This is a genomic window from Nonomuraea maheshkhaliensis, assembly GCF_039529435.1.
GTDB lineage: Bacteria > Actinomycetota > Actinomycetes > Streptosporangiales > Streptosporangiaceae > Nonomuraea > Nonomuraea maheshkhaliensis.
This window is the reverse complement of sequence record NZ_BAAAMU010000025.1, coordinates 56,332-111,029: the sequence shown is the minus strand read 5'-3', so window position 1 is coordinate 111,029 and position 54,698 is coordinate 56,332. Positions and strand designations below refer to the sequence as shown.

55 protein-coding genes (2 of these 55 only partly in view) are annotated in these 54,698 nt (G+C 68.9%); 15 read left to right on the top strand and 40 right to left on the bottom strand.

Annotation, left to right across the window (positions count from 1 at the left end; genetic code table 11):
• The 16 genes from ABFX54_RS19360 to ABFX54_RS19285 form a co-directional block, all read right to left on the bottom strand.
• Positions 1-317, bottom strand: the 5' portion of a protein-coding gene (locus ABFX54_RS19360; RefSeq protein ID WP_346106633.1) for a DUF3140 domain-containing protein. The gene continues 10 nt to the left of window position 1, outside the view; only the first 317 of its 327 coding nucleotides appear in the window; the start codon lies at positions 315-317; the stop codon falls past the left edge of the window.
• A gap of 62 nt (positions 318-379) precedes the next feature.
• Entirely contained in the window at positions 380-826 is a 447-nt protein-coding gene (locus tag ABFX54_RS19355; RefSeq protein ID WP_346106631.1) for a YdeI/OmpD-associated family protein, read from the bottom strand.
• Complete coding sequence (locus tag ABFX54_RS19350) at positions 823-1,653, bottom strand: alpha/beta fold hydrolase (RefSeq protein ID WP_346106629.1); 831 nt, start codon at positions 1,651-1,653, stop codon at positions 823-825. Before ABFX54_RS19350 ends, ABFX54_RS19355 begins: the two co-directional genes overlap by 4 nt.
• Positions 1,654-1,957: 304 nt before the next feature.
• Positions 1,958-2,986 (bottom strand): LacI family DNA-binding transcriptional regulator, encoded by a 1,029-nt coding sequence (locus ABFX54_RS19345; RefSeq protein WP_346106628.1) that lies wholly within the window; start codon positions 2,984-2,986, stop codon positions 1,958-1,960.
• Between the two features lie 17 nt (positions 2,987-3,003).
• The gene (locus ABFX54_RS19340; RefSeq protein WP_346106626.1) at positions 3,004-3,273 is read right to left on the bottom strand and encodes a sulfurtransferase TusA family protein; all 270 of its coding nucleotides are present in this window, start codon (positions 3,271-3,273) and stop codon (positions 3,004-3,006) included.
• 12 nt (positions 3,274-3,285) lie between these two features.
• On the bottom strand, positions 3,286-4,110 hold the full coding sequence (locus ABFX54_RS19335) for a carbohydrate ABC transporter permease (RefSeq protein WP_346106624.1): 825 nt from the start codon (positions 4,108-4,110) through the stop codon (positions 3,286-3,288).
• Positions 4,100-4,999: a carbohydrate ABC transporter permease gene (locus ABFX54_RS19330; protein ID WP_346106653.1), complete on the bottom strand. Its 900-nt coding sequence runs from the start codon at positions 4,997-4,999 to the stop codon at positions 4,100-4,102. The genes ABFX54_RS19335 and ABFX54_RS19330 overlap by 11 nt, the downstream gene beginning before the upstream one ends.
• Positions 4,999-6,237 carry an ABC transporter substrate-binding protein gene (locus ABFX54_RS19325; protein WP_346106622.1) on the bottom strand — a complete coding sequence of 413 codons (1,239 nt, stop codon included), beginning with the start codon at positions 6,235-6,237 and terminating at the stop codon, positions 4,999-5,001. Before ABFX54_RS19325 ends, ABFX54_RS19330 begins: the two co-directional genes overlap by 1 nt.
• Before the next feature lie 25 nt (positions 6,238-6,262).
• Positions 6,263-7,870, bottom strand: a complete 1,608-nt coding sequence (locus ABFX54_RS19320; RefSeq protein ID WP_346106621.1) for an FAD-dependent oxidoreductase — start codon at positions 7,868-7,870, stop codon at positions 6,263-6,265.
• A 47-nt stretch (positions 7,871-7,917) separates the two neighbouring features.
• Positions 7,918-8,934 carry a LacI family DNA-binding transcriptional regulator gene (locus ABFX54_RS19315; RefSeq protein ID WP_346106619.1) on the bottom strand — a complete coding sequence of 339 codons (1,017 nt, stop codon included), beginning with the start codon at positions 8,932-8,934 and terminating at the stop codon, positions 7,918-7,920.
• Between the two features lie 99 nt (positions 8,935-9,033).
• Positions 9,034-11,130, bottom strand: coding sequence for a sensor histidine kinase (locus tag ABFX54_RS19310; RefSeq protein ID WP_346106618.1), 2,097 nt, complete (start codon positions 11,128-11,130; stop codon positions 9,034-9,036).
• Positions 11,131-11,219: 89 nt separating this feature from the next.
• Positions 11,220-11,912 (bottom strand): Ig-like domain-containing protein, encoded by a 693-nt coding sequence (locus ABFX54_RS19305; protein ID WP_346106616.1) that lies wholly within the window; start codon positions 11,910-11,912, stop codon positions 11,220-11,222.
• A gap of 9 nt (positions 11,913-11,921) precedes the next feature.
• Positions 11,922-13,781: a glycoside hydrolase family 127 protein gene (locus ABFX54_RS19300; RefSeq protein WP_346106614.1), complete on the bottom strand. Its 1,860-nt coding sequence runs from the start codon at positions 13,779-13,781 to the stop codon at positions 11,922-11,924.
• Positions 13,774-14,538 carry a carbohydrate ABC transporter permease gene (locus tag ABFX54_RS19295; protein WP_346106612.1) on the bottom strand — a complete coding sequence of 255 codons (765 nt, stop codon included), beginning with the start codon at positions 14,536-14,538 and terminating at the stop codon, positions 13,774-13,776. Before ABFX54_RS19295 ends, ABFX54_RS19300 begins: the two co-directional genes overlap by 8 nt.
• On the bottom strand, positions 14,535-15,446 hold the full coding sequence (locus ABFX54_RS19290; protein WP_346106610.1) for a carbohydrate ABC transporter permease: 912 nt from the start codon (positions 15,444-15,446) through the stop codon (positions 14,535-14,537). Before ABFX54_RS19290 ends, ABFX54_RS19295 begins: the two co-directional genes overlap by 4 nt.
• A complete protein-coding gene (locus tag ABFX54_RS19285; protein ID WP_346106609.1) occupies positions 15,443-16,603 on the bottom strand; it encodes an ABC transporter substrate-binding protein in 1,161 nt (386 codons plus the stop codon). The genes ABFX54_RS19290 and ABFX54_RS19285 overlap by 4 nt, the downstream gene beginning before the upstream one ends.
• 225 nt (positions 16,604-16,828) lie before the next feature.
• Between ABFX54_RS19285 and ABFX54_RS19280 the strand changes: the two genes are divergently transcribed.
• The gene (locus tag ABFX54_RS19280; RefSeq protein ID WP_346106607.1) at positions 16,829-17,842 is read left to right on the top strand and encodes a LacI family DNA-binding transcriptional regulator; all 1,014 of its coding nucleotides are present in this window, start codon (positions 16,829-16,831) and stop codon (positions 17,840-17,842) included.
• A 28-nt stretch (positions 17,843-17,870) separates the two neighbouring features.
• Here the strand turns inward: ABFX54_RS19280 and ABFX54_RS19275 are convergent, their stop codons facing one another.
• Both ABFX54_RS19275 and ABFX54_RS19270 read right to left on the bottom strand, forming a co-directional pair.
• A complete protein-coding gene (locus ABFX54_RS19275) occupies positions 17,871-19,469 on the bottom strand; it encodes a cellulase family glycosylhydrolase (RefSeq protein WP_346106605.1) in 1,599 nt (532 codons plus the stop codon).
• A 126-nt stretch (positions 19,470-19,595) separates the two neighbouring features.
• On the bottom strand, positions 19,596-20,261 hold the full coding sequence (locus ABFX54_RS19270) for a TetR/AcrR family transcriptional regulator (protein WP_346106603.1): 666 nt from the start codon (positions 20,259-20,261) through the stop codon (positions 19,596-19,598).
• Between the two features lie 121 nt (positions 20,262-20,382).
• Here ABFX54_RS19270 and ABFX54_RS19265 point away from each other — a divergent pair, with 121 nt between their 5' ends.
• Genes ABFX54_RS19265 through ABFX54_RS19250 form a run of 4 tightly spaced genes read left to right on the top strand, consistent with a single transcriptional unit; the run spans position 20,383 to position 24,599 of the window.
• Positions 20,383-20,841 (top strand): (2Fe-2S)-binding protein, encoded by a 459-nt coding sequence (locus ABFX54_RS19265; protein WP_346106651.1) that lies wholly within the window; start codon positions 20,383-20,385, stop codon positions 20,839-20,841.
• On the top strand, positions 20,838-21,827 hold the full coding sequence (locus ABFX54_RS19260; protein WP_346106602.1) for an FAD binding domain-containing protein: 990 nt from the start codon (positions 20,838-20,840) through the stop codon (positions 21,825-21,827). Before ABFX54_RS19265 ends, ABFX54_RS19260 begins: the two co-directional genes overlap by 4 nt.
• Positions 21,824-24,097, top strand: coding sequence for a xanthine dehydrogenase family protein molybdopterin-binding subunit (locus ABFX54_RS19255; protein ID WP_346106600.1), 2,274 nt, complete (start codon positions 21,824-21,826; stop codon positions 24,095-24,097). Before ABFX54_RS19260 ends, ABFX54_RS19255 begins: the two co-directional genes overlap by 4 nt.
• A gap of 37 nt (positions 24,098-24,134) precedes the next feature.
• On the top strand, positions 24,135-24,599 hold the full coding sequence (locus tag ABFX54_RS19250) for a nuclear transport factor 2 family protein (protein ID WP_346106598.1): 465 nt from the start codon (positions 24,135-24,137) through the stop codon (positions 24,597-24,599).
• Here the strand turns inward: ABFX54_RS19250 and ABFX54_RS19245 are convergent.
• Positions 24,592-25,878 (bottom strand): ArsB/NhaD family transporter, encoded by a 1,287-nt coding sequence (locus ABFX54_RS19245; protein ID WP_428834538.1) that lies wholly within the window; start codon positions 25,876-25,878, stop codon positions 24,592-24,594. The genes ABFX54_RS19250 and ABFX54_RS19245 overlap by 8 nt on opposite strands.
• Before the next feature lie 68 nt (positions 25,879-25,946).
• Complete coding sequence (locus ABFX54_RS19240) at positions 25,947-26,492, bottom strand: hypothetical protein (protein ID WP_346106594.1); 546 nt, start codon at positions 26,490-26,492, stop codon at positions 25,947-25,949.
• Between the two features lie 550 nt (positions 26,493-27,042).
• On the opposite strand from ABFX54_RS19240, the gene ABFX54_RS19235 reads away from it, so the two are divergent.
• Together ABFX54_RS19235 and ABFX54_RS19230 are read left to right on the top strand one after the other, a co-directional pair.
• Positions 27,043-27,786 (top strand): DUF429 domain-containing protein, encoded by a 744-nt coding sequence (locus tag ABFX54_RS19235; protein WP_346106593.1) that lies wholly within the window; start codon positions 27,043-27,045, stop codon positions 27,784-27,786.
• A gap of 41 nt (positions 27,787-27,827) precedes the next feature.
• The gene (locus tag ABFX54_RS19230; protein ID WP_346106591.1) at positions 27,828-28,406 is read left to right on the top strand and encodes a DUF6461 domain-containing protein; all 579 of its coding nucleotides are present in this window, start codon (positions 27,828-27,830) and stop codon (positions 28,404-28,406) included.
• A 394-nt stretch (positions 28,407-28,800) separates the two neighbouring features.
• Here ABFX54_RS19230 and ABFX54_RS19225 read toward each other — a convergent pair whose 3' ends face one another.
• The gene (locus ABFX54_RS19225; protein WP_346106589.1) at positions 28,801-28,983 is read right to left on the bottom strand and encodes a hypothetical protein; all 183 of its coding nucleotides are present in this window, start codon (positions 28,981-28,983) and stop codon (positions 28,801-28,803) included.
• Positions 28,984-29,578: 595 nt separating this feature from the next.
• Here ABFX54_RS19225 and ABFX54_RS19220 point away from each other — a divergent pair.
• Positions 29,579-29,830, top strand: coding sequence for a GntR family transcriptional regulator (locus ABFX54_RS19220; protein ID WP_346106587.1), 252 nt, complete (start codon positions 29,579-29,581; stop codon positions 29,828-29,830).
• 115 nt (positions 29,831-29,945) lie between these two features.
• Here the strand turns inward: ABFX54_RS19220 and ABFX54_RS19215 are convergent, their stop codons facing one another.
• A complete protein-coding gene (locus ABFX54_RS19215) occupies positions 29,946-30,293 on the bottom strand; it encodes a hypothetical protein (protein ID WP_346106586.1) in 348 nt (115 codons plus the stop codon).
• Between the two features lie 88 nt (positions 30,294-30,381).
• Positions 30,382-31,284, bottom strand: a complete 903-nt coding sequence (locus ABFX54_RS19210; RefSeq protein ID WP_346106584.1) for a YDG/SRA domain-containing protein — start codon at positions 31,282-31,284, stop codon at positions 30,382-30,384.
• A 118-nt stretch (positions 31,285-31,402) separates the two neighbouring features.
• On the opposite strand from ABFX54_RS19210, the gene ABFX54_RS19205 reads away from it, so the two are divergent.
• The gene (locus ABFX54_RS19205) at positions 31,403-31,864 is read left to right on the top strand and encodes a helix-turn-helix domain-containing protein (protein ID WP_346106582.1); all 462 of its coding nucleotides are present in this window, start codon (positions 31,403-31,405) and stop codon (positions 31,862-31,864) included.
• Between the two features lie 116 nt (positions 31,865-31,980).
• Here the strand turns inward: ABFX54_RS19205 and ABFX54_RS19200 are convergent, their stop codons facing one another.
• From ABFX54_RS19200 to ABFX54_RS19180, 5 genes are all read right to left on the bottom strand, one after another.
• Positions 31,981-33,633, bottom strand: coding sequence for a caspase, EACC1-associated type (locus tag ABFX54_RS19200; RefSeq protein WP_346106580.1), 1,653 nt, complete (start codon positions 33,631-33,633; stop codon positions 31,981-31,983).
• Positions 33,630-33,980, bottom strand: a complete 351-nt coding sequence (locus ABFX54_RS19195) for an effector-associated constant component EACC1 (protein WP_346106578.1) — start codon at positions 33,978-33,980, stop codon at positions 33,630-33,632. The genes ABFX54_RS19200 and ABFX54_RS19195 overlap by 4 nt, the downstream gene beginning before the upstream one ends.
• A gap of 435 nt (positions 33,981-34,415) precedes the next feature.
• Entirely contained in the window at positions 34,416-35,102 is a 687-nt protein-coding gene (locus ABFX54_RS19190) for a hypothetical protein (RefSeq protein ID WP_346106576.1), read from the bottom strand.
• Positions 35,103-35,748: 646 nt separating this feature from the next.
• Positions 35,749-35,958 carry a DUF397 domain-containing protein gene (locus tag ABFX54_RS19185; RefSeq protein WP_346106574.1) on the bottom strand — a complete coding sequence of 70 codons (210 nt, stop codon included), beginning with the start codon at positions 35,956-35,958 and terminating at the stop codon, positions 35,749-35,751.
• Between the two features lie 18 nt (positions 35,959-35,976).
• Entirely contained in the window at positions 35,977-36,834 is an 858-nt protein-coding gene (locus ABFX54_RS19180) for a helix-turn-helix domain-containing protein (RefSeq protein WP_346106572.1), read from the bottom strand.
• Positions 36,835-36,986: 152 nt separating this feature from the next.
• On the opposite strand from ABFX54_RS19180, the gene ABFX54_RS19175 reads away from it, so the two are divergent.
• Positions 36,987-37,532, top strand: coding sequence for an ATP-binding protein (locus ABFX54_RS19175; protein ID WP_346106570.1), 546 nt, complete (start codon positions 36,987-36,989; stop codon positions 37,530-37,532).
• Between the two features lie 5 nt (positions 37,533-37,537).
• On the opposite strand, the gene ABFX54_RS19170 is transcribed toward ABFX54_RS19175, so the two are convergent.
• The 3 genes from ABFX54_RS19170 to ABFX54_RS19160 form a co-directional block, all read right to left on the bottom strand.
• Positions 37,538-37,954, bottom strand: a complete 417-nt coding sequence (locus ABFX54_RS19170) for a hypothetical protein (protein ID WP_346106569.1) — start codon at positions 37,952-37,954, stop codon at positions 37,538-37,540.
• A gap of 125 nt (positions 37,955-38,079) precedes the next feature.
• Positions 38,080-40,155 carry a DUF6571 family protein gene (locus ABFX54_RS19165; protein WP_346106567.1) on the bottom strand — a complete coding sequence of 692 codons (2,076 nt, stop codon included), beginning with the start codon at positions 40,153-40,155 and terminating at the stop codon, positions 38,080-38,082.
• Positions 40,152-40,382, bottom strand: a complete 231-nt coding sequence (locus ABFX54_RS19160; protein WP_346106565.1) for a hypothetical protein — start codon at positions 40,380-40,382, stop codon at positions 40,152-40,154. The genes ABFX54_RS19165 and ABFX54_RS19160 overlap by 4 nt, the downstream gene beginning before the upstream one ends.
• Positions 40,383-40,626: 244 nt before the next feature.
• Here ABFX54_RS19160 and ABFX54_RS19155 point away from each other — a divergent pair, with 244 nt between their 5' ends.
• The 3 genes from ABFX54_RS19155 to ABFX54_RS19145 all read left to right on the top strand — a co-directional run bounded on the left by ABFX54_RS19155 (position 40,627) and on the right by ABFX54_RS19145 (position 45,485).
• Entirely contained in the window at positions 40,627-41,484 is an 858-nt protein-coding gene (locus tag ABFX54_RS19155; protein WP_346106563.1) for a dioxygenase family protein, read from the top strand.
• Between the two features lie 345 nt (positions 41,485-41,829).
• Positions 41,830-43,662, top strand: coding sequence for an ABC transporter ATP-binding protein (locus ABFX54_RS19150; protein ID WP_346106562.1), 1,833 nt, complete (start codon positions 41,830-41,832; stop codon positions 43,660-43,662).
• Entirely contained in the window at positions 43,662-45,485 is a 1,824-nt protein-coding gene (locus ABFX54_RS19145) for an ABC transporter ATP-binding protein (RefSeq protein ID WP_346106560.1), read from the top strand. Before ABFX54_RS19150 ends, ABFX54_RS19145 begins: the two co-directional genes overlap by 1 nt.
• Positions 45,486-45,536: 51 nt before the next feature.
• Here ABFX54_RS19145 and ABFX54_RS19140 read toward each other — a convergent pair whose 3' ends face one another.
• From ABFX54_RS19140 to ABFX54_RS19120, 5 genes are all read right to left on the bottom strand, one after another.
• Positions 45,537-45,860: an STAS domain-containing protein gene (locus tag ABFX54_RS19140; protein WP_346106558.1), complete on the bottom strand. Its 324-nt coding sequence runs from the start codon at positions 45,858-45,860 to the stop codon at positions 45,537-45,539.
• Positions 45,861-45,979: 119 nt separating this feature from the next.
• Positions 45,980-46,567 (bottom strand): DUF5994 family protein, encoded by a 588-nt coding sequence (locus ABFX54_RS19135; RefSeq protein ID WP_346106556.1) that lies wholly within the window; start codon positions 46,565-46,567, stop codon positions 45,980-45,982.
• Positions 46,568-47,080: 513 nt separating this feature from the next.
• Positions 47,081-47,557 (bottom strand): VOC family protein, encoded by a 477-nt coding sequence (locus tag ABFX54_RS19130; RefSeq protein WP_428834537.1) that lies wholly within the window; start codon positions 47,555-47,557, stop codon positions 47,081-47,083.
• 28 nt (positions 47,558-47,585) lie between these two features.
• The gene (locus ABFX54_RS19125) at positions 47,586-48,083 is read right to left on the bottom strand and encodes a pyridoxamine 5'-phosphate oxidase family protein (RefSeq protein WP_346106554.1); all 498 of its coding nucleotides are present in this window, start codon (positions 48,081-48,083) and stop codon (positions 47,586-47,588) included.
• Between the two features lie 12 nt (positions 48,084-48,095).
• Positions 48,096-48,596, bottom strand: coding sequence for a cysteine dioxygenase family protein (locus ABFX54_RS19120; protein WP_346106553.1), 501 nt, complete (start codon positions 48,594-48,596; stop codon positions 48,096-48,098).
• A gap of 107 nt (positions 48,597-48,703) precedes the next feature.
• Here ABFX54_RS19120 and ABFX54_RS19115 point away from each other — a divergent pair, with 107 nt between their 5' ends.
• Positions 48,704-49,594 (top strand): LysR family transcriptional regulator, encoded by an 891-nt coding sequence (locus tag ABFX54_RS19115; protein WP_346106551.1) that lies wholly within the window; start codon positions 48,704-48,706, stop codon positions 49,592-49,594.
• 10 nt (positions 49,595-49,604) lie between these two features.
• Here ABFX54_RS19115 and ABFX54_RS19110 read toward each other — a convergent pair whose 3' ends face one another.
• The 4 genes from ABFX54_RS19110 to ABFX54_RS19095 are packed head-to-tail and all read right to left on the bottom strand — an operon-like array spanning position 49,605 to position 54,384.
• Complete coding sequence (locus tag ABFX54_RS19110; protein ID WP_346106549.1) at positions 49,605-50,366, bottom strand: hypothetical protein; 762 nt, start codon at positions 50,364-50,366, stop codon at positions 49,605-49,607.
• Positions 50,363-51,742, bottom strand: a complete 1,380-nt coding sequence (locus tag ABFX54_RS19105) for a vWA domain-containing protein (protein WP_346106547.1) — start codon at positions 51,740-51,742, stop codon at positions 50,363-50,365. The genes ABFX54_RS19110 and ABFX54_RS19105 overlap by 4 nt, the downstream gene beginning before the upstream one ends.
• On the bottom strand, positions 51,735-52,934 hold the full coding sequence (locus tag ABFX54_RS19100) for an AAA family ATPase (protein WP_346106546.1): 1,200 nt from the start codon (positions 52,932-52,934) through the stop codon (positions 51,735-51,737). Before ABFX54_RS19100 ends, ABFX54_RS19105 begins: the two co-directional genes overlap by 8 nt.
• The gene (locus ABFX54_RS19095; protein ID WP_346106544.1) at positions 52,924-54,384 is read right to left on the bottom strand and encodes a serine hydrolase domain-containing protein; all 1,461 of its coding nucleotides are present in this window, start codon (positions 54,382-54,384) and stop codon (positions 52,924-52,926) included. The genes ABFX54_RS19100 and ABFX54_RS19095 overlap by 11 nt, the downstream gene beginning before the upstream one ends.
• 63 nt (positions 54,385-54,447) lie before the next feature.
• On the opposite strand from ABFX54_RS19095, the gene ABFX54_RS19090 reads away from it, so the two are divergent.
• Positions 54,448-54,698, top strand: the 5' end (the start) of a protein-coding gene (locus ABFX54_RS19090; RefSeq protein WP_346106543.1) for a Clp protease N-terminal domain-containing protein. Its footprint extends 556 nt past the window's final position; the window shows 251 of its 807 coding nt (coding positions 1-251); it begins with the start codon at positions 54,448-54,450; its stop codon lies off the right edge, out of view.

Here is a 54,698-nt window from a genome sequence, read left to right as displayed (position 1 = left end):
AGCGGATCGTGTCCGACGGACACCAGCTCGCGTCGCGAGTCGTCGTCCGTACGTCCGCCCATGGTCTCGACGAGCTCCATGACCTGCCGCATCACGTCGAGGTCGACCTTGGTCAGATCGCCCTTCCGCTTGCGCGGGACCTGCGGAACCGCGCGTCCCAGCTCGTCGACGCCCAGATCCGGGTCAGGAGGGAACCCCTCCTCGTCGGACGCGTCGGCGAGCAGGTAGGTACGAAGTTCCTCGGAGTTCATGTCGACCACACGATGGAACTCGTCCCACAACAGGTCGGTGTCGAAACCCTCGAACCCTGCACTCATACCCGGCCGCCTACCCCTCTGGCCGGGCCTTACGCACCGGAAACCCGCCCCAGCCGCGTGTCTCAGCGGATGCCGGCGGTCAATTTGGCGACCGTGTCGGCTATGCGCCGCTGCCTGGTCTCCGGCTTCTTCGCGCCCTCGATCGCCAGCACGTAACGCCGCTTCCCCGAGTACGACAGGCTCTCGAAGAACGCCCTGGCCTCCGGCGCCCGGTCGAGCGCGCCCGCCAGGTCGGCGGGCACCTCGACCTGCCGCGGCGCGGTGTCGGCGGCCAGCTCCACCTCGACCTCGTCGCCCGCCGCCACCCCCGCGGCCTGCCGGTTCTCCGCGCTGAGCGGAAGCATGAACCGGCCGCCCATCGTGGCCACCGTGCTGCGGTAGGTGTGCTCGTTGATCGTGACGGTCACGGCCGGCCGCTTGCCCGCGCCGAACTCCTCGACGACGGCGGCCGGCACCTCGATCCCCGTGGCGGTCTTGCCGTTCAGCTCGATCGTGGTGCGGAATCTCATCGGAAGAACCCCTCCAGTACGGGCGCCAGCGCCGCCGGCTTGACGATGTGGGTCTGCCCGTCGAGCGTGCGATACGTGGCCTCGGGCAGGTGCTCCGCCAGCGCCGCGGCCGCGTTCCTGATCCATGACGGGCTCTTGCCGCCGTCCATGACCAGCGTGGGCGCCTTGACCGAGGCCCAGCTCGACGCGGGGTAGGGCCTGCCGAGCTCGTACGGCGCCACGAACGCCGCGTCGTAGGGCAGCGTGTGCGCCAGCGCCTTGAGCGAGGACCAGGCGGGCATGAAGCGCATCATGGCCACGACGATCCCCGGCAGCCCGACACCGACGCGCATGAAGTAACGCACCGCCTCGGCGCGCCGGCCCGCGGCCACCAGGTCGTCCAGCGTGCGCAGGTAGTCGCCGGGCACGGGCGGCCGGGTGGCGTCCACGATGAACGGCGGCTCGTACAGCGCCAGCCGCTCGACCGGGACCCCGCTGTGGGCGGCGGCCAGGGCGACAGCGGCGCCGGACGACGTGCCGTAGAGGCGCACGGGGCCACCGGCCTCGGCGACGACCGCGGCCAGGTCCTCGACCTCGCGCTCGGGAGCGAAGGGCGTGGAGGGCGTGGAGGGCGTGGAGGGCGTGGAGGGCGGGGTGCCGCCGCTCTCGCCCCGGCCGCGCCGGTCGTAGGTGTAGACCGTGAAGCGCGAGGCCAGCGCGGTGGCCAGGCCGGCGTTGATGCTCCGCGCGCGGTGGCTGAGCGCGCCGTCCACGAGGACGACCGGTGGGCCGGAGCCGGCGCGGGTGCAGGCGATGCGGGTGCCGTCCGCGGACGTGACGTTGCTCATGGTGATGACGATAAGCTCCGACAAAAAAATTTGTCAACACCTGGTCGCCGAGTCACGATTCGCCGGATTTCCCATCTCATTTAGGTACGGGCGTACGCAGAGCGGGTGTGCCGCACTCGGTACATCTGGAGCCGTCTCGCGCGGGGGACGCCGGGACGGCTCCCGAGGGCTTCACGCCGCGAAGGAGGGGGCGGCGCGTGTCCGGGCCCGGAGCCGGCGGTCTGCCAGCCGCGGGTCCCGCCCCGGGCACGCGCCGCGGGTTCCCCGGGCGAAGGGCGGGCCACGCGTGGGCGGGGCCGGAGGGCTACGCGCCCGTGCGGGCGGGGCCGGTGCTGCCGCGCGGGGTGAGGATGGCGGCCCGGTCCTCGAACGGCGGCACGCTCTCCCCGGCGATCAGCGCGAGCAGGCGCTGCGCCGCATGCGCCCCGTACGCCGGGATGTCGCGGGTGAGCGCGGTCAGCGGCGGCCGGACGACCTGGGCCAGCTGCGAGTCGTCCCAGGCCACGATGGACAGGTCACGCGGCACGTCCACCCGCATCTCCTGGGCCACCGACAGGCCCGCCACGGCCATGATGTCGTTGTCGTAGACGATGGCCGTGGGCCGGTCGGGCGAGCTGAGCAGCCGCCTGGTGGCCCGCGCGCCCTCCTCGCCGGTGTAGTCGCTGTGCACGATGACGTGTTCGACCGCGTGTTCGCCCGCGCTCTGGCACGCCCGCTCGAACGCCTGGTCGCGGACGGTCGTGTGGACCAGTTCGGGCAGCCCGGCCACCCGGGCGATACGCCGGTGGCCGAGCGCCACCAGGTAGCCGACGGTCTCGCGGACGGCCTCCCCGTCGTCGGACCAGACGGCCGACAGCGAGCCCGACTCCGACGGATGGCCGATGACCACGACCGGCATGCCGAGCCGCTCCAGCTCGCTCACCCGGGAGTCGGAGTAGTGCAGGTCCACGAGGAAGACGCCGTCGATGCGGCTCTCGCCCCACCAGTGCCGGTAGACCTCGCTCTCCTGCTGGTGGCTGGTGACCACCTGGAGCAGCAGCGCGTAGGAGCGGTCGGCGAGCACGCCCTCGATGCCGCTGATCAGCTCCATGAAGAACGGCTCGACGCCCAGGACGCGGGCGGGCCGGCACAGCGCGAGGCCGACGCAGTTGGCACGGGCGCCGTTGAGCGCCCTGGCCGCGCTGTTGGGGCGCCAGCCGATCTCGTCGGCGATGGCGACGATCCTGGCCCGCGTCGCCTCCGACACCCCGGGTTGCCCGTTGAGCGCGTAGGAGACCGCGACCTTGGACACTCCCGCCCTGCTGGCGATGTCGGCGATGGTGGGGCGTTTCACCGTTTGATATTAACCGGTCAAGCCGCGTGCCAGGGTTTCGATTCCCGCGTCTCCTTGGCGGCCTCCGCCACGCGCAGGGCGTACGTGGCCCGCTCCGCCCCTTCGACGGGCCCGAGATAGGTGTGCCCGGTCAGGTGGCACCACGCGGGCAGGTCCACGGGCGCGGCCGGATCGGCGGCGATCAGATGGATCACCGCGCCGGGACCGGCCGCGCGCACGTGGGCGCGAAGTTCGAGAAGCAGCTGCACGCAGAGCTTGTCGCCGCCGTCGACTACGAGATCAGGCATGCTTCTAGGAAATCACCCCTTAAGTCCCGTATGTGCCAAACCTTCGACGAACTGCTTCTGCGCCACCACGAACACCACCAGCACCGGCAGCGCGGTCAGCGAGGCCGCGGCAAGCTGCACGTTCCACATGGGCCCGCCGTAGGCGTCCACGAACTGGGTCAGCGCCTGCGGCAGCGTGAACCGTTCCGGCGTGGACAGGAACACGATCGGCTCCAGGTAGAGGTTCCAGCTGTGCAGGAACGTGAAGATGGCCACCGCGCCGACCGCCGGCCGGGCCAGCGGCAGCCCGATCCGCCAGAACGTGGCCAGCCGCCCCAGCCCGTCGACCGCCGCCGCCTCGTCCAGCTCCTTCGGCAGCGCCAGGAAGAACTGCCGCATGATGAACGTGGCCAGCACGCTCGGCGCGCCCAGGATCGGGATGAGGATCAGCGGCCAGTGCGTGTCGGTCAGCCCGGCCGAGTGGAACAGCCGGAACAGCGGCACGATCGTCACCTCGCTGGGGATCAGCAGGCCGACCAGGATGACCAGGAACAGCGCGTTCGAGCCGCGGAAGCGGATGCGCGCGAACGCCCATCCGGCCAGCGACGAGACCGCCAGGGTGCCGAGCGTGACGACCGCGGCGATGTAGAGGCTGTTCCAGTACTGCTGGGCGAACGGCTGCAGCTCGAACACCTGCCGGTAGGCCTCAAGCTGCGGCCGGCCTGGCAGCAGCGAGGGCGGGAACGCGAAGATCTCGCTCACCGGCTTCAGCGACGAGGTGACCATCCACCAGGTCGGGAAGACGAACGGCACACAAAGGACGCACAGCACGCCGTACAGGAGGGTCTTACGCCTCAAGGAACACCCACCTCCTGCGCATCCGCCACTGCAGCACGGTGAGGGCGAGCACGATCACGAAGAGCAGCACCGACAGCGTGGCGCCGTAGCCGAAGTGGTGGAACTGGAAGGCCTGCTGGTAGAGGTAGTAGACCAGCACGGTCGTGGAGGTGCCGGGGCCGCCCTGGGTGAGCACCGCGATCTGGGCGAACACCTGCAGCGACCCGGCCACCGTGATGATCGAGGTGAGCAGCACGGTCGGGCTGATCATGGGCAGTGTGATCCGGGCGAACCTGGTCCACGCCCCGGCGCCGTCCATCCTGGCGGCCTCGTACAGCTCCTTGGGCACGCCCTGCAGCGCGGCCAGGAACAGCACCATGTTGAGCCCGACGTTCTTGAACACCTGCACGCCGATCACCGACACCATCGCGCCCGTCCCCGTACGCAACCAGTTGGGCCCCTCGACGCCCACGGTCTGGAGCAGGGCGTTGACGCCGCCGTTCGACTGGAGCAGGAAGCCCCACACGATCGTCCAGGCGACCAGCGAGACCACCACCGGCGAGAAGAACAGCGTCCTGAACACCACCGTGCCGCGCAGCCGCTGGTTGAGCAGCACCGCCAGCAGCATGGCCAGCGACAGGTTGAACACCACCAGGCCGACGGAGAACAGCGCGGTGGCGCTCAGCACCTCGGGCACGTTGGGGTCGGCGAGCAGTTGCCGGTAGTTGTCGCCGCCGACGAACTCGAACGTGTCGGCCAGCACGTTCCACTCGTGCAGGCTGTAGTAGAGCACCAGGCCGAGCGGGAGGAAGACGAACAGCAGGCTCCCGAGCAGCTGGGGGGCCACGAAGGCGTACCCCACCAGGTGGTCCCTGCGGCTCGCCGTCCACCACGTCGTACGAGCGGGCATCACTTGGCCAGCATCGGCTGGATGGCGGCGCACACCCCGGTCAGCGTCTTCGCCACGTCGGCGCTCGGCTGCCAGAGCTGGTCGAGCTGGGCGCGCACGGTCTGCGCCAGCTCGGCCTGCCCGGCGTGGCTGGGCTTGACCCGGCCGGCGGAGATGCCGTCGATGACGACCTGCTGGAGCTGCTCCGGCTTGAGCAGCGGGTTGCTCTTGGCCAGGCTCTCGGCGGTGAGCAGCTGGGTGCGCGGCGGCGGGAAGTACTGGCCGAGCTTGGCGGAGTTGTCGGGGTTGGAGAGGAACGACAGGAAGTCGGCGGCCTTGGCGGCGTTCGGGCTCTTCTTGATGACGCCGATGCCGGCCTGGCCGATGACGCTGTAGGCGCCCTTCGGACCGGTGGGCAGCGGGATCAGGTCCCACTTGAAGGTGGCGTCCTTGAGCAGCGAGGCGCGGGAGATCTGGGTGATCGTCATCCCCGCCTCACCGGCGAAGAAGTCGGCCGTGGTGCCGGGGGCGGGCAGCGCCTTGTCGGTGAAGATCGCCTTGTGCAGGAAGGTCATCGCCTCGACCATCTCCGGCTTGGCGAAGCCGCAGGTCTTGCCGTCCTCGCTCCACGCCTCGGCGCCCCAGCCGCCCCACACGGTGGCCAGGTTGTCCCAGCCCTTGTAGTCGAAGTCGCGCACCACCAGACCGGCCTTGCCGCTCTCCTTGTTCACGGCGGCGGCCGCCTCGACGGCCTGCTCCCACGTCCAGCCCGCCTTGGGCGGCTTCTGCCCGGCCTGCTTGAGCAGGTCGAGGTTGACGAACACGCCGAAGGGCGAGGTGGAGAACGGGTAGGCGTACAGCTTGCCCTCCTGCTGCCACAGCTTCGTGGTCGCGGGCGCGAGCTGCTCCGGCTGGACCAGGTTGTCCAGCGGCGCGAGCGCGCCTGAGCCGACGAAGTCGGGCGCGGAGTTCTCCAGGATCCAGGCCAGGTCGGGAGCGTTCCCGCCGGCGATCTGCGTGGTCAGGGTCGTCGTGTAGTTCTCGATCGGCAGCGTGTCGAACTTGATCGCCGCCACGTCCTGGTGCGTCTTCCGGTATTCGTCGGCGATCGAGTTGAGCAGGGAGAGGTGTTCGGCGTTGCCGGTCCAGATCGTCATCCGCAGCGTGGCGGGGCCGGTGGCGGCGGGCTCGGAACCCGAGCCACAGGCGGTCAGGACGAGCAGTCCGGCCAGTCCGGCGGCGGCCATGGTGATGCGCATCGGGCGCTCCTAACAAATGGGGGGATCAGTAGCCGGACACGTCCGGCCAGTGGAGTTCGACGCCCTGCTCCTCCAGGCGCTCCTGGAAGGCGGCGAGCAGGGCGGGGTCGGCCCGCACGGCGTGCGGGGCCGTGGACCGGTCGAGGCAGAACGCGGCCAGCGCGCCCGCGGCCTCCCCGATGTTCCACTCGACCGGGTGCAGGCGGTAGCAGCCGTTGGTGATGTGGGTGGTGGCCAGGTTCTTGCCGGCGGGCAGCAGGTTGCGCACGCGGCGGGGGAGCAGCGCGCCGAGCGGCAGCTCGAACGGGCTGCTCGGCACGTCCAGGTAGTTGTCGCCGCCGGTCGAGGGGTGCAGGTCGATCCGGTACATGCCGACGCCGACCGAGTCGGGGTAGCGCGCGGCGCCCTTGTCGCCGCGCACGGCCATGGACAGGTCCTGCTCGACGATCGTGTACTCGCCGAGGATCCGGCGCGACTCCCGTACGTACGGCGCTTGGGCCAGGCCGTCGGCCGAGCCCGTCACGTCGCCGCGCAGCCGCAGCCCCGGCCACCCGGTGCCCCCGTCGGGGCGGGGCGCCTCGGTCTGCAGCCAGTAGAGCACCGACCTGGACAGCTCGCGCGCCGCCGCGAGGTGCTCGGCGGCGTCGGGCACGTCGATGACCGGGCCCTCCATGTAGTCGATCATCGGCCAGTTGACCAGGGTGATGTCGCTGGCGTACGCGCCCGGCGCGAACAGGTCGCGGGCGGCGATCCTGCGGAAGGTCCACAGGTTCCCGTCGCCGGGGTTGCGCCGCTGGTCGGCCCGGACCCGCAGCGCGTCGTCGCCGGGGTTGGGGGTGAAGGAACGCTCGGAGATCTCCAGCGTGCGCGGGTTGGGGCTGCGCCAGCCGAGCAGCGGCCCGCCCCAGAACTCCGGCCGGTACGCCCGCCAGAAGTCGTAGCGCTCAGGCCGGTCGATCGTGTGGTCGCCGTCCACGTGGTCGATGGCGAAGCAGACGGAGACGGCCTGCATGTTCATCGGCTGGGCGGCGGAGGGGGCGCTGGGCTCGCCGGTGTCGGCCTGCGACTCGAAGCCGGTCACGTACTCGGTGCCGGTGAGCGGCAGCAGCTCGCCGGTCTCGGTGGCGTCCAGCACGTACGGCGCCGCGACCCAGATCTCGTCGCCGGGATCGTCGCGGTGCGCGAGCCGCACGGCCGTCACCCGGTCGCCGTCCACCTCCGCCCCGACCGGCCGGTACGGCTGCAGCACGGTCAGCCGACCGCCGCCCCGGTAGGGAGCCAGCATGGCCTCGATCACCGCCACCGCCACCCGCGGCTCGTGACAGAGCGGGCTCACGTGGCCGGCGCCCGGGTTGAGCTCCTTCCAGGCCCGGGCGGCCTCGGTCAGCGGGTAGTGGCGGCGGTAGTAGTCGCGGATGCCGTCGCGCAGCGCCCGGTAGCTCGCGGTCACGCCGAACCGCTCGACCCACGTGTGCTCGTCGGGCGGGACGGCCTGGCTGGTCAGCTGGCCGCCGAGCCAGTCGTACTCCTCGGTCAGCACCACCTTCCGCCCGGCCCGCAGGGCGGCCAGCGCCGCGGCGACCCCTCCGAGGCCGCCCCCGACGATCAGCACCTCGGTGCTCGACTCGCGCAAATCCGGTCCTTTCCTCTGCGTACGGGCATTCATTCGGGTTGGGGCTTTCATGTGCGTACGGGCGCCAGCGTGACGCCCTCGGTGTACTGGCACGGCAGCAGCCGCTGGGCGGGTGAACCGCCCTCGACCAGCTCGGTCAGGTCCTCCACCGCCTGGCGCCCCATCTCCCTGCGGGGGATGCGGAAGCCGGTGAAGTCGACGTCGGTGGGCGCGGGCCGCGTCGGATCGCCCAGCGTGATCACCGACAGGTCGCCGGGGACGGAGACGCCGCGCCTGGCCAGCACGTCGGTCAGGGCGACGCCGTCGGCGTACTCCTCGGCCAGCACCGCCGTCGCCGCCGCGGCCAGCACCCGCTCGGCCATCTCCGCCGGCTCGCCCGGGTCGAGCCGCAGCGGCTCGGGCACGGACTCGGCGTAGCCGCGGTAGCGGTCGACGTAGGACTCGGGGCCGCGGCCGTGGCCGAGGTAGGCGATGCGCTCGTGGCCCATCGCCCGCGTCCGCGCGACCAGCTCACCGACGGCGGCCGGATAGTCGGCGCCGACGTACGGCACCGTGCCGCCCGCGTCGTCGCGGCGGCCGACCGACACGAACGGGTAGCCCTCGGTCACCAGCCTGGCCAGGTCTTCCCGGTCCAGCTCGCGGCCCAGCAGCACGCACCCGTCGGCCAGCCGGAGCCGGTGGTCCTGGTGGTAGACCCGCTTGCGCCCGTCGACCGTGGGGGCGCTGGTGAACAGCAGCAGATCGCAGCCGCGCTGCTCGGCGCACTCCTCGATGCCGATCAGGAACGGGTGGAAGAAGTCGCCGGTCGCGCTGGGGAAGACGGGCTCGTAGGTGAAGACGCCGAGGATGCGGTTGCGCCCGGCCGCCAGCCTGCGGGCCGCCGGGTCGGCGACGTAGCCGGTCTCCTTGATCACCCGCAGCACGCGGTCCCGGGTCTCGGCGGGAATCCGGGACTCGGCGTCGGCGCGGTTGTTGAGCACCAGGGAGACGGTGGTCTGGCTGACGCCGGCCAGCCGGGCGATGTCGCGCTGGGTCAGGCGGCGTGAAGGGACGGGGGGAGGCATGCGGCGATCCTAGCTAATGCGCATTAGCGCGGGATGATGCCTGGAATTGTTCGCCGCGCGGCATCGTGGTGTCAAGAGTTGCCGCAGTGCTAATCCGGATTAGCGAATTTCCGCCGCATTTCGGGGCCCGGTCGCCGGCGTCGTGAGGGGGAGCGTGACCTCGACCCGGGTGCCCGTGCCCGGCTCGCCGGTCACGACGCAGCTGCCGCCGAGCTCGGCCGCCCGCTCGCGCATCGAGCCGAGCCCGACGCCCGCCCGGTGCGACTCGGGCAGCCCCCGGCCGTCGTCGGCGATCAGCATCCGCAGCACCCCCTCCTCCCGGCGCACGGCGATCGTGGCCCGCGACGCGCCCGCGTGCCTGCGGACGTTGGTCAGGGCCTCCTGGACGATGCGGTAGACCGCCACCTCCACGGCCGCCGGCAGGTCGGACAGGTCGCCGCCGATCTCCACCTCCACCTCGACATCGGCCACCTCGACATCGGCTCCGGCGCCGGAGGACGACCGGGCGGCCAGGTCCCGCACCGCGCCGGCCAGGCCCAGGTCGTCGAGCGCGGGCGGGCGCAGGCCGTACACGAGCTCGCGGATGTCGCTCGTCACGGCGCCCATGCCGGCGTGCAGCTCGCGCAGCAGGTCGTCGGCGGCGTCGGGGGAGTTCTTGAGGCTGAGCCGGGCCATGGTGATGGTCATGGCCATCGCCGACAGGGTCTGGCCGAGTCCGTCGTGCAGGTCGCGGCGCAGGCGGCGGCGCTCCTCCTCCCTGGCCGTCAGGATGCGCTCTCGTGAACGTTGCAGGTCGGCGGCCATGCGCACGGCGTGCGCCACGTCGGCCGCGTACGGGGTGAGCGTGGCCAGGACGCGCTCGTTGTGCGCGGCGGGGAAGCGGCGCGGCCCCGGCGGGCCGACGAGCAGACGGCCGACGCGGGTGCCGTGCCAGACCAGCGGCACCTCGCGCGCGGCCGGCCCGACCCGCCCGCTCTCGACGTAGCGGGGCTCGCCGTCGGCCACCTCCACGGCCACCCCCTCGACCGCGAGCCCGTCACGCAGCACGCTGACCACCGAGGTCAGCGCCTCGGCCGGGTCACCGCGGCGCACGGCCTGGGTCAGCCGCCCGGCGAGCACGCCGGGGTCGCCCACCGCGCCGTACAGGAGCAGGTCGACGGCCCGTTGCAGGGCGCGGCGCAGCGGCTGGAAGAACGCGCCGGCGAACAGCGCGGCGGTGATCCCGGCCACCTGGTCGTATCCGGAGACCACCAGCCCGGACAGCGCGCCGGCGCCGAAGTAGACGGCGCTGACCACGACCACCAGGCCGGCCGCGACGAGGGCCCGGCTGACGACGGTGTCGATCCCGTAGAGCCGGTAGCGCATGACCGAGAACGCCACCGCGAACGGGATCGCCGCCGCCCACACGATCGACGGCCACATGAACACCGGCCAGATCGCGGCCAGGACCAGGAAGACGATGTAGCCGACGAAGGCGAACAGCGGCCAGCCGATCTGCCGGCGCGTGACCGGGTCGGCCCGCCGGATCCGGGCCAGCAGCGACAGCGCCGCAAGCGCCATCGCCGTGTAGATGCCCGCCCAGCCGACGACGTCCACGACCTCCAGGTACGGCGCCAGCGCGGGGATCCCCAGCGGGCTGGGGATGACCTCCGGGTACGGGTACCCCGCGCGGGGCGCCGTCATCCGGAACAGGTTGTGCACCGTCGCGGCCGTGATCGCCAGGCAGCCCAGCCACAGCGCGGGCCGCCAGCGCCGGGAGGGCAGCCGGCCGTCCGGCGAGTACAGCGGCAGCACCATCGTCAGCGCCAGCCCGCACACCGCCCAGCCGAGCTGCATCGGCACCCGGAACCAGCCGGCCAGGGCGAGCTCACCGCCGGCGGCGGCGCGGAACATCAGCGCGCCGGACACGTCGCTGATCCCGGCGGCCAGACCGCCCGCGCACATGAGCCAGGCCATGTTCAGCCGGGGCCTGTGGTGGATGAGGAACGCGCCGACCGCCGGGAAGGTGAAGACGACGGCGGACTGCGGGCTGACCGTCTTGTCCGGGGTCCACTCGGCGGGCAGGCCGAGCCAGATCAGGATGGTGGCCAGCCCCAGGACCGGCGAGGCCACGGCCATCGCGGTGGCCACGACGGCCGCACCACTCATCCGCCGGACACGTCCGGGGTCGTCTGTCGTGTCGGCGAGTTCGGCCATCGTGCTGCACTCCGCCTTCCCCGCCCGAGCCCCGGCGCGCCCGTCCGTCCTGGCCCCGCGAAACGGGCGGGGCCAGGACAGAATAGGCGTTACCCGACCGTCACGGTGGCCCTGGCGGCGACGTTCGTGCCCGCCACCTGGCCGGTCACCGTGAACGTGCCCGGCTGGGCGTACCGTTCGGGGCCGACGGCCTCCCAGGTGACGGTCACCGAGCTGTCCCTTGAGCCGTCGTTGTAGGTGGCGACGACGGTCCCCGGCAGCGACGGGGTGACCCCGGCCCTGGTCGTGACGGCCACGTTCTCGCGGGTGATGAACTTCTTCACGCCGACGGCGAGGCCGTCGCCGGCGTACCGGCCGCTCCAGCGGCTCGGCAGCTGCAGCCGCTTCGAGACGTCCTCGGTCCCGCCGGTCCCGAGCGAGATCACGTACGCGTCGCGGTCGTCGATGCTCTCCCAGTACGCCACGTGCCCGCCGAAGCCCAGCTCGGCCGGGTCGTGCTCCTTCATGAACAGCGCCCGCCCGCGCGACATCAGCCACGTCCCGGCCGGATCGTCGCCGGGCCGCGCCAGCATGCGGTCGATCCAGTACGAATCGCCGCCCTTCTCCTCGTCGTGGATCCGCTGCATCATCCGGCGCGGGTGGTAGCCCACGGGCTCGTCCGGCACGGGATCGGCCCCGGTGAGCACCGGCAGGCCGAGATCGTCCTGAGCCGCCTGGGAGGGCGCGACGCCCAGCGAGGCGGCGAGCGCCAACACGGCCAGACACACCGACGTTCTGCGCACGTGCTCCTCCTACTTCGCCTGGGGGATCGTCGGGAGCCAGACCCGCATGGTCGCGGGCCCCCGGTTCCCCCACCGGTGGTAGGGCACCAGCCGCAACCGCACGTCGGCGCCGTCCTCGGGAGCACCCGCGGCCCCGTACGGCCAGCCACCGCCGTCAGCGGAGCCGCCGATCGAGGCGGTCACCTCCAGCTCGACCACACCCTCGGCCCCATCGTCGGCCGGCCGCTCCACCGGCGGCTCGGTACTTACCGTCAGATCGCCCAGCGGCGGCTCGTCGGCCACCGACTCCGCGCAGTAGACCAGAGGCCCCCGCTCGACCGCCGCACTGCCCCGCAGCGCGTCGATCCGCCGGTCGGGGAACGTCCACCTCGGCCGTATCGGCAGTTCGAGCCGGAGCTCGTCGCCGGCCCGCCACGGCCCCTCGACGTGCACGTACCCGGGACTCACCGGCCGCACGACCGGCCCGTCGGGCAGCGGCGCGTCCCGCGCGGAGACGGGCACGCGCGCCAGCGTCGCGTCCGCCGCCCAGGCGGGCACGCGCAGGCCGATGCGGCCCGCGCCGTCGTCCACCACCCGCACCCGCACCGAGCCGGTCCATGGGTAGCCGGTCTCCACCCGCACCGCCAGCCGCCCGTGCCGGATCTCCGACGGCGTGAAGTGGTGCAGCACGATCCCGTCGCCGGCCCCGGCGGCCAGGTAGGCGGGCAGGGACGCCAGCGTGCGGGCGATGTTGTTCGGGCAGCAGGACACGTCGAACCAGGGCGAGCGCAGCCCGCCCTCCGCCGCGTGGTTGACGCCGTCGTGCGGCACCGCCGGCACCCGTACCTGCAGCGGGTTGGCGTAGAAGAACGAGCGGCCGTCCAGCGCCACGCCGGTCGCGAGCATGTTGTAGAGCGTGCGCTCGGTCAGGTCGGCGTAGCGGACGTCGCCGGTGGCCAGCAGCAGCCGGTGCGCCAGCATGACGGAGGCGATGCTCGCGCAGGTCTCGTTGTAGGCCCGGTCGGGCGGCAGCTCGTAGTCCTCCCCGTACGACTCGTCGGCATGCCTCGAGCCCATGCCGCCGGTCAGGTGGGTACGCCGCGCGACCGTCCGCTCCCACTGGGCCTCGACCGCCTTCAGCAGCTCCTGGTCCCCGGTCTCGACCGCCACGTCCACCACGCCGGAGGCCAGGTAGAGCGCGCGGACGACGTGCCCGCGGAACACCTGCGCCTGCCTGACCGGCACGTCGTCCTGGTAGTAGCCGCGGCCGAAGGGGATGTCGGCCAGCGCGGGCAGCCCGCGCCGCTCGACGAAGCGGCGGGCCATCTCCAGGTAGCGCTCGGTGCCGGTGGCCCGGTAGAGCTCGACCAGCGCCATCTCGATCACGGGGTGGCCGCAGGTCTCGGCGCCGTCCATGAAGCGGCGGCACACGTGGTCGGCGGCCTTGAGGACGACCTCCGCCAGCAGGTCCTGGCCGTGCGTGCGCAGCCTGGCCACGCCCGCCTGGATGAGGTGGCCGTAGCAGTAGAGCTCGTGGCCCCACTCGAAGTCGGTGTAGCGGCTGCCGGACCAGCGCGTGTTGAGGTAGCCGTCGCCCTCCTGCGCCTGCGCCACCGTCTCGGCCAGCGCGGGCAGCCCCGGATGGCCGGCCCAGGCCATGGCTTCGAGCAGCTTGTAGATCTCCGAGTCGCTGAACTCCCGCCCCCGCCGGGGTCGCTCGCCCCTGAAGTTGCCGATCCAGCCTTCTCGTTCCTCCCATTCCCGGCAGTGGTCGATCGTGACCTCGCGGTTGAGCGCGGCCCGGTCGCCCCAGAAGCCGGGCGAGAGGCGTACCGCGTCGAGGCCGAGGGGGGCGAGGACGCCCGATGAGGGCAGGACGGGATTAGCCACGCAGAGCTCCTGACATGAATCCGCGCACGTAGTGGCGCTGCAGCACGATGAAGAGGATGAGGCAGGGGATGGCCATGACCATGACGCCGGCCTGGAGCATGCCGTAGTCGACGGCCCCGAACGTGTGCTGCGTCATGCTGACCACGGCCACCGGCAGCGTGAACGACGAGCCGTCGTTGAGCAGGATGAGCGGGGCGAAGAAGTCGTTCCACGAGGCGAGGAAGGCGAACAGCCCCACCGTGATCAGCGCCGGCCGCACGGCGTGCAGCAGCACCCTGGAGAAGGCCCGGAACGTGCCGCACCCGTCCACCAGCGCCGCCTCCTCCAGCTCGCGCGGCAGCGCCTCGAACGCGTTGCGCATCATGAACAGCGCGAACGGGAGCTGGAACATCACGAACACCAGCGACAGCCCGACCAGGGAGTTCTGCAGGCCGAGATAGCCGAGCAGGACGTAGAGCGGGATCAGGATCGTCGCGTACGGCACCATGAGGATCGCCAGCGTGGCCAGGAACAGCAGGTTCTTGCCCGGGAAGTCGAACCGGGCGAACCCGTAGCCGCCGAGCGCCGAGACGACGAGCGTGCCGCCCACCGTCATGCCGGACACCAGAACGCTGTTGGTCGCGTACGTGTCCAGGCCCTCGCCGAACCTGGCCATCTCCAGGTAGTCGGACGGCTCCTCCAGCGAGGCGTAGCCGCTCCACACCAGTGGGAACAGGAACAGCACCGCCAGCGCGGAAAGCGTGAGGTAGCGGCTCACCGCAGCCTCCTCATCATCAGCGTGTTGAGCCCGACCAGGGCCGCGAGCAGCACGACCGACAGGGCCGCCGCGCCGCCGAGGTCGAAGCGGAAGAAGGCGTCGCGGTAGACGACCATGACCATGGAGACCGTGCTGTTGTCCGGGCCGCCGTTGGTGAAGACGAAGAACTGGTCGAAGGCCAGCAGCGAGCCGGTGACGCTGAGGATCAGCATCAGCGCCAGCGTCGGGCGCAGCAGCGGCAGCGTGATCTTGGTGAGGATCTGCCACCGGTTGGCCCCGTCGCTCCTCGCGGCCTCGTACACCTCGGTGGGGATCGCCTGGAGGCCGGTCAGCAGGATGAGCATGTTGAACCCGGCGAAACGCCACAACACCAGCGTGATCGTGGAGAACAGCGCCATGTTCGGGGTGCCGATCCACTTCACCGGCTCGCTCGTGATGCCGATCGCCTGGAGCATGGGGTCGATGGGGCCGAAGTCGTTGTTCAGCATCCCGTAGAAGAGCAGGCCGGCCGCGGCGAAGCCGACCGCGCCCGGCAGGAAGAACGCGGTCCTGAAGAAGGCGATGCCGGGCCTGCGCTCCTGCACCAGCAGCGCCAGCCCGAGCGCCACGCCCGACAGCAGGACCGTGGTGATCACCGTGTACTTCAGCGTGAACCCGACCGCGTCGATGAACAGCGGGTTGTCGGCGATCTTGAGGTAGTTGTCCGGCGCGTTGAAGGTGGCCGGGCCGAGCAGCGGCCAGCGGTTGAGCGACATCCAGACGACGAGTACGAGCGGCGCGACGAACAGCACGCCCACGATGACCGCCGTCGGGGCCGCGTACAGCCAGCCCTGCACCTTCCTGCCGCGCCACCGGGCGGGCGGCGCCGCGTGTGCCGCCCGCCCGGATCTCGTGACCGTCAGCGTCATTGCTGCAGGGACGTCGTGATCTCGGCGTTCAGCTGCGCGACCTTCGAGGCGTCGCCGAACACCGCCTCACGGGCCAGGCGCAGCCACGGGCCCTGCGGGTCGTTGTAGGTCTGGCCGAAGCGCAGCGCGAAGGGGGTCTGGCCCTTGGCCACCAGCGAGTTGATCAGCACCACTCGCGGGTCCTCCGAGGAGTACTTGTTGCCGGCCAGGTCGGTGCGCGCGAGCACGTCCTTGTTCTTGGCCATGACCTCGACCTGGGCGTCGTCGGAGACCGTCCAGGACAGGAACTCCCAGGCCGCGTCGGCGTGCTCGCTGGTGGCGGAGATGCCCACCGAGTCGCCGCCGACGAACGTGGACTCGCCGCCGTCGGGGCCCGCGATCGGGGTGACGCCGATCTTCATGTCCTTGGGCATCAGGCCGAGCGTGGTCGAGGGCATCGGCATGACGCCGATCTCGCCCTTGGGGAAGAAGCCGGTCCAGGTCGGGCCCTGCTCCTCCTTGGCGGTCGGGCCCGTGGCCTTCTTCTCGTACAGCTCGCGCCAGATCTTGAACACCTCGGTCATGGCGGGCTGGTCGTTGAGCGAGGCCGTGCCGTCGTCATTCATGACCTGCGCGCCCGCGGCCCAGACCGACGGCCAGAAGGTGAAGACGTAGCAGCCACCGCAGTTGCCGCCGAAGAAGGTGCCGTGCACCTTGCCGTCCTCGCCCAGCTTCTCCTGGATCGTGGTGGCGTGCTGGGCGAACTCCTTGAGCGTCTTCGGCCCCTGCTCGGGGTCGAGGCCGGCCTTCTCGTACAGGTCCTTGTTCCAGAACCAGACCGACAGGTCCAGGGTGTGCGGGAGCGTGTACCGCCGGTTGTCGAGCGTGCCGAGCTTCATGTGCGAAGGGGCGAGCTTGTCCTTGTACGGCAGCGCCGCGATCCGGTCGGTGATGTCCATGAACAGGCCCTGGGAGGTGTAGTTCGGGACGAAGATGACGTCGGCCGCGAAGACGTCGGGCAACTGCTTGGCCCCGGCCGCCGCCGCGATGCGGGGCTGGTAGTTGTCGGTCGGGATGACGGTGAGCCTGACCTGGTTCTTGTGGCTGCTGTTGTAGGCCTGGACCAGGCGCTCGGTCTGCGTCTGGGTGGCCGCGCGGGTCCACATGGTGATCGTCACGGGACCGTCAGCGGGCGTGGCGCCGCCGCCTCCTCCGCCACCGGGACTGCCGCAGGCCGCGGCTGTGAGCGCTAACACACCTAGGAGGGAGATCCCGGCCGGCCTTCGTCTCATGATGTGCTCCTGGACTTAAAGGTTTTCGGAAACGTAGAAGAAACGTGAGGCCCTGTCAATGGGTGCTAAGGTGCACAGTGGTTCACCATTCACCGAAAAGGGTTTCGACATATGGCGGTTAAGCGGGCGACCATCAACGATGTGGCCTCGCTGGCGGGGGTATCGATCGCCACGGCCTCCAAGGCGCTCAACGGGCGCCAGGACGTGCGGGCGGCCACGCGCGAGCGGGTGCTCGCCGCCGCGGCCGAGCTCTCCTTCCAGCCGAACGCCCTGGCCAGAGGGCTGCTGTCCGGGCAGACACGGACCGTGGGGCTGCTCACCTCCGACAGCGTCGGCCGGTTCGGCATCCCTGTGCTGCTCGGCGCGGAGGACGCGTTCGGGGCCGGGGAGATGGCCGTGCTGCTCTGCGACGCGCGCGGCGACGCGATCAGGGAGCAGCACCACATCAGGGCGCTGCTGTCGCGGCGGGTCGACGGGCTGATCGTGGTGGGCGAGAGCACCAACCCGCGGCCGTCGATCAGCAAGGACCTGCCGGTGCCGGTCGTCTACGCGTACGGGCCGTCGGAGGATCCGGCCGACGTCTCGTTCGTCCCCGACGACGTCGGGGCGGCGGCGATGGCCGTCAACCACCTGCTGGCACTCGGCCGGCGGCGGATCGCCCACGTCACCGGGCCCGCCCACTACAAGGCGGCCCGCGACCGCGAGGAGGGCTTCCGCCAGGCGCTGGCCGAGGCCGGCGTCGCCCAGGCGGGGCGGACGCTGTCCGGGGTGTGGTCGCAGCGGTGGGGGCGGCACGCGGCGGAGATGCTGCTCATGGCCGAGCCGGAGATCGACGCGGTGTTCTGCGGCAGCGACCAGATCGCGGCCGGGTTCGTCGAGGCGGTGCGGGAGCGGGGGCGGCGGGTGCCGGACGACGTGGCCGTGGTGGGCTACGACAACTGGGAGGTGCTGTCCACCGAGACGCGGCCCGCGCTGACGACCGTGGACATGAACCTGGAGGTGCTGGGGCGGACGGCGGCGCAGCACCTGTTCGCGGCGATCGACGGCAAGGCTACTCCCGGCGTGCACACCCTGCCGTGCCAGCTCGTCATCCGCGACTCCACCTCACCCCCCGGGGTGTCCTGACACTTCCGGGGGGTTTGTCACAAGGTGGTCAGGAGGCGGCGCAGGTGTACGAGCTCACGGTGGCGGTGCCGCCGGGGCGGGTGACCTGGAAGCCGAAGCCGGTCGAGCCGCCCGCCCCCAGGTTGCCGTTGTAGCCGGCGTTGCGGGCCGTCACGGTCTGCCCGCTGGTCGTCAGCGTGGCGTTCCAGGAGCCGGCGATCGTGTGCCCGGACGGCAGCGTGAAGGTGACCGTCCAGCCGGTGACCGGCGCGGTGCCGGTGTTGGTGACCGTGGCCTGCACCACGTACCCGTTGCCCCACTGGCTCTGCACCGACCCGGTGGCCGTGCAACCGCCGCCCCCGCCCGAGGTGGTGGTGAACGCCGTGGTGGCCGAGTTGCCCGACAGGTTGCCGGCCCCGTCGCGGGCGCGGACGTAGACCTCGTACCGGGTGGCCGGGCTCAGCCCGGAGAGGGCGATCGAGGTGGTGGCGCTCTGCCCGAGCAGTGTGTCGGTGCTGCCCTGCTTGCGGTAGACGTCGTACCCGGCCAGCCCCGAGCCGCCCGCGTCCGTGCTGGCCGCCCAGGTCAGGGTGGCGCCGGTGGCGGTCACGCCGGTCGCCGAGGGGGTGCCGGGCGTGGTCGGGGCGGTGGTGTCGGGGATGCCGCCGCCGAAGAACGTGGCTTCGCGCGAGGTCGCGGCGATGCCGTTCGTGCCGTTGAAGATGCGCTGCCCCCACGAGGTCAGGCTAGCGGCGTTGAAGTCGGTGACCATGTCGAGGTATTCGACGCCGCCGCCGTTCCCGCTCCAGGACCAGCCGATGTAGCCGAGGCCGCGTGACTGCGCCTGCGCCATGATCGTGTCCTCGTCGGGGTCGCCGTCGGAGTGGTTGTGCCCGAACTCCCCGATGACCAGCGGCAGGCCGGCGCTCTGGAAGGCGTTCAGATAGGCGTTGATCTCGGCGGCCGTGTCGAAGACGCCGTACATGTGGATGGAGAAGACGGTGTTGCGCTGCGGGTCGGCGGCGGCGACGGCCTGGGCGTTGTCGCGCATGGTGAACTGCCAGTCCTGGCCCCAGTTGGGCGCGTCCACCATCAGCAGGTGCTGGAAGCCGAGCGCGCGCATCCGGCTGATCGCGCCGGTGGTCGCGGCGGTCCAGGAGGAGGCGTTGTTGTTGCCGATCGGCTCGTTGCCGATGTTGACCACGATGAAGTCCTCGGTGCCGGTGAGGGCACTCTTGACGCTGTTCCAGTAGTCGACGGCCTGGTCCAGCGGGTACGCCCCGCTCTGCTCGCCGTACCCGGTGGTGTCGTGGTTTTCGAGCACGCATATTAACCGGTTCTGCCGGCAGAGGGAGACGACGTTGGCCACGTCGGCCGCCCCGTTGGCGGGCCACCGGCCGCCGCTCAGCACCACGCGCACGGTGTTGGCGCGCAGGGCCTTGATGTCGGCGAAGGAGCCGGTCTGGCCGGTGTACCAGGTGTGCGCGTGGCTGACGCCGCGCATGACGAACGCGTTCCCGTTCGCCTCCAGGATTCTCGTGCCGCTGACCCGTAACCCGACAGCCGCGTGCGCGGGAGCCGGGGCGATGAGCATCGAGATCAGGAGCGACAGGAGCGCCGCCGTGGCGGGCCCGAGTCGGTTGGTCATGAGGGTGCCCTTCTGCTGCCGTTAACCGGTTAGGTCCTGCACGGGGCACATGCTCTGCGGAATCAGCCGTGACGTCCAGAAAGCCACCCGAAGGCGGTCAGGAACGCCTGGACCGGGGTGAAACTTTCACTCCGACCGTTCGTCCCTGAGGGTCGGCAGGCCCGCGGCCAGGGCCTTGAGCCCGCGGACGAGCGTGGGCAGCAGCACCGGGCACAGGGCGGCCAGCTCGGGGTCCTCGGCGTAGACCTGGACCAGCGTGGGCGGCGGGTTGGCCGCCGGGTAGAGCGTGCTGGCCAGGCTGCTCGCGGCGGCGACCAGCTCCAGGCCCTCCCGCTCGGTCAGATCGCTGACCGCCGCCACCTCGGCGCCCAGCTCGGTGACGATCGTGATGATCGCACGCTTGAACGTGCGGGCGGCCTCGACGGAGACGTTGTGTTCGAGGCTGGTGGAGGTGTGGCCGAGCAGGTCGCAGAGCAGCGTCCGCTCGGTGATCGTCTCGGCCAGCACGGTCACCGCCTCGCCCGCGCCGTCGGCCGCCCGCAGGCGGGGAGTGGCGGTGTCGGCCCACTGCCGCCATTCCTCGGCGGCCAGCTCCAGGTAGATCTCCTCGCGGGTGCCGAAATAGCGCACGATGTTGGACTTCGCCAGCCCGACGGCCTCGGCGACCGCGCCCAGGCTGACGTTGCGCACGCCGGAGGTGCGGGCCAGCTCGCGCGCGGCGTCAAGGATCGCCTCGCGTCGCTGCTGCTTGTGCTCGGGCCGCCTGGCCCGGCGGAATGCCGCCCTCGTCATGTCCGTCTCAGCATACTGGCCTTACTTAAGGGAACGCCGTTCACTTGTTAAGGGTACGGTGTTCTGTTAGCGTCCCGAATACACCGGTACAGAAAAGAGATGGCGAGTGACCGAGATCAGGATGAAGGTGAACGGCGACGTCGCCGCGCTCGACGTCGAGCCATGGGTGAGCCTGCTCGACGCGCTGCGCGAACGCCTCGGCGTGACCGGGCCGAAGAAGGGCTGCGACCAGGGCGCCTGCGGCGCCTGCACGGTGCTGGCCGACGGCGTGCGGATCAACTCCTGCCTGGCCCTGGCCGTCCAGTACGACGGCCGCGAGATCACCACGATCGAGGGCGTGGACCACCCGCTGCAGGAGGCGTTCGTCCGCAACGACGGCCTCCAGTGCGGCTACTGCACCTCCGGCCAGATCTGCTCGGCCATCGGCATGCTGGCCGAGCACGCGGCCGGCATGCCCAGCGCGGCCGGCGGCTCGGGCGAGCTGAGCGAGGACGAGGTCAGGGAGCGGATGAGCGGCAACCTGTGCCGCTGCGGCGCCTACAACGGCATCGTGGACGCGATCATGGAAGTGGCCCGGTGAAACCGTTCGCTTACGTCAAGCCGGCCGACGTAGAGGCCGCCCTGCACGCCGCCGCCACCGAGCCGGGCGCCAAGTTCCTCGGCGGCGGCACCAACCTGGTCGACCTGATGCGCGAGGGCATCGAGCAGCCGCAGACGGTCGTGGACGTCACCGGGCTGCCCTTCGACACGGTCGAGGACCTGCCCGACGGCGGGCTGCGCATCGGCGCCCTCGTCCGCAACAGCACCCTGGCCGCCGACCCGCGCGTGCGAGACCGCTACCCGGCGCTGTCGCAGGCGCTGCTGTCGGGCGCCTCCGGCCAGCTGCGCAACATGGCCACCGTGGGCGGCAACCTGCTCCAGCGCACCCGCTGCCTCTACTTCTACGACACCGCCTCCGCCTGCAACAAGCGCGAGCCCGGCAGCGGCTGCGACGCGCTCGACGGGTTCAACCGGAGCTGCGCGATCCTGGGCGTCAGCGACAGTTGCATCGCCACCCACCCCTCCGACATGTGCGTGGCGCTGGCCGCCCTGGACGCCGTCGTCGAGGTACGCGGCACCGGCGGCACCCGCCGCGTCCCGGTGACCGACCTGCACCGGCTCCCCGGCGACACCCCCGAGATCGAGACCGACCTGGCCCCCGGCGAGCTCATCACCGCGGTCGAGCTGCCGCCGACCCCGGCGAACTCCCGCTACCGCAAGGTCCGCGACCGGGCTTCGTACGCGTTCGCCCTGGTCTCGGTGGCCGCCGCGCTGGAGGTGAGCGACGGCACGGTGACGCTGGCCCGGCTGGCGCTCGGCGGCGTCGCCCCCAAACCCTGGCGCGCCCGCGAGGCCGAGCGGCTGCTGACCGGCGGCCCGGCCGACGAGGCGGCGCTCCGGCGCGCGGCCGAGGCCGAACTGGCCGTGGCGAGCGTACGCGACGGCAACGCGTTCAAGACCGCGCTCGCCACCTCCACGATCGTGGCCACGCTGCGCGAGCTGAGCAAGGAAGGGGCCGTGCGATGAGCATCAAGTACGCCGAGGCCGAGCCGGCCACGACCGAGTCCGCGAAGTACGTCGGCCGCGCGGTCGACCGGGTCGACGGCCCGGCCAAGGCCACCGGCCAGGCCCGCTACGCCGCCGAGCACTCCTACCCCGACCTGGCCTACGCGGCGCTCGTGCACGCCACGATCCCGCGCGGCCGCGTCACCGCCATCGACACGGCGGCGGCGCGCGCGGTGCGCGGCGTGATCGACGTGCTCACCCACGAGAACGTCCCGGCCATGAAACCGCCGCCCAAGCGCAGCGTCCTCGACCTCAGCTCGATGGTCTCCGGCACCACGGTCAACTACCTGGGCACCGACGAGGTGCACTGGAACGGCCAGCCGATCGCCGTCGTGGTCGCCGAGACGCTGGAGACCGCCCGGTACGCGGCGTCGCTGGTGCGGCCCTCGTACCAGGAGCTGCCCGCCGCGACCTCCTTCGAGGCGGAGCAGCACAAGGCCGTCCCGCAGAAGAGCAGCCTGATCTCCGAGGCATCGGCGAACAAGGGGGACGCGCCGGCCGCGCTGGCCGCCGCGCCGTACGCGGTCGACCTGACCTTCTCGACGCCGCCGCAGAGCCACAACGCGATCGAGCCGCACGCCTCCACCGCGGTCTGGGACGGAGACCGGCTGACGCTGCACGAGGGCACGCAGAACATCGCCTGGACGCGCCGGCACCTGGCCCTGCGGTTCGGCGTGCCGGAGAAGTCGATCAGGATCCTGTCGCCCCACGTCGGCGGTGGTTTCGGAGGGAAAGGCTCGGTCTGGGCGGGCACGCTGCTCGCCGTCCTGGCCGCACGGGTGACCGGCCGCGCCGTACGGCTGGCGCTCACCCGCGAGAGCGTCTACCACACGGTCGGCGGGCGCACCGCCAGCACCCAGCGGGTCGCCCTGGGCGCGGACGCGGACGGCCGGCTGACCGCGCTGATCCACACCAGCGTGTCCAGGACCGGCCGCACCGGCGGCTCGGGGGAGCAGATCACCTCCGGCTCCCGGCACCTCTACGCCGCCCCCAACATCCACCTGCAGCAGAACGTGGTCCAGCTCGACCTGCTGGCCAACACGTTCATGCGGGCCCCCGGCGAGTCCATCGGCACCTTCGCGATGGAGTCGGCCGTGGACGAGCTGGCCTGGGAACTGGGCATGGACCCGATCGAGCTGCGCATGCGCAACGAGCCCGAGCGCGATCCGCTGGGCGGGCAGGAGTTCTCGGGGCGGCGGCTGCGGGAGGCGTACGCGCTGGGGGCCGAGCGGTTCGGCTGGAGTCGGCGCGATCCTCAGGCCGGGGCCATGCGCGACGGGAAATGGCTGGTCGGCATGGGGGTGGCCACGGCCTACCACCCGTCGCTGCAGATGATGGCGAGCATGACCGTGCGGCTGGAGGCCGACGGCACGCTCGTGGTGCGCTGCGGCCTGCAAGAGATGGGCATGGGGACGGCGACCGTACAGGCCCAGATCGCCGCCGACGAGATGGGCCTGCCGCTGGAGAAGGTACGCGTGGAGTACGGCGACTCCGACCTGCCGCCGGGCCCGGGGGCAGGCGGCTCGATGCAGACCGCGACCGCCGCGGCGGGCGTGATAGCCGCCTGCGCCAAGCTCAAGCGCACGCTGACCGGCCTGGCCCGCCGCGCACCCGGCTCACCCCTGAGCGGCACCCGCCCCGCCGACGTGCAGGCCCGAGACGGAGGACTCTACGCCGGGGACCGCGGCCTCACCTACAAGGAGATCCTCTCCGCCGCCGGCCGCGACCACGTGGAGGCCGGGGTCAAGTCGAACACGCTGACCTTCATGACCAAGTTCCTGCGCGAGCGCAGGAAGTGGGTGAAGGCGGCGACCGGGGCGCAGTTCTGCGAGGTGCGGGTCGATCCCGACACCATGGAGGTACGGGTGTCGCGCTGGCTCGGCGTCTTCGACGCCGGCACCATCGTCAACGCCAGGACGGCGGCCGGCCAGCTGCGCGGCGGGATCGTGATGGGCCTCGGCCTGGCGCTGTCGGAGCACACCCTGATCGACCCCCGCACCGGGCGTGTCGTCAACCCGAGCCTGTCGGAGTACCACATGCCGGTGCACGCCGACGTTCCGCACATCGACGTGGAGTGGCTGAACGAGCCGGACCCGACGATGCCGCTGGGCCTGCGCGGGATCGGGGAGGTGAGCATCACGGGGGTCGCCGCGGCTGTGGCCAACGCCGTGCGCCACGCGACGGGCAAGCGTGTCGCGGACCTGCCGATCACGCTCGACAAGCTGCTGTAGCTCTAGGCTGCTGTGTCGACGCTCGTCGAGGAGGTAGTTGCCCATGTCACGTCCGCCGTTCCCGCCGTTCACCGAGGAGAGCGCCCGGCTCAAGGTCCAGGCCGCCGAGGACGCCTGGAACACGTGCGACCCCGACCGGGTCGCGATGGCGTACACGGAGGACACGGTCTGGCGCAACCGCGCCGAGTTCGTGACCGGGCGCGACGAGGTGAGGGCTTTTCTGCGGCGCAAGTGGGACAGGGAGCTGGACTACGCGCTGCGGAAGGAGCTGTGGGGCGTGCTCGGGAACCGCATCGCGGTGCGGTTCCAGTACGAGTGCCATGACGCCTCGGGGCAGTGGTGGCGCAGTTACGGGAACGAGCAGTGGGAGTTCGACGAGGCGGGATTGATGCGGCGCAGGGAGGCGAGCATCAACGACGTGCGGATCACGGAGTCGGAGCGGCGCATCTTCGGCACGCGCCCGGAGCCGGAGCACGGCGTGGACGTGCTGCCACTCAGATGAGATATCGGAACCACAGGTAGGGCGTCGAGAACGCCACGGTGACGAACGTGACCACCAGCCCATACCGAGTGAACTGCCAGAAGGAGATGGGGGTGCCGTTACGGGCGGCGATGCCGATGATCACCACGTTGGCCGCCGCCCCCACCGCCGTCGCGTTCCCGCCCAGGTCGGCCCCGATCGCCAGGGCCCACCAGAGCACCTGGGCGTGCTCGCCGCCGCCGTTCGCCTGCACGAGGTCGGCGACGATGGGGCTCATCGTGGCCACGTACGGGATGTTGTCGATCACCGCCGACAGCCCCGTCGAGGCCCACAACAGCAGCATCGTGGCCAGCCCGAGCTGCCCCTGCGTGGCCTCCGCCGCCGCCTTCGAGATCTCGCCGATGACACCGGTCTCCACCAGCGCCCCCACCATCACGAACAGCCCCGCGAAGAACACCAGCGTCGGCCACTCCACCTCGCGGATGGCGTCCTCGGTCGTCACCTTCGTCGCCGCGACCAGCACCCCGGCGCCCAGCAACGCGACCACGCTCGGCTCGTAGTGCAGCACGGGATGCAGCACGAACGCCGCCATCACCAGCGCCAGCACGACCAGCGACTGCCACAGCAGCCGCCGGTCCGCGATGGCCTCACGCTCGTTCAACGTCATGATCTCGGCCGCGAGGTCGGGGTCGTACCTGAACGACTTCCTGAACAACCACCTGCACAACACCGCGAACACCACCATCAGCACCACGATCAGCGGCGCCAGGTGCACGAGGAAGTCGTTGAAGGTCAGGCCGCCGCGGCTGGCGATGATGATGTTCGGCGGATCGCCGACCAGCGTGGCCGCGCCGCCGATGTTCGACGCCATCGCCTCGGCGATCAGGTACGGCGCCACCGGCAACGCCAGCCGTTCGCACACCAGGAACGTCACCGGCGCGATCAGCAGCACGGTCGTCACGTTGTCCAGCAGCGCCGACGCGCTCGCCGTGATCACCACGAGCAACACCATCAGCCGGTACGGCCGCCCCCTGGCCCGCTTGGCCGCCCAGATGGCCAGGAACTCGAACACCCCGGTCTGCTTCAGCACGCCGACGATGACCATCATGCCGAGCAGCAGGAAGATCACGTTCCAGTCGATGCCGGATCGCTCGTCGAAGAACGCGGCGCCGGCGTCGGTGGCGTGGATCAGCAACATGATCCCCGCCCCGGCGAGCGCCGCGGCCACGCGGTGCACCTTTTCGGTGGCGATCAGCGTGTACGCGCCCATAAAGACGGCCACCGCCACCCACGCCGTGATCGTCACGCGCGCAACCTATCAACCACCCCTCAGCGAACCGCACCCCGCCTTGGGGCGCCGCCAGAGGGTCATCGAGGGACGCGAATCCACCGGGGATCGTCATAACGCTGCTCCACCTCATCCCCCGGCAGAAAATCCGGCACCGTACACAACACGATCTCCCCCCGAACCTCCAGATACCGAATCAGCCCCGCCGCCACCGACAACACCGCCTCAACCCCACCACTCCCTTGCGGCATACGCCTTTCCAGCACCCCCACCACGTCCGTGAGCCCGAACTCCTCAGGCAGCAACTCCGCCACCTCCCGGATGAAGCTCTCGGTCACCCGCGCATGCACCATGACCCGACCGGCCCCGGCATTCGGCTCAGCCCGCCCCGACCCACCACAACTCCCACAACCACCCGTGTCACGAGGATTGATCGGAATCTCCCCACTGCCAAGACACATCACGCACCGCCCGTACTCGGACGCGTGCCGCGCGGCGGCATCCCGATCGGCCAGCGGCAACCCGCAACTACAGGAGAAGGAGTTGTAGGTCCCTTCGGCATAGTCGTGAAAGGCGATCTCATCGGGTGCGTCGACCCACCCGATGCTGATGACATGCTCGTCCATAAGGGGTGTCAGCGCTCTCGTTTCCGGCGGTACGGATGCCACGGGCCACCCAAGATAACCGCCCCCACCACGTCAGATAACTCATTCCCGCAAACCCATCACCCACAGTAAGCACGCCCCTCAGTCCCAACTGCTCGGTCCTCCACACGGGGGCGCGCCGTGGGCTTCGGGCTGCGCCTGGTGGGGGAGCCATGCTCCCCCACACCCCCTGTCCCGGCCCCCACACCCCCTGTCCGGGCGCCTCCCGGCCCCCACATCCCCTGTCCGGGCGCCTCCCGGCCCCCGGACCCCCGGCCTGGGCCACGAAGCCCCGGCCCTGCTCCGCCTCCTCCGATTGCCAGACCCAGATTCAGGCCGAGGCCCCGGCCCAGACCTTCGATTTCCCGGCTCCCGGCCCCGGCCTGGACCCCGGACCCGTGGTGTGGGCCTCGATCCCGCAGGCTGAGCCAGGCCCCACTTCCGCCTGAACCCTCGATCGCCGTACCCCGAACCTCGACCTCCGGACAGCCCGCCACCCCTGAACCTCAACCTCCGTCCCTACCCTTGAGAGGTGCTGACAGCAGGCATCGATCTCGCAGCAGAACCTCCACGCACAGCCGTGGCCTGGCTCACCTGGTCATCCAACGGCGCCCAAGTCACCCGCCTCGTCCTCGGGGCAAAAGACGACCTCCTCCTCGAAGCCATCACCACAGCCACCAAAACCGGCATCGACTGCCCCTTCGGCTGGCCGATCAAGTTCATCGACTTCATCACCGCCCACCGAACAGGCCACGTCACAGTGCCCCAGGACGTACCCGGCCTGATCTGGCGCCACGACCTGACCCATCGCGTCACGGACCAGGCGGTGGAGGCCCGAACCGGCCGCCGCCCCCTGAGCGCCTCAGCCGACCGCATCGGCCACACCACGATGCGCTGCGCCGCCCTACTCTCAACCCTCGCCGCCCAAGGCCACCCTGTGGACCGCCGCGGAACCGGCGCGGCCGTGGAGGTCTACCCAGCCGCCACCCTCAGACTCTGGAACCTCCCGCACCAGAGCTACAAACGCCCCACCGAACTGAACGTGCTCGTAGACCGCCTCAAGAGAGCGGCCCCCTGGCTGGACCTGGCCGGCCACGAAGCCCTGTGCCGCACCTCCGCCGACGCCACCGACGCCGTCATCTGCGCCCTGGCAGCCCGCGCCGCCGCCCTAGGCCTCGCCACCACCCCACCCCCGGAACACTCGGAGACCGCAGCCGCCGAAGGCTGGATCGCCCTGCCCACCACACCCCTGAACGACCTCATCCAGACACCCTGACCAGCGCCGATTCTGTCAGCCCCACCTGCCACCATGCCGAGATGACACCAGACGACGACTACGAAGTCCTCGCCGAAACAGGCGGCTGCATCACCTATGTCCGAGGTCTCACGCCGGAGCAGGTGATCCTCAAACTCGGCGGCCACCCCGAGACCTTCACCTCGGCGTCGTTCCACGATCTGTACGACACCGCCCCCGGCCCGCCCGGAGCGCGCCTCGGCATCACATCCATCGGCGATTGGACGGTGATCGTCGAGATGAACTCGGAGCTCGGCCTCACCGGCAGCGTCATCACCCGCTTATCCGCCGGCACGCGCCTCGTCTCCCACCACTGCCTCGACATCAAGGCCCTCGACTACTTCTACTGGCTGGAGGACGGCGAGCTCCGCTTCTGCTTCATCGCCCAGGAGGGCTACATGAAGCCGGTGCCCGACGAACTCGTACCGCTGATGCGCGAGATCGACACTCACTACCCCGACTTCACCAACCCCCACGACGGCCCGATGTTCCTCCTGGCCGAACACCTCACCGGCATCAAACTGACCCCGAGCCTCCTGGAACAGGCCACCTACCTCTCCGGCGTCGTCCCCGAGCCAGAGGAGGACTTCCTGGCTTGGTGACCAGCAGCCCATAAGGGCTGACGAGGAGGAACCGCAGAGTCACGGTCGGAACGACCCGAGCGACATGGGCGCGGCGGACAAGCGAGAGGCCCACCCGCCGCGCACTGTCACGCGATTCTCCCGCCCAGAATCAGCTCGAAGACCCGCCTCGCGGCAGCGGCGGCCATCCAGGCGGTCTCCTGCACGGTCTTCCCTGCACGGTCCGTACGCCGGACGAAGCCCTGGCCACCGGCGGCACACAGCTCTCACACCGTCGCCTGACAGCTGCAGGTGTGCACAGAAACCCGGATCCGCGGCACCCGCCGAGCCGGTTCGTACCAGGCCACTCGGGCTTGGTCAGGCCGGGGCGGCTGGACGTGCCGGCCGTGATGATCCGGGACTTCGTCGGATACGCTCACCAGGTCCTCCCTTCGAAGATCTCGACGAGGTTCCTGAGCGCCAAGTCGACCCGTGCCACAACGAGCCCCCGCACGCGGTCGCCTTCATCCGGCAGCCGATATCCGTGCCTCACCAACACGGCCCGCACTTCCGCCACCAGCAGGGGCGTGAACCGAACTTCTGTGGTTGTGTTTCCCATGGGTCGGACCTCCTACGTCCGATCAAGGGCCCGTCTCGGCGCTTCCATCGCTGAGGCGGGCCCGTTGACTTGATGAACACGTCCTTCGGCCAGCACGTATGTTCCACATCCAACGTGCGGTCATGGCAGAACGTCCTTACCGTGTTCTCCCGTGACGATTGACCAGGGAGGAAGGCAGGGTTGTCACGGTCCAGGCCGCGGCACGTTCGTAGCCCCGGAGGTGGCTCGGCTGGAGAGGTGATGGCGCCCCGCCATCAGCAGACTGTGGCAGGGAAAAGCTTGGGACTCACGCGGCCACGGCCTGCTCGTAGGTTCGACCGCGGACTGCACTGCGGCCACCAGTAGAGGTGTGAATCGAACCTCTGCGATTACCTCACTCAAGGGAGACCTCCTGCTTTCGAGTGCAGTGGCAGGTCCTGGCAAGCATCAAGAGCCTTAGAGAACGGGCTCGTCGCCATGATGCGGAGGGCCGGGCTCTTGCCAGGGACGAAGGGAACCACGAAGCAGGCTACGTCACATGCCTATGCATGTCTACCCTTGTCAATGGGCAGAGGCTAACGTCAGAGGGTAAGGGCGGGCTTCTACAGTCCTGGGTATGGAGGAAGAGTGGCAGTTTGATCCCACGAGCCCCAAATCAGCGCAGATAGCTGAGGAAGTGGAGAGGCGCATACGGGTGGGAGAGTATCCGCCGAAGCATCCCATTTACGAGGTGCGCCTCGTGCAGGAGTTCGGGGTGGCGCGTGAGACGGCGCGTAAGGCGACGATGATTCTTCGGGGACGAGGGCTCATCTTCACCGTGCGCGGCATGGGCAGCTTTGTGGCGGAGTCGAGCCAATGGGCTGACTAGCCTGTCCCCACGGATACCTTAGTCAAAGCTGCAACGCAGGATATTTGAGCCGGTCAACTGCCGTGCATTGTAGGAGCCCTCGTCTAGTTGGTTTCTCACTTATTGAAAAGCTGCCTTACAGCTGCATCTTCGTGACCTCTTCCTCGCCGGCACCATGCAGCGACTCCCTGGTTCGCAGGTCGTTCCAGTGGTAGCCACAATTGGCGCAAGGAACACCTTCGAAAGTGTGACGAGGGACAAGCTCTAGATCGCATACTCGCTCCTCCTGGGAACGTGCATGGTGATCCGTTGCCTTGCTGATCGCGCTGGTGATATCGGAAGCCTCCACGACCCACGTGTAAGGCTCCTCACCATCCTCACGCTCAGAGCCGGCGATAGTGACAGTGAATGCTTTGAGTCGCTTTACTCCGCTGGCAGCTTTGTCGCGAGTGGCGTCGAGGCCGTCGCCGGGTGATTCTTGCATGGTCGAAGATTACGCCAACTGGCCACCTTGGGGGATGGCGCTTCCCAACTGCCCCGTCCCGCAGGAAGGCGGCACCTGTCCTGAGCAGTCATTTGGTCCAATAGCTTCGGTGTTGCCGGACGTATCGGAGGTCGATGGAGTGCTTCGGGTGAGTTCTCAGCGCACCGATGGCTTGCCCGGTTTTGGCATCTATGACCTTCAGGTCATCGTTCAAGTAGATTGCGCCGTAATCGAATCGTAGGTGGTCGTTCGGGCAGAGACAGAGCGCGTTCTCTTCGCGGTCCGGCCCATTGTGTGGCTCGCCTAGGCCCTGGATATGGGCTACTTCGCTGGCAGGGCCACCAGGCAACTCGATTGTTGTATCGCAGACCTGGCAAATATCGTTGTGCCACTTCTTGATGTTTCTTACCACGCTCACTTTCCGATTGAGCCGCTGGGTGACTCGCTCAGTGCGACTCACGAGGCCGTCGGAGGTCGATTGCGATCCTAAATCGCCGACATCGATGTCTTGCGGCAGGTCAGGTAAGGTCTCTGCTTCAGTGATTTTCTCCAGCCGGAACTGGAGTACGCGGAATCCATCAGCACGTGTCTTGAACCAGTGTCGCACTACGCGATATAAGCCGTCGTACCGGTAGCCTTCGGTTGGGGCGTGCTCGGACTTCTCTTCGTGCCCGCGGATCACTCGTACGGGCAGTCGCTCCATCTGACTTCTAACGAGGCCAGCATTGCCGCGAGTGATGGTTTGATCGGCTACCTGCCGCTTTCTCGCATCCTGCCCACCTTGCCCTGTATATATGATTAAGTCGCCTTCGTCCCAGTCGTCCGGGTATCCGCCGTTCAATACAATGGCGTCAGCGCCCTCGGCTTCCGTGCCGGAGATCCCGTTCTGTTTGTGTGCGTGGAGCCCGGCTAGGCGCAACTCTTCTCGATCGACGTAAAGCGTGCCTTCGGAGTTGCCGGGGATCTCACCGAATGTCCTGATATATGCCACTGCATGATCATGCCATTTGGGCGCGACAGATGCACGCGAGTTCGATGTGGTTTGGGCTGGGTGGGCAGCAAGTGTCCACGATTGTCGCTTCTCTAGGCGACTGCGGCCTAGGAGGAGAATGGTGAAGTTGCCCTGGCCAACTCCACTTCTTATGTGCTGCCGTCGGTTTGAACTACCTCTTCGGGGTGATCCGCAGGCACGGCAAGACGATGAGGTCGCCCTGGCGGCGGCTCAATCTGGCCGGCAGGCCCTGCTGGTGCTGGTCTACCTGCGCAAGGGCGAGACCTACGCCGAACGCGGCGCCGGCTTCGGGGCATCGACGGCAACCGCGTGCCGATACGTGGACGAGACAGTGGCACTGCTGTCGGCCCGCTTACCCAAGCTCGGCCAAGCACTGCGCCAGGCGAAGCGGGACGGGCTGCACTATCTGGTGCTGGACAGCACTCTGATCTGCACCGACCGGATCAAGGCCGACCGGCCGTACTTCTCCGACAAGCACCACGTGCACGGCATGAACATCCGGCCGCCCGCCGCACGGCGCTCATCAATTGCTGGTCCTCCGCCGGGGCCATGTCCATAACGGGAGGATGTGAGCCACCGGGATCACCAGCACGTGCCTCTGCCCACGCTGCCAACGCGTGACCAGGATGGCGACCTGCTCTCCCCGTCCCAGGGTGGTGGAGGGATGGAGGGCATTCAACTCCCCGCCGAGCCGCCGGAACCAAGAGTGTGATGCTGGCGATGATAGCGAAGATGCTCACGATCAACATCATGCTTCAGCACAAGCTTACCGATTGTCTCGCCATCCGTACGATCAATTACGCTGTAATCATCCTCAATGGTGATCGCCCCATATTTAAAAAGGTCTCGATGGTTGGGGCACAGGCAAAGCATGTTGTCTTTGCTATCAGGCCCCAAGTGAGGCTGCTCTCGCCCACGGATATGCACGGTGGCGGCAATGCGTAGGCCACCTGGTACTTCTAGCACGGTGCCGCATACCTGACATGCATGGTCGTAAACTTGCTTTAGTTCCGTCGCGATCAGCCTATCCGCATAGACTCCTGGAGCGACCTCTTCCCTACGCCCGGGGGAAAGTTTGCGACTCAGATGGCGTGCCTTAGTCTTTTTGGGCGACCCGTCATCTATCTGCTCAAGCCGGAACTGGAGGACGGTAGGCCCATCGACGCCGCGTTTGGTCCAGTAATCGGCTACCGTGAAGATCCCGTCGTAACTATAGCCAGCTGGCGGCGAGAAATTCTTGTGGCCCCCAGCACCACGAACGACCCGAACTGGCAGTCCAGTCATAATGCTCTTGATGAGAGCAGCATTGCCCGAGTCGTCTGCCGACTGGTCTTTGACCTGCACGCCAGTATTAGGATCACGCCCACCATGTCCGGTGTAGATGATCACATCCCCGTAATCCTCATCGTCCTTGTAACCGCCCGAAACGACGATGGACTCGGCGCCGCCTCGCTCAGCAGTGCCGCAGATGCCTGCCTGCAACGGGCGGTGAACACCTGCGTCGTGCAGAGCTCGACGGCTCTCGAAAATGGTCCCCGGTCGGATCCCTTCGATGACACCGTAAAACTCTTTTGTCGTGATACGTTGCTGGCTTTTATGTGCGCAGTTACGCACCAAGGCGAGGTGCGCTGCAAAGTTCGACTCGCGCTTCTGCGGGATAGGAAGGCCCTTATCCCGCAGCGACTCGCGCGCATGTTGGAAAATTGTATCCAGCTCTAGAAACTCAGGCTGTTCCGGGATTCCATTGCTAATGAGATGTATGAGCTCACCAGTGAAGGCTGTATAGGTGTCGAGACCGCCGAGCGCTGTCTTGTTTTCGGCCGTCGCCGTCATCAAGTATGTGCCGGTAACACGGGCATTATTAGCGACACGCTCCGTGCTATCTTCGGCGCCCATTAGCGATAGAGCAAGACCACTGTAGCAACAGTCTAGGATGACGATTTTGCGCCGTGCGCGACTCGCTCGCAGCTCGTTTCGTACCGTGTCATAGGCCACCGCACTGTACATGCGGTCCTTATGCGAGTCTACTAGAGTGAGATACAGATCACTCTCCACGGAATGCATCAATCCATGGCCGGCGAAGTACACGATAAGAGTATCTTTCGCCTCTTCTCGAGCCTGCCACAGTGGATCCATCATGGCATCTACCGTGGTGGGATTATGGACAATCGTGCAGTGTTCCGCCGGCAGTCCCCACAGGTCGGATCTTTGAAGGAGACCGCCCAATGTCGTCAGGTTGTTTTCAACGGCAGGGAGAGACGCTAGATAGGTGTACTTGCTCGTGCCAATCAGCACGGCACGCGAAGTTAAGGGATCAGGGAGATTCAATCGTTCTCCTCCAACGCCTTGAGAATCTGAACCACGAGTTCCGACTCCGCCTCAGATACCACGACAGTGGTCCCCCCACGTTCAATGGTCACCTGTGGGCGATGCTGCCGCGTTCCACGCCACTGCGATAGCGCCTCGATGAAGGCGGGCCATTGCAATGCGCTTGTCACGGCCAGTGCGATGAGATCGAGAGTGTCACCCATCTCACCGGGCTCCGGATCCTTAGACTGCAGGCGCACATCCATATAGTCAAGAGCATCGAGGTCCCTCATCAGCCAATCGTAGAGCGACCGGAGTTCCTGCTCGGCAAAATCTCCGCTCATCCGAAGCTTCACCGTTTCATCCATCACAATCCCCACCAATCCACGACGAATCCTCATCCGGGATACTACCGGCACCCACCTCACATGAGCATCAAAACGAGAAAAACGGGCACCTCGCGCAACCCGGCAGTTAGACAGGCTGCGTGACGGCGTCTTCGAGCGTCCACGACGCAGGCGCGATGGCCCTAACATCCTCCCAAATGCAACTACGTATGTCTGTGGCAAGGTTGTATTCTGGCAGGCTGGTCGACGCTAGCGCTGCAGGTGATCCCGTGAACATGAAACTGAAGGGGATCTGTGACCAGGAAATACGAGAACGGTTCACCTGGCTCACTGCCAATCGCGCCGAATTTCTTTGAGGTCGGTGGCGTGCACGATGGCTTCTTCGGAGATCAGGCCGCGTAGACAGTCCCGGTCCTGTGGCTCTCGGTGATCACTGCCTGCTCAGTGCCGAGGCGGCTACAGGTTGTACCGGCGGGTGATCTCCAGCGCCTGCTGCTCAGGTACCTCGGCTGGGGTGGGTGTGATCAGCCATCGGAGATTGACCCGCCCGTTGTGGCGATCAAGCTCGCCGTCGAAGGCTTTCGCAACCGGCCCCGTCCAGACCTTGCCGGTGTGGAAGTTCTTGAAGGGCGTATCGAGCGCGTTTCTCATCTCATGGAGTAGGGGCTCGATCGTCTTCAGCGTATCCTGCAGCACCTCACGCAGCGGATTTGGCACCATCTCGGGCATCGGCTCAGTTCCCCGTCTTTGGGAGGGGTTGGAGGACGGCGTGCCGGTGACGGCGAGGAGTTTCGGAGCTATCAGCTTCAGGAACGCCACCATGTCGCCGGCGCTATCCCTGCCGGTGGATCCTTGACCGAGGCCGACCAAGAGGCGCGCCTTTCCCCTGACGAGAATCGCGGCGATGTGCGTTTCCTGCTCGGGGTCCTTGATGTAGGCCCCGTAGCCGTCGGGCACGATCGCAGGTAGCGGCTTCCCGCCGTCTTTGAGGTACTCATCGACTTGGCCGCGGATCCCCCCGGTATCGAGGGTGATACGCAGTAGCTGTACCCGTTCACCTGCCGGCTGGTACAGGCCGCAGGTGCCGTGGCCGGCCTCGTCGCGCGGCTCCGTGAGAGCGCCAACCACGATGGGATCGCGCACACCTGTCATCAACCTGGCCGCAGCCTCCGGTACGTGGTTGCAAAGGTAAGGAGGGCCGGCCACTGACGGCAGAGGAGCTGTGTCCACGGCCAGCGGCCTGCCCTGCTGGCATGCCGCTATCAAGATCAGTGCGCAGGCGAGGAGGCCAGCCATCCGTGCGAGGGGTTCATGACTTCTCGAACGGATCCAGCCTTCGACCTTTCGCATGGCGATCAGGGCTGAGGCGTCCAGTCCAACTTTCTCCATCGCAGGCCGGAGCAGCGGCTCGTTCCTGCGGAGCAATTCTCCAGCACGGCCCATTGCTTTCTCGAACTGGTCTATCAAGACGGGCGGATCCTGGAGAGCTTCTCGTCGAACGGCTTCGGCGATAGATCGCTCGGCTGCGTCACGGGGATTTCCAGCATCTTCGGGGAACAAGTCCGGACCGCTGATCAGCCTAACCTTAGCCCGGTATTGAGCCGAGGATGATTGTGGTACCGGTATGGCGATCGCAGTTGCCGCCAATAGTGCGAGAGCTGCTGCGCTATCAGGGCGAAACACCGCTTCACGGATGCAGTTCCCCTTTTCATCCGCAGGAGCGGGGTCGACAGTAGCGCCACTGCCTCCTCCGCATACTGCCATGTGGGCGCCGTTGTTCTTTGGGTGGCTAATCGGTGAAGTTGAATTCCCCCGCGTGGACGCCGGCCAGGAAGGCCTGCCACTCGGCCTGGGTGTAGATGATGACGGCGTCCTGGTGCTTGCTGTGTCGGACGGCCACCCTGCCCGAGCCGTCCTGAAACGGACCGGCCTCGACGCAGTTTCCGCCGCCGTCGGCGCTGAATGTGCTGATGTGCCAGGCGATCTCGGGGGTGGTCATGATCGAGTGGCTCCGTCCCTAGACGTTGGCGAGGCTCTCCGTGACCGTTGCGATCAGCTTCAGCGAGTCCTCGGTGCTGAGAGCTTTGCGTCGTATGCGGTCGTATTTCAGCTTAAGCCTGTCGGCGGCATCTCCCTCGACGTAGATCGCGCCGGCCGGGGTTGGGACGTACGCGACCGCAGGGAAGGGGTGGGCGAGTTGGAAGATGCGGAAGGCGCCGTCCGGGCTGGCGTGGGCTCCCGCGGCGAGCGGTAGGACGCGTATCTCGACGTCGGCGGTCAAGGCGTACTGCGCGAGATGGGCCAGTTGGTTGCGCATGGTCTCCGGCCCGCCGATCGAGCGGCGGAGTACGTATTCGTCCAGGATCGTGGAGAGGCGAGGGGCGCCGCTGGTCAGGATTTCCTGTCTGGTGCGGCGGAACTCCAGCCAGCGCTCGACCTGCTCGTCGGTCGCGTCCGGGTCTTCCGCGCGAATGACGGCTTCCATGTAGGCGGGTGTCTGGAGCAGGCCGGGGAGCACCAGGGTGTCGAAGGACGTGATGCTCTCGGCGCGGGCCTCCAGCCAGGCGTAGTCCACGATGCCGTGGGACACGTCTCCCGAGTAGTCGTCCCACCAGCCGTTCTGCCATACGTCGCGGCTCAGGCGAACCAGGCCGTCGCGTTCCTGGGGTGCAGTGACGCCGTACAGGTCGAGGAGGGCGAGCACGTCGGAGGTGCGGGCCGGGTACAGGCCCGCCTCGAAGCGACTGACCGTCGAGCCGTCGCGTTGGAGGTACTCCCCGGTGTCCTTGAGCGTGAGGCCCGCGTGTTCGCGTAGTTCTCGCAGATGCTTACCGAGCCACTGGGCCCGGAGCGTCACCCCGCGCTTCCCGCTCATGCTCACCACCTCGATCGGCTGTCCCGAAGGTTACACCTGCACCATGCATCTCAGAGGTGTGCAGGTCTTCGCTGTGCAAATTTGCATCGCGCATGTCAGTATCGGAGTGGTTGCGCAGCGTGACAGAGCGTCGATCTCGTACGGGCTGATGGATGGACGTCGCCGTGCGACGGTGGGAGGGCGGGCGGATGTACGGGATGGCGTGGCGGGGTGACTTCCCCGATGAGGGCGAGCAGTTGGCGAACGTGCGGCGGCTTGCCGGTGCGCTGCTCGAACACTCCCGAGTGCGTGATGACGCGATCGCGTGTCTGGTCGAGCTGGCCGGCAACGCGATTCTGCACAGCAGGTCGGCGGGTGGTGTCTTCACCGTCGGCATCTGGTCGGACGGGGATGCAGCTCGGGTCGCGGTTAAGGAGGCCGGGGGGTGGGATGAGCCTGTGGTTCGGTCAGGTGGGGAGGAGCTCCTGGTGGAGAGCGGGCGAGGGCTCTCCATAGTCGTCGCGCTCGCCGACAGGCTCGGGGTGGCGGGGGACGAAGAGGGGCGGGTGGTGTGGGCGGATTTGTCGTATGCGGGCGCTCACGGTGGTGGCCTGGAGTGGGAGGAGGTTCCGCTGCTGGAGTCGGTCTGTGGGAGTTGCCGGGTCATTGCCGGGCGGTCGTCGCGGACCGTTTTCTCGGCGGCGGATTGGCGGGTCTGATCGGGTTATTGTCCGCCGGGTGTCAGCAGGATGGGCTTGAGGTAGCGGACGAATTCGATGGCGTCGGCTCGGTGGTCGCGTCCGGGGGCGCCAGGGGTGATCCAGATGGAGAGGCGGCGGCGGGTGTCGGGGGTCCAGGCGTAGGCGTACGTGCTCGGCCCTGCCTTGCCCTCGAACTCGGCGGTGAATCCCGGGCCGAGATCGCCGGGGAGGTCCACGCCGCGATCGTGCTTCTTCGTGCTCTCCAATTCCTGCAGGGACAGGGCTGACGGGTCGTCGAACTGGATCGACAGCAAGGCTTCGCGGGTCTCATTCTGTGGATCCGTGACCAGGCAGTACGAGAACGGCCCGCCCGGCTCACTGCCGGATGCGTCGAACTCCTTGAGGCCGGTGGCACGCACGATGGCCTCTCTGGAGATCAAGCCGCATTCTTGGGGGGAAGCTGTCACATTGCCCAGCGGTCGCGTGTCGGGCGGCGGTGGAGGGGAGGTGCAGGCTGACATGACCGCCGCGGCTGCGAGCAGGACGGGCGCGAGGAACGAAGCTCTCATGGGCCTGCACTTTCGGAGCCGCCGACCTGCTTGAAACCATCTTGCACGGCCTTCATGGGGCCGCGGAAGACCTGTGCCACGTCGCCGAGACCCTGCCATTCCTCGTAGGCGTCGCGCTGCTCCTGAGTCATCTGGCTCCATGGCACGATCTTGTTGCCTTCCACGAAAGCCCCCGCGGAGCCGCGTGGGTGGTTGACGGACGCATGGGGGTGCGTGGCGGCGGGAACTTCGCCATCGCCGAATAGGCCATGCCGCATCATCACATCGGATGTGATGTCGGAGAACATGGCCATGCTCTGGCCCAGCGTGGACTGCGCCTGGCTGCGTGCCACAGCACCCTGCTGACCTGTCACCTGCCCGAAAACCGCTGTCTTGCCCTTGTCGAAGAGCATGCTGCTGATCTTGCCTTGCGGCCCAGGGGCCAGGTTGGCGACGCTGGTGACGGCGTCCTTGAACGCGCCGAACATGCGGTCGTTCGCGTCGGCTTTGTTGATCTTCGCGAGGTTCCCGGCATCGGTGATGACGAACAGGGTTCGGCTCAGTCTTTCCACGTCCGAGCTGAAGCCGGCGCCACCGGCTCCCGACATGCGGTCCTCCAGGATCCTCTGGCGTTCGGCGTTGATCTCGGCGGTCGTCGCTTCAGGGTGGGCTCTTCGCCACTCCTCGAACTCGGAACGGTTCTGCGCGGCGACCTTCGCAGCCCGCTCGTTCAGCACGTTGATGCTGTACTGCCCGTGGGCGGTCACCACCGTTTTCAAGGCGAGGGGGTCCTCGAAGGCCCACTTCATCACCTTCATCACGCCGTCCCGATCCAGCAGGGCACCGTAGGGCTGCACGCCCTTGAGTCGGGGATCGGGGTCGGGGACGGTCAGTACTCCCGGCTGCTGCGAGGTTCGCTGGCCGGATACGCGGTGTAAGTCGCTGGCGTACGAGCTCAGGATGTTGCCCACGCTCTGGCGGGTGTTGCGGAGGTTGGACTGGACGGCGGGGTTGGACCAGAAGCGCATGGTCCAGGAGGCGATCAGGGCTGAGGTGTAGCCGCGGGACTGCCCCGGTGGCAGGTCGTGGTCGCGGAACGTGGTCGTCGCGGCTTCGAGGGCGTGGCCGAGGTCGCTGTCGGTGGCCTCGTACCAGACGCGTTCGCGCATGAGGTAGTCGAGCGGCTTGCGCTTCGGGTCGGTGAAGAAGTCCTGGGCGGCCCGCGGGTTGTTGGCCAGTGCGGCGGCGACGGCGGCCATCGGGTCCTTGTAGGCGGCCGGGAGGTGGTTCGCCGGTTGGGTGGCGGGCATGATGTTGCGCCAGTACAGGGAGTCCTGCGGTTGCGCGCGCTCGTGGTCGTAGACCTTGGTGGCGACCTCGCGCAGGAAGGCGTCGTCGAATTTGCCGGTGCGCAGGAGCTTGTTGAGGGCGAACGTGGTCTCCGGCGTGTCGAGATGCTTGAGCAACTGGTCGACGTACCCCTTGGGGAGCTTCATGTCGCCGGCGCCCCGCGAGGCGGTGCCGAGGATGGTGCTGAGGGCGGCGGACAGTTTGTCCAGCTCGGCGAGCACTTCCGGGTCGGCGCCCGAGGCCGTGTTCTGGCGGCGGTAGAGCGACGAGAGCAGCTGCTTGAGCTCATGCGGCGGCATCTGGGTGGCGAACGCGACCGCGAAGTACGGGTCGTCCTGGTGTTTGCGCAGCTCGTCGAGGGTTGCCTTGTCGATGGTGCCGTTCTTCATGCCGGTACGCAGGGCGTCCGCGAGCCGCTTGGCCGTGGCGGCGCCGGCGGCGGGGGTGTCGGAGAGCCATTTCGACTCGTCCGCCCAGAGTGACCTCGACGCGTCGAGCGCGACCTTCTGTGCGGCCAGCATGAGATCGAGCCGGCGTTGCAGGTCGGGGACCTTCGCGCCGATCTGGTGGCCGACGTCGCGGGCCGTGCCCGGGCCGTACAGGGTGAGCTGAACAGTGTTCAACGCCTTGTCCACCTGGGCGCCCACCTCGGGGACGGTTCTGCTCAGCCGCTTCATCAACGAGATGAGCTGCGTCATCAGGGCCGGGTCGATGCCGAGTGGTGTCGGTTCTGGGCTCATCATGAGGCACCGTCCGGGCGGAGGGTGTCCAGCAGGCCGAGGGCGCGGGTGAACATGCCCTTGTACGTCTGGTCCCAGGTCTGGGCCTCGCGGGCCAGTTTGTCGGCGGCTGGGCCTTTCATCGCGCCGGCGTCGAGGAGATGGAGGAGTCCGCGGATGTCGCCGTCATGTTGATCGCGCAACCGTTCGATCTGCCGGCGAGCGGCGTCGATCTGCTCCTGCGTCGCCATCCTGGTCCCCTGCGGCTGCCGACGGGCGAGTTGACCATACGAAGCGTAACGAGGTCAGGGGGCGTGCAGCGGGAGTTCGGCGGGTTGTACACCGAAAAGGCATGGAGACGCGGTGAAAGGGCGATACGGGCTGTTGCTATCTCAGATTATGGCTGTGCGTTATTGAGTGATTCCGTTCCGTGGTGTCGCTCGTTTCTTGGGCGTGCGGGTTTCCTCCGGGAGTGGACGGCGGGAGACTCCGGGTATGGATGCGAACCCGCTGGTGCGTCAGGTTCTGGATCAGATCGATGGGGACGATCCCCGAGTCAACGAGCTTGTCTCCGCGCTCGTCCGTCATCTGCACGCCTTTGTCGAGGAGGTGCGGCCGACGCCCGAGGAGTGGCTGGCGGGGCTTTCTTTCCTCGTCGAGACGGGGAAGATGTGCACGCCCGAGCGCAACGAGTTCATTCTGGTGTCCGACATGCTCGGGCTGACCAGTGCCGTGGATGACGTCAACCATGTCGGGCCGGCGAACATGACGCCGTCGTCCGTGGAGGGGCCGTTTCACTCGCCTGCTCCTGTGCGGGAGCTGGGCGGTTGGGTGAGTGATGGGCCTGAGCGGGAGCGCGGGGTGCCTACCGTCGTGCATGGGCGGGTGTTCGACTGTGACGGTACGCCGCTCGCGGGGGCGACCGTGGAGGTGTGGCAGGCCAGTGATGCCGGCCTGTATGACAGTCAGGATGATGCGCAGGAGCTCGGGAATCTTCGTGGGGTGTTCACGGCCGATGACGATGGGCGGTACTGGTTCCGGACGATTCGGCCGAGTAGTTATCCCGTTCCTACCGATGGCACGGGGGGTGTGTTGTTGCGGGCGATCGGGCGGCATCCGATGCGGCCTGCTCACCTGCACTATCGGGTCGCGGCTGAAGGGCATCGACCGCTGATCACACACGTGTTTCTGGCTGGGGATCCCTATCTGGGGTCTGATGCGGCGTACGCGGTGAAGGAGGAGCTTGTGCGTAGTCCGCGGGCGCGTACGGAGGGGTGGGGGATGGACGTCCCGTACGAGGAGATCGAGTTTGATGTGAATCTGGTGCCGGTGGAGTGGAAGGAGGGCGCCTGACGACGGTCGGGTTTGGGGGGTGGCGGGTCGCGGTAAGTGATCTGCGGATGCGTGCAGAGACTGCGTGGTGGCGTACGGTGATCGTGGGTGTGGGGTGGAAGTGACGTGCGCCGGCTGGGGGTCGGGGCGGGCGGTGGGATCGGTCGGTTGAGGGTGGTTCGAGGGTGCGCTCAAGGTCGGTCTGAGGGTGTGCCCAGGTCGGTTTGCGGGCTCGGCCGTTCCGGTGGGGTCGATTCCGGCGGGGTGCGGGCCGGCCGTCGGTAATGCGGTGGGAAACTGTCGTACCCCGGTGATAGAAAACAGTTTCGAAGCCCGCTCATCGCCTGCATCGGGGAGGCCACGGTCGTGACCGGTAACAACTCGGAGTTCACCGTCTCCGGTCAGCGCTACGACCGGCGTGGCCCGGTGCGCTGGCTCTGGTCCCATCTGCGCGGCCATCCGGTCCACCTGCTGGGCTTTCTCGGCGGCTCGCTCGTCATGATCGTGCTCAACTCCGCGGTGCCGCAGCTCACCGGCGCGGCCTTCGACGCCGTGCTCGGCCGGGGCGGTGACGCGGCCTCCGTGCTGGGGTTCATCGCGCTGATCCTGCTGGTCGTCGTGGTGGCGCGCGGTCTGTCCGACATCGTCGCGCGGCTGTCGAGCGAGGTACTGGCCAAACGGCTCGAACGTGACACCCGCGACGAGCTGTACGTGAGCCTGCTCGGCAAGAGCCAGACCTTCCACAACCGCCAGCGCGTCGGCGACCTGATGGCCCGCGCCGCCAACGACATCCGGCAGCTGTCCATCATGGTCACGCCGGGCATCGACCTCATCGTCGACTCGGGGCTGTCCGGGCTCGTGCCGCTGTTCTTCATCGCCGCGATCGATCCGAGGCTGCTGCTGGTGCCCGGCGTCTTCGCGGTCTTCTTCGTCGCCGCGCTGTGGCACTACATGCGTCAGCTCAACCCGGTGGCGACCCGCATGCGTGAGCAGTTCGGCGACCTCAACGCCGGGCTCAGCCAGGCCGTGCGGGGCATCGAGGTGATCAAGGTGATGGCGCAGGAGGGGCAGGAGCGCAGGCGGTTCCGCTCGTACGCGCGCCTCTACCGTGACTCCTTCGTCCGCAACGGGCTGGTGCAGGCCCGCTACCTGCCGACGTTGCTGTTCGCGGGCGCGGTCGGCGGGGCGTTATGGCACGGCCTCTACATGCAGAGCACCGGCGCGATCTCGGTCGGTGAGCTGGTGGCGTTCATGGGGCTGGTGGTCATGCTGGGCTTCCCCACCCAGATGTCGATCTTCACCTTCTCCCTGGTCCAGATCGGCATCGCCTCCGCGCGCCGGATCCTCGACATCGTCACCTCCGACACCGAGTTGCAGCAGCGTGACGACGGCCACGCCGCGCCGATCACCGGCGAGATCGTCTTCGATGACGTCACGTTCGGCTACGACGACGGTGGCGAGCCGGCGGTGCGCGGGCTGTCGTTCACCGTCAAACCGGGCGAGACGGTGGCGATCGTGGGGGAGACCGGGTCGGGCAAGAGCACGCTGACGAAGCTGGTGCCGCGCATCTACGACGTCACCTCCGGGCGCATCCTGGTCGACGGTGTCGACGTACGCGACTGGGACCTCGACTCGCTGCGTTCCCAGATCTCCACGATCGAGCAGGACATCGTGCTCTTCTCCCGCTCGGTCGCCGAGAACATCGCCTTCAGCCTCGGTCAGCGGGCCGATCGCGAGGCCGTGATCAGGGCTGCTGAGGACGCGCAGGCCGCCGAGTTCGTGGGCGAGCTGGACGACGGCTACGACACGGTGATCGGCGAGCGGGGCGTGACGTTGTCCGGCGGGCAGCGGCAGCGGCTGGCCATCGCGCGGGCCTTGCTGACCGATCCGGCGATCCTCGTGCTCGACGACTCCACCAGTGCCATCGACTCGGCTACTGAAGACAGGATTCAGCAGGCCATCGGGCGCATTCTCGACGGGCGGACCACGTTGCTGATCACCCATCGGCTCTCCCAGATCCGGTGGGCCGACAAGGTGCTGTTGCTGCGGCGGGGCGAACTGGTCGACTGCGGGACGCATGACGAGCTGATCGAACGGAGCCGGCTCTATCGGCGGATCTTCGCCCATTACGACGAGGCCGGCGTCCAGGCGGAAGACAGCGCACCGATTCTGGCGAGTGAGCAGGGAGGTGCTCGCTGATGGGCTTCATCATGGACGGCCTCGACGCCGAGGACTACGACCGCACCTACAACGACCGCGACCTGCTGCGCCGGATCGTCACCTACTTCCGGCCCAAGGCCGGGGCGATGTTCCTGGTGGCCGGCATGATCGTGGCCGCCTCGATGAGCCACGCCGCGACGCCGCTGCTGGTCAGCTACGTCGTCGACGCCGTCGCCGACGGCACGATCGGCCAGGTCGGATGGATGTTCGTGGTGGGGGTGCTGCTCGCGGGTGGGCTCGGGTGGGTGTTCAACTTCGTCCGCCAGTGGTTCAGCTCCAGGGTCACCGGCGACGTGGTGCTGCGGTTGCGCGAGGACGCGTTCGACGCCGTGCTTGAGCGAGACATGTCGTTCTACGACGAGACGCCGTCCGGGCGGATCGTCAGCCGGGTGACCTCCGACACCGACGACTTCGCCACCGTCTCCACCCTCACCATGGACCTGATCAGCCAGGTGCTGATGGTGCTGTTCGTGACTGTGCTGCTGTTCGCGCGTAGCGTCGAGCTGGCCTTGCTCACGCTGCTCGTGGTGCCGATCGTGGTGGGCCTGGCGCTGCTGTTCCGGCGGCTCGCCCGAGCCAGCACCAGGCGCGCGCAGCGCTCGCTGAGCCGGGTCAACGCGAACTTGCAGGAGACCATGGGCGGCATCGCCGTGGCCAAGAACTTCCGCCAGGAGCAGCAGGTCTACGACGAGTTCCGGCCGATCAACCAGCAGAGTTACCAGGTGACGTTGCGGCAGGGGTTCGTCTTCTCCGGGATCTTTCCCGTGCTGTTCTTCGTGGCGGGGCTGGCGACGGTCGCCCTCGTTTATCTCGGGGGCTCGGCGGTGCTCACCCGCGGGCTGTCCGCCGGTGACTGGTACCTGTTCCTGCAAGGGGTCGCGCTCTTCTGGATGCCGCTGACGTCCATCGCCGCGTTCTGGTCGCAGTTCCAGCAGGGGCTGTCGGCGTCGGAACGGGTCTTCGCGCTGATCGACGCTCCGCCCCGGGTGGTGCAGAGCGACGCGCAGCCGGCCGGGGAGCTGGCCGGGCGGATCGAGTTCGAGGGGGTCACGTTCGGGTACGACGCCGCGCATCCTGTGTTGCGTGACTTCGATCTGCGGATCGAGGCGGGCGAGAGTGTCGCGCTCGTCGGGCACACCGGGGCGGGCAAGTCCACGCTCAGCAAGCTGATCACTCGGTTCTACGAGTTCCAGGAAGGGCGCCTGCTGATCGACGGCCGCGACATCCGTACCCTCGACCTGGCCTCCTACCGGCGGCAGATCGGCGCGGTGCCGCAGGCTCCGTTCCTGTTCAGCGGCACGGTCGCGGACAACATCCGCTATCCGCGACCGGAGGCCACCGATGACGAGGTGCTGACCGCCGCGTCGGCGGTCGGCGGCGGTGACTGGATCGAGGCGCTGCCCAACGGGCTGGCCACCGACGTCGGCGAGCACGGGCGTGCCCTGTCGATGGGGCAGCGGCAGCTTGTCGCGCTGGCCCGGCTGCTCATTCAGGATCCGGCGATCGTGGTGCTGGACGAGGCCACGGCGAGTGTCGATCCGCTGACCGAGGCGCAGATTCAGGAAGGGCTGGACGTGGTGCTGGCCGGGCGGACCTCCATTGTCATCGCTCACCGGCTGTCCACGATCGAGCATGTCGATCGGATCATCGTGCTCGACCACGGGCAGATCGTGGAGGAGGGGGATCACGCCACGCTGCTGGCCCGGGGTGGGCGCTACTGCCAGGTCTACAACACCTACTTCCGGCACCAGTCGCCCAACTATCGGGCGGGGGCCGGCTTCGTCCCGGTCAGTTCGGGGTGAGTGGCGGGCGGGTCGGGTTCGGGCCAGGAGGAACGCGGGTCGGCAGGCCACTCATTCCATGACCAGGAAGCGGTGGTCCAGCCCGGTGATGCGCAGCAGCCAGGCTACGCGCGGGGGAACGCCGGTCAAGGCCAGCGTGATGCCTCGTGCCTGGGCACGGTTTTGCACGCCGACCAGCACGCCGAGCCCGCCGGCCCCGCAGAAGGTGACCTGGGACAGATCCAGGACGAGCAGGCCGCTGCTGTGGCCGAGGGTGTCGATCAGCCGCTGGCGCAGCCGGGCGGTGGTGAAGATGTCGATGTCCCCCGACAACTGCACGAGGGTCGGCGCCGAGGCGTTCATCTCGGCGGGCGAGGCTGCGTCAATGGCGATCATGGAAGTTCTCCTCACGGGAGAAGCCGAAAGTAATAAGAAGCCTGCCGACCGAAGATCGGCCCGCCGCCAGTACGGGCGATGCAAGGGCCGCTCGATCCGGCCGGCAGGCGGCACATGGGTCATGGCTGCGTTGTCGGTCGTCCCACGGATGCCTGCGTCACCTGCCCGATGACCGATCCGCCCTCGTTCTCCCAGCGGGCCGAACCGTCGGCCATGGCATGCGGAGCGGGGCCGGCGGGCAGCTGCGCGAGGGTGAGGATGGCGTCGATGCTGAAACCGGCGATGTCCTGGACGGTGAGCTTGAGCGTGGCCTCGGCGGTGCCGGCGGCGGTGCCCGAAGGGACGAGCAGCAGGACGACCGGCTCGCCGGCGGCGAAGCTGAGAGTGATCACTCGCGGATCGGCGTGGCGGAACCAGCCGACGCGGACCTGACGCCCGCGCGCCGGGATGCGGCGCGGGATGTTCCGCCACACATCGCCATGCAGGCCGATGCGGAGCGTGACCCGATCCAGCAGCCGGTCCACGGCGGCGATGAGGCCGGGCAGTTCGGCGGCCGCGTCACAGGAGAAGGGCCACCAGGCCCCGTCCACCACACTCAGCCGGTTCGGCACCGGGCGGAGACTGAGCCGTAGCGCGGAGTCGACCCGAGGAATCGTGGGCGAGGCGGAGCTGAGCGGTGCGGATTGAGAAAGAAGCGTCGGCGTCATGGTCGCCTGACCTGTCCAGGCCCCTGAAGGAGCCGGTGGTGGTTCGCCGGGGGCGACGCAGACCTGAATGCCAACGTTCGAAAAGCCTTCGGTACTTTCAGTCTACCTCATGACGTCCTTCGACCTGGCGGACGTGCGCCTGTCGGCCCGCAAGGGCGAGCCGCACATCCGCGGTCAGGCCCGCCCGCTGGGCCAGGTGCCGTCACGCGGAGCGCGGAGGGTTTCGGCCTGTTCGGCGGTGACGCCGCTGGCGCGCTGGTCGACGCCCCGCCCCGGGTGGTGCAGAGCGACTCGCCGGCCGGCCGGTGAGAGGAGGGCGATCACGCCACGCTGTTGGCGAGGGGTGGTCGCTACTGCCAGGTCTGCAACACCTACTTCCGGCACCAGTCGCCCCACTGTCGTGCGGGGACTGGCTTTGTTCCGGCCAGTTCGGGTTGAGCGCGGTCCGGTCGTCTGGGTGTGCGGGGTTCGGGTCGATTGGCGTGAGGGTGGGGGCAAGGTTGTTTGAGAGGATCACCCGGTCTGTTCGGCGAGGGCGACGATGATGCCCGCTGGACCGCGGAGGTAGCAGAGGCGGTGGCTGGTCTCGAATCGCACCAGCTCGCCGACGAGTTCGGCCCCGTGCGGTCGCAGGCGGTCGAGGATGTCGTCCATGTCCTCGACGGCGAACATGACGCGCTGGGTCCCCAGCGTGTTCGCCGGAGCGTGCGGGTCGCCGGCCGGGCTGGACGGTGTGTGGTACCTGGTCAGTTCGAGGCGGCTGTGGCCGTCCGGGGTGCGCATCATCGCGATGTCCGTACGAACTCCGTGGAGTCCGACGACGCGATCCACCACGCTGCCTTCGAGCGTCGCCTCGCCTTCCAGCTCCAGTCCGAGTTCGGCGAAGAACGCCTTGGCGGACGGGAGGTCGTCGACGACCATGGCGATGTTGTCCAGCCGCTGGACCGTCCCGCGTCCAGGGCGGGGGCTGTGCCGGTCGGTGTTCTTCATGATGGTCCTTTCCGGGACGGGCGCGGGCTCAGGCGTTCTGGCGGTCCTGCTGTCGTTGCATGAGCTCCGCGATGGCGGTGGGGAGCGTGGTCTCGAAGTCGATCAGCTTGGCCCAGGTCGGCTTCACCACGATCCGGACCATGCCGTCGTAGAGGGCCTTCACGCCCACCTCCCACTCCGCGCGCTGCTCCGGCGTCATCTCGTACGTGCCGTTCCACTGGAGGTACTCGTCCGCGATGCCCTCGACGACGTCCAGCTCCGCGTTGCCGCGAAGGAGCAGGACCCTCGGCGGGTGTGACTCCGTGTCGATCGTCAGCGCGACCGCGGGGTTGCGGCGCAGCGCCGGCAGTTTGCGGGCGTTGGTCGCGGTGCACATGACGATCTCCGTGCCGTTCCAGACGATGCCGATCGGGATCGCGCGCGGCGTGCCGTCCAGCGCGACGAACGCCAGCCTGGCCAGGTCGCGGGCGAGTAGTTCCTGGCTGAGCGGGCGGTTCAGTACCTCGTCGATGGCGTGCTGGTCCATGAGCGAAACCTCTCAGTTGTAGTAGCGGCGGGCGCTGGAGCCCACGCGGGAGATGTCGGTGCCGTAGATGTGCAGACTGATGGCGATCTCGTCGCCGATGTTGCGGATGCGGTGAATGTCGCCGGGCGGCGCGAAGCCGCTGACCTCCCCGGGCGGGTTGTCCCGCGTGCCGATGGGGGTGAGGGCTTCGTCGAACAGTTCCTCGTGCTCGACGCCCGACAGCACGCCCACGACGCACCAGGTGATGTGGTCGTGGATGCGGGTGGTCTGCTCGGGGCGCCAGACCAGGCCGAGGATGGAGAACGCTCCGTCGGGCTCGACGTGCAGCAGGTGGCCCGCGACTCGGTCGGGCTCGCCGAGGCGCTGGTCGGGGGTCAGGATCTCGGGGCCTGGGAGGTGTGCGCGGAGGCTTTCCGCGACCAGTTCCGCGGTGTCCGTCCAGTCGGTCCGTACGGCCACCGCTCGGCGGATGGCGGCGGCGAGGTCGGTGAGGGGCATCAGGGTGCGGGTCATGGCCACGCTCTCCTTTGCGGAGTGGGTTCGTCCTGTTCAAGGCTCCCAAGTGACGACTTATACGTCTAATGACAATATTTGGGTTAATTCATGCGTACTCTGTATGCGTGCTGGATATCGCGAGGTTGAGGGTGCTCGCGGCGATCGCCGCGCAGGGCTCGGTCACCAAGGCCGCCAAGCAACTGAACTACTCCCAGCCTGCGGTCAGCCGTCATCTGGCCCGGTTGGAAGCTGAGACCGGGGCCAAGCTCGTCCAGCGGGTCGGCCGGGGCATCCGGCTCACTCCGGAGGGCGAACATCTCGCCCGTCGCGCTGCCGAGATCGTCGGCCGGGTCGACGCCGCTGCCTCGGAACTGTCCGCGATGGTGGGTTTGCGAACTGGCCGGGTGCGGGTCGCCGGGTTCCAGTCGGCGCTCGCGGCGCTGGTGCCGCACGCGGCCGGCACTCTGCGTCGTGAGCATCCCGGCATCGAGCTGCACCTGGTCGAGGCCCATCCGCGGGTGGCGCTCGATCTGCTGCGGGCCGGGGAGGTCGATGTCGCGGTCGTCTTCCGTTACGACGACGCCACCCCGGATGACATCCGCGCGACGCATCTGTTCGACGACCCGATGTACCTGCTCAGCCTGGAACCCGGCCAGACGCTGGAAGGCAATCGCGACGCCGACTGGATCGCGGGTTGCGAGAACTGCCGGCGCGACTTCCTGGAGGCGTGCGCCAGGGTGGGATTCGTTCCGGCCATCGCGTACATCACCGACGACACCATCGTTCAGCAGGCACTGGTCGCGGCGGGGATGGGGGTGACGACCATGCCGGGGCTGACGTTGCGTACCCACCATGCGCCTGGGATCGAGGCCAGTGTCCTGAGTGACTTTCGGCGGCGGGTTTATCTCGCTTCTTATGGTGATCCGCCGGATCCGCCGGCGACCACGGCCTTCATCGGCGCGCTGCACCGGGCCGTTGAGCAGGTCCACCCTGGCGAGCCGTCCCCAGCGGATTGACGCATCAGGATCAGGGGTCGTCGCGTAGGGCGCGGAGGGTTTCGGCCTGTTCGGCGGTGACTCCCTTGGCGCGTTGGTCGGCGGCCTCCTCGGCGGTGAGGCCCGCGCCCGCCCAGGACGCGGTCTCCTCGAACGGGATTCCGGCCTGCCACCACTCGCGGGCGACCGCCATCGGGGTGAGGCCGCGCTGGATGTAGCGGCGTGCCTCGGCGGGTCTGAGGCCGAGTTCCTGCCACATGCGCGCGGTGGAGGCGTCGATGCCGTACCCGGCCCAGGCGATGGCCTCGTCGTTCACCCAGTCGGCGTCGAGGTAGCTGTACATGACCAGGGCGCCGGCGTTGCCCGCGCGGCGGATGAAGCGCTGGGCCCGGTCTCGCGGGTCGTCGGCGCCGAAGGACATGAGGCTGGTGAAGGCGTCGCCGGGGGCGGTGGGGTCGTCTGTTCGGCGTGGCTCGCGGCCGTGCTTGATGTCGAACGCCTGGTCCGGGGTGAACCCTTTCTCCCGGTACGTCAGTGCCTCGTCCAGGGTGAACTCGTACTCGTGCCAGAGCAGTGCCTCCGGTGCGCCGAGCCCGGCAGTGTGGCAGGTGGCGACGGCTTCGGGGGTGATGCGGGCGGTCGTCCATTGTGTGGCGAGTGCGGGGTCGGTGATCCCCGCGTGCCGCCAGGCGGATGCCTGCGCCGCCGTCAGCCGCCATTCCCACCAGCGGCGGGCCTCGTCGTCGGGGATTCCGGCCGCGCGGTAGGGCGCGGGGTCGAAGTGGTGGGTCATGCTTCTCCGATCTGTACGGTTCGCGCCCACGAAGGGGCCTGCCCGCCGGTGTTGAGCAGCCCGACGATGACGCGGCTACGGGCGGGAGGGCGGTCGGGCCACGGGGTGCGTCCGTCGGTGAGTGCGATGATCAGGTCCGGCGGTGGCCCCGAGGCGAGTGCGGCGGTGAACCCGGCGCGGAGGTCGGTTCCGCCGCCTCCGCCGAGTCGCAGATCGGAGATCCGGCGGAGGGGTTGGGGGCGGTATGCCCGCGCGTCGCAGGAGATCACCGTCACCCTCCGCCGTCCGACGCCGACGGCTCGGAGGATGCCGGTCACCTCGGCCAGCGCCTGGCCGAGCATGCTCTCGGTGACCGAGCCTGAGGTGTCGATCAGCACGGTGACCGAGGGGGCCGGGCGGTGCAGGCTCGGCAGTACGACGCCGGGGAGCGCGGCGGCTCTGCGTGACGGGGTGCGATAGGTGTAGTCCACCCGGCCCGCCGCCTGGGCCAGGCCGTGGCGGATGGTGGTGGACAGGTGGCGCCGCCAGTTGATGGTGGGTTCGAGCACCTGGTCGGCCCAGCGGAGCCAGCCGGCCGGGACGTCGTCGTGGGCGTCGAGGCGTTCGCGGATTTGGCGGGCGGTGTCGAGCGCGGTGAGGCGGGCGCCGGTGGCGGACAACCCGGGTTTGTCGGTCTCCCATGGCCGGGGCTGTCCGTCGCATCCGCTACCGCAGTCCGGTGGTGGTCGGTCGTCGCCGTTGCCGCGGTCCGGTGGTGGTCTGTCGCCGCCCTTGGTGCGGTCCGCCGGTGGTCCCTGACGGTCGCTTCCGTCATCGTGACGGTCACTTCCGTGGTCTCTGCCCGCAGGCCGCTCGTCGGGGCCGATTCTGGGGTCCCGTTCCGAGGGCTGTTCGTCGTGGGAGTTTCCGCAGCTCCCCTCCTGCGGCCGTACGGTGTCCGTTCGGTCGAGCAGAGCGCGGTGGTACCGCTCGGCGGGCCACCCCTCCGGGAGCTCCAGCCGTGCCGGCGTGATCGCGTCCGGTGGTAGTGGTAGGTCCGTGAGGTCGTCGTTGATCTCCGCGTCGGTGGCCAGGTTCCAGTTCCGGCGCTCCAGACGTCCGTCCGAGCCCGGGTAGCGCCGGGCGTGGTCCCGTAGCAGGTGGCCGGTCTGGTGGATGAGCCAGGAACCGACCTCGGGCACGCTCCGGCGTTCCAGCTCCTGCGCCCCGACGTACACGTGCCAGGCCGTGTCGGTGGGGAAGCCTCCGAGCCTGCCTCGCACCACGATCGGGTCCAGCGCCAGCAGCGCTCCGCTCAGGTACGGCGCCCGTGCCACGGCCCAGACCCGGGCCGCCGCCCACTTCTTCCACAGGTCTGGGGACAGCGACTCACTCATGGAGCAGCCCGGCCGCGCGCAGGATCGGCGTCAGCTCCAGCAGTGCCACAGGCAGCCGTGCCCCGGGTGGGCGGCGGTGGGCGAGGGCGCGGGCGGCCAGGGTGGCGACGTCGGGTGCGGTGCCGGCGGCCTTGGCGATCACGTGCCAGGCGGCGTCCCACAGCTCGCCGCTGCCGTCGGCCACCGCTACCGCCACCACCGACGTCAGCACGGCGAAGGCTCGGTCGCCGCGTCCGGGCAGCTCGAACGCGTCCGGGTCGGCGAGCACCGCCATCGGGTCCGGCAGGTCGAGGCGTTCCAGCCAGGACAGGAACTCCAGCGCCGCCCCCTCCCCGACGGCTCCCGCCACGAGCACGGCCAGCACCTCGGGCGAGGCGGCGGTGGCCTGGCAGGCGGCGAGCAGGCGGGCGGCGGACTCCCAGGATCGGGGGCTGGGCCAGCCCCTGCCGGCGGCGTCGCCGGAGGGCACGTGTAACGCCAGCGTGGGCCGTACCTCCAGGAAGGCCGCCACGATCGCCCGCGCCCGCGCGACCTCCTCAGGTGAGGCCGGCCGCTCGAAGCCGGACAGCGGCGGCCGGGGGAACCCGACGGCCAGGCCGCGTGCGATCCGCCTGCCGTCCACCGGCCAGTCGAGGTGTACGAGCCGGTTGGCCAGCGGTGCGGCCAGGTCCCAGCCGTCGGCGGCCTCCTCGGGAGGGTTCGCCGCGGCGACTATGCGTACTTTGTCGGGCAGTCGCACGTCACCGACCGCCCGTTCCAGCACGACCCGGAGCATCGCCGCCTGTACGGCCGGGGGAGCGGTGGTGAGTTCGTCCAGGAGGAGAAGCCCGTGTCCGGCCGTGGCCAGGCGCTGGGCCCAGGCCGGAGGGGCGAGCCGTACCGTCCCGTCGGCGATCAGCGGCAGGCCGGCGAAGTCGCTCGGCTCGCGGATCGACCCGATGACGACCTCGACCGGCCAGTTCAGCGACTCGGCCAGGGCCAGGACGGCGGACGTCTTGCCGGTGCCGGGACTGCCCCACAGCAGGACGGGCACCCCGGCCGACACCGCGATCGACAACGCCTCAGCCGCCACCCCGCCGTGCTCCCCGACGGCCGGGCTGCTCCACTCCTCAGCGGCCGTCCCGCCGTGCTCCTCAGCGGTCGGTCGGTCTCGCTCCTCAGGCGCCGGCTCGCCGTGCTCGTCAGGCGCCACGGCCCACGCCTTCCCTCTGCCAGATCGCCCCGAGCCCAGGCACGCCGAGCTGCCGTTTGAGCAGTTCCAGCTCGTACGCGGGCAGTTCGCGAAGGACGAGCTCGGCGTTGTCCCGCAGCGGATGATCGCTCATCCGCACCTGCCCGGCAGCCTCACAGAACGCCCCCGCATCCCACGGAACGCCAGGCCCCACGACCGCCCCGTCCGCGATCCCGGCCAACTCCTCGGCGGTGGGCCGCGCGGTGATGCCGAGCCTGGTGGTGAGCCGGTCGCCGACCAGCAGCCCGGCCAGGTAGCTGAGGCCGTCCCGGGCGTGGCGGCGGCGCGGATCGGCGCCGTGGACCCAGGCGGTGACGATCTCGGCGACCAGCCGGGCGGCCGCGTGGCTGGGGCGGTCGGAGGTGCCGAAATCGCCGAGATCAAGCTGGTTCGCGGAGATCACCAGCGCCGCCCGGGCCTCGGTCCAGCCGCGGGTGAAGTGGCTCCAGCCCCACGGGTACTCGCCGCCGTGCCCGATGTAGGGGTGTTCGCCGCCGAAGACGTTGAACACGAACCCGATCGAGACGTCCTCGCTCGGCCCGGTGAGGGTGCCGCCGGACGCCTGTGCCGTGATCATCTGCCGGGCGGTGCCGGGCGACAGCACGCCGCCGCCCCCGCCGAGCAGGGCGAGGACGAACCTGGCGTGGTCGGACGGCGTGCTCAACGCGGACCCCGCCGGGTAATCGCCCACGTAGAGCTGGGGGAGCGGCAGGCGCAGCCCGGGCAGGGTCGCGTACCCGGTCGAACGGCGCGCGAGCAGCTCCGCCGGGACGAAGTCCGGATGTTGCGCCCTGGGGAAGGCGCTCGACGACATCCCCAGGGGCGCGAACACGTGCTCCCCCATCCACTCCGAGAACGTGACGCCGTCAGGGTTCAGCAGCTCGACGAGCCGCCCGACCACGGCGATCCCGACATTGCTGTACTGGTACGCGGCCCCTACCGGCCCGGCCCAGAACGGCGTCAGCGCGCCCCCGTACGCGTCGGAACGCCCGGCGGCGAACACCCGCCGCAGGTGCTCCTCCAGCGGCGGAGGCGGCTCGCGGTGGAAATTGCCCAGGTTGATGCCGAGCCCGCTGCGGTGGGTGAGCAGGTCGCGCAAGGTGATCGGCCGCGGCCCGTGCGGGTTGACGATCGGCAGGTGCTTGTCGATCGGGTCGTCCAGCCCGATCAGGCCCCGCTCCACGAGCTGCAGGGCGGCCACGCCGGTGTACGCCTTGGCGTCCGAGCCCGTGGGGCCGATCGTGTCCGCGGTCATGGGGCGGCCGGTGGCCAGGTCGGCGAGCCCGTACGCCCTGCTCAGCGCCACCTCCGTGCCGACGCCCACCGCGATCGAGAGCCCGGGGGTGCCGCAGTGATCCATGATCTCCGGCACGAACGCGTCCAGCGCCTCGGCCAAGCCATCGATGTTCATGCGTCAATGCTTGCCTTGACGCTCGAACAATGTCAAGGCAAGCATTGACGGCATAATGGTACGGTGCCCGAGCTGCCAGACCTCACCGCCCTGCTGTCGATCGTCGAAGAGCGCGACCCCGACGCCGACCCCCTCACCCGCCTCACCGTGGCCGAAGGGGTGCTGTCCGATCTGCAGGGCATCGGTGACCGGTTGCTCGGTTACCTGGTCGAGCTGGCCAGGGCCGAAGGCTGCTCGTGGTCCGACATCGGTGACCATCTCGGCATCAGCCGTCAGGCCGCGCAACAGCGTTACGGCCGCCGCTGGTCCAGCCT

Bases quoted from the DNA above. Each gene is read 5' to 3' on its own strand.
- ABFX54_RS19355 (WP_346106631.1), bottom strand. From the start codon at position 826: ATGAGATTCCGCACCACGATCGAGCTGAACGGCAAGACCGCCACGGGG.
- ABFX54_RS19350 (WP_346106629.1), bottom strand. From the start codon at position 1,653: ATGAGCAACGTCACGTCCGCGGACGGCACCCGCATCGCCTGCACCCGC.
- ABFX54_RS19340 (WP_346106626.1), bottom strand. From the start codon at position 3,273: ATGCCTGATCTCGTAGTCGACGGCGGCGACAAGCTCTGCGTGCAGCTG.
- ABFX54_RS19330 (WP_346106653.1), bottom strand. From the start codon at position 4,999: ATGCCCGCTCGTACGACGTGGTGGACGGCGAGCCGCAGGGACCACCTG.
- ABFX54_RS19325 (WP_346106622.1), bottom strand. From the start codon at position 6,237: ATGCGCATCACCATGGCCGCCGCCGGACTGGCCGGACTGCTCGTCCTG.
- ABFX54_RS19315 (WP_346106619.1), bottom strand. From the start codon at position 8,934: ATGCCTCCCCCCGTCCCTTCACGCCGCCTGACCCAGCGCGACATCGCC.
- ABFX54_RS19310 (WP_346106618.1), bottom strand. From the start codon at position 11,130: ATGGCCGAACTCGCCGACACGACAGACGACCCCGGACGTGTCCGGCGG.
- ABFX54_RS19290 (WP_346106610.1), bottom strand. From the start codon at position 15,446: ATGACGCTGACGGTCACGAGATCCGGGCGGGCGGCACACGCGGCGCCG.
- ABFX54_RS19280 (WP_346106607.1), top strand. From the start codon at position 16,829: ATGGCGGTTAAGCGGGCGACCATCAACGATGTGGCCTCGCTGGCGGGG.
- ABFX54_RS19275 (WP_346106605.1), bottom strand. From the start codon at position 19,469: ATGACCAACCGACTCGGGCCCGCCACGGCGGCGCTCCTGTCGCTCCTG.
- ABFX54_RS19270 (WP_346106603.1), bottom strand. From the start codon at position 20,261: ATGACGAGGGCGGCATTCCGCCGGGCCAGGCGGCCCGAGCACAAGCAG.
- ABFX54_RS19265 (WP_346106651.1), top strand. From the start codon at position 20,383: ATGAAGGTGAACGGCGACGTCGCCGCGCTCGACGTCGAGCCATGGGTG.
- ABFX54_RS19255 (WP_346106600.1), top strand. From the start codon at position 21,824: ATGAGCATCAAGTACGCCGAGGCCGAGCCGGCCACGACCGAGTCCGCG.
- ABFX54_RS19240 (WP_346106594.1), bottom strand. From the start codon at position 26,492: ATGGACGAGCATGTCATCAGCATCGGGTGGGTCGACGCACCCGATGAG.
- ABFX54_RS19230 (WP_346106591.1), top strand. From the start codon at position 27,828: ATGACACCAGACGACGACTACGAAGTCCTCGCCGAAACAGGCGGCTGC.
- ABFX54_RS19225 (WP_346106589.1), bottom strand. From the start codon at position 28,983: ATGGGAAACACAACCACAGAAGTTCGGTTCACGCCCCTGCTGGTGGCG.
- ABFX54_RS19220 (WP_346106587.1), top strand. From the start codon at position 29,579: ATGGAGGAAGAGTGGCAGTTTGATCCCACGAGCCCCAAATCAGCGCAG.
- ABFX54_RS19215 (WP_346106586.1), bottom strand. From the start codon at position 30,293: ATGCAAGAATCACCCGGCGACGGCCTCGACGCCACTCGCGACAAAGCT.
- ABFX54_RS19205 (WP_346106582.1), top strand. From the start codon at position 31,403: ATGGTGAAGTTGCCCTGGCCAACTCCACTTCTTATGTGCTGCCGTCGG.
- ABFX54_RS19195 (WP_346106578.1), bottom strand. From the start codon at position 33,980: ATGGATGAAACGGTGAAGCTTCGGATGAGCGGAGATTTTGCCGAGCAG.
- ABFX54_RS19185 (WP_346106574.1), bottom strand. From the start codon at position 35,958: ATGACCACCCCCGAGATCGCCTGGCACATCAGCACATTCAGCGCCGAC.
- ABFX54_RS19180 (WP_346106572.1), bottom strand. From the start codon at position 36,834: ATGAGCGGGAAGCGCGGGGTGACGCTCCGGGCCCAGTGGCTCGGTAAG.
- ABFX54_RS19175 (WP_346106570.1), top strand. From the start codon at position 36,987: ATGGACGTCGCCGTGCGACGGTGGGAGGGCGGGCGGATGTACGGGATG.
- ABFX54_RS19165 (WP_346106567.1), bottom strand. From the start codon at position 40,155: ATGATGAGCCCAGAACCGACACCACTCGGCATCGACCCGGCCCTGATG.
- ABFX54_RS19160 (WP_346106565.1), bottom strand. From the start codon at position 40,382: ATGGCGACGCAGGAGCAGATCGACGCCGCTCGCCGGCAGATCGAACGG.
- ABFX54_RS19155 (WP_346106563.1), top strand. From the start codon at position 40,627: ATGGATGCGAACCCGCTGGTGCGTCAGGTTCTGGATCAGATCGATGGG.
- ABFX54_RS19145 (WP_346106560.1), top strand. From the start codon at position 43,662: ATGGGCTTCATCATGGACGGCCTCGACGCCGAGGACTACGACCGCACC.
- ABFX54_RS19140 (WP_346106558.1), bottom strand. From the start codon at position 45,860: ATGATCGCCATTGACGCAGCCTCGCCCGCCGAGATGAACGCCTCGGCG.
- ABFX54_RS19135 (WP_346106556.1), bottom strand. From the start codon at position 46,567: ATGACGCCGACGCTTCTTTCTCAATCCGCACCGCTCAGCTCCGCCTCG.
- ABFX54_RS19130 (WP_428834537.1), bottom strand. From the start codon at position 47,557: ATGAAGAACACCGACCGGCACAGCCCCCGCCCTGGACGCGGGACGGTC.
- ABFX54_RS19125 (WP_346106554.1), bottom strand. From the start codon at position 48,083: ATGGACCAGCACGCCATCGACGAGGTACTGAACCGCCCGCTCAGCCAG.
- ABFX54_RS19120 (WP_346106553.1), bottom strand. From the start codon at position 48,596: ATGACCCGCACCCTGATGCCCCTCACCGACCTCGCCGCCGCCATCCGC.
- ABFX54_RS19110 (WP_346106549.1), bottom strand. From the start codon at position 50,366: ATGACCCACCACTTCGACCCCGCGCCCTACCGCGCGGCCGGAATCCCC.
- ABFX54_RS19105 (WP_346106547.1), bottom strand. From the start codon at position 51,742: ATGAGTGAGTCGCTGTCCCCAGACCTGTGGAAGAAGTGGGCGGCGGCC.
- ABFX54_RS19095 (WP_346106544.1), bottom strand. From the start codon at position 54,384: ATGAACATCGATGGCTTGGCCGAGGCGCTGGACGCGTTCGTGCCGGAG.